At 67.5% G+C, this 54,500-nt stretch carries 51 protein-coding genes, 4 tRNA genes and 1 pseudogene; 36 read left to right on the plus strand and 20 right to left on the minus strand.

Annotated elements, in window-relative coordinates; all coding sequences use genetic code 11:
• The first annotated feature begins 384 nt into the window (after window positions 1-384).
• Both ACTCB7_RS09825 and ACTCB7_RS09830 read left to right on the plus strand, forming a co-directional pair.
• Complete coding sequence (locus ACTCB7_RS09825; protein WP_463006533.1) at window positions 385-1,275, plus strand: EAL domain-containing protein; 891 nt, start codon at window positions 385-387, stop codon at window positions 1,273-1,275.
• 16 nt (window positions 1,276-1,291) lie between these two features.
• On the plus strand, window positions 1,292-1,660 hold the full coding sequence (locus ACTCB7_RS09830) for a helix-turn-helix domain-containing protein (protein ID WP_463006534.1): 369 nt from the start codon (window positions 1,292-1,294) through the stop codon (window positions 1,658-1,660).
• 133 nt (window positions 1,661-1,793) lie between these two features.
• Here the strand turns inward: ACTCB7_RS09830 and ACTCB7_RS09835 are convergent, their stop codons facing one another.
• Entirely contained in the window at window positions 1,794-2,051 is a 258-nt protein-coding gene (locus ACTCB7_RS09835) for a hypothetical protein (RefSeq protein WP_463006535.1), read from the minus strand.
• A 241-nt stretch (window positions 2,052-2,292) separates the two neighbouring features.
• Window positions 2,293-2,368 (minus strand) — tRNA-Ala (locus tag ACTCB7_RS09840).
• 206 nt (window positions 2,369-2,574) lie between these two features.
• On the opposite strand from ACTCB7_RS09840, the gene uvrY reads away from it, so the two are divergent.
• The 8 genes from uvrY (at window position 2,575) to nadB (ending at window position 9,017) form a co-directional block, all read left to right on the plus strand.
• On the plus strand, window positions 2,575-3,222 hold the full coding sequence (gene uvrY / locus ACTCB7_RS09845; RefSeq protein WP_463006536.1) for a UvrY/SirA/GacA family response regulator transcription factor: 648 nt from the start codon (window positions 2,575-2,577) through the stop codon (window positions 3,220-3,222).
• Window positions 3,223-3,285: 63 nt separating this feature from the next.
• Entirely contained in the window at window positions 3,286-5,100 is a 1,815-nt protein-coding gene (uvrC, locus tag ACTCB7_RS09850) for an excinuclease ABC subunit UvrC (protein ID WP_463006537.1), read from the plus strand.
• A 61-nt stretch (window positions 5,101-5,161) separates the two neighbouring features.
• Window positions 5,162-5,710: a CDP-diacylglycerol--glycerol-3-phosphate 3-phosphatidyltransferase gene (gene pgsA / locus ACTCB7_RS09855; RefSeq protein ID WP_163649120.1), complete on the plus strand. Its 549-nt coding sequence runs from the start codon at window positions 5,162-5,164 to the stop codon at window positions 5,708-5,710.
• 57 nt (window positions 5,711-5,767) lie between these two features.
• Window positions 5,768-5,842 (plus strand) — tRNA-Gly (locus ACTCB7_RS09860).
• Window positions 5,843-5,958: 116 nt separating this feature from the next.
• Window positions 5,959-6,032: transfer RNA gene (locus ACTCB7_RS09865), tRNA-Cys, on the plus strand.
• A 42-nt stretch (window positions 6,033-6,074) separates the two neighbouring features.
• A tRNA-Leu gene (locus ACTCB7_RS09870) sits at window positions 6,075-6,161 on the plus strand.
• Window positions 6,162-6,286: 125 nt separating this feature from the next.
• The gene (locus tag ACTCB7_RS09875) at window positions 6,287-7,453 is read left to right on the plus strand and encodes an FUSC family protein (protein ID WP_224414538.1); all 1,167 of its coding nucleotides are present in this window, start codon (window positions 6,287-6,289) and stop codon (window positions 7,451-7,453) included.
• Window positions 7,440-9,017: an L-aspartate oxidase gene (gene nadB, locus ACTCB7_RS09880; protein ID WP_463006538.1), complete on the plus strand. Its 1,578-nt coding sequence runs from the start codon at window positions 7,440-7,442 to the stop codon at window positions 9,015-9,017. The genes ACTCB7_RS09875 and nadB overlap by 14 nt, the downstream gene beginning before the upstream one ends.
• On the opposite strand, the gene ACTCB7_RS09885 is transcribed toward nadB, so the two are convergent.
• Both ACTCB7_RS09885 and ACTCB7_RS09890 read right to left on the minus strand, forming a co-directional pair.
• Complete coding sequence (locus ACTCB7_RS09885) at window positions 8,994-9,389, minus strand: hypothetical protein (RefSeq protein WP_463006539.1); 396 nt, start codon at window positions 9,387-9,389, stop codon at window positions 8,994-8,996. The genes nadB and ACTCB7_RS09885 overlap by 24 nt on opposite strands.
• Window positions 9,349-9,576, minus strand: a complete 228-nt coding sequence (locus ACTCB7_RS09890; protein ID WP_463006573.1) for an FAD assembly factor SdhE — start codon at window positions 9,574-9,576, stop codon at window positions 9,349-9,351. The genes ACTCB7_RS09885 and ACTCB7_RS09890 overlap by 41 nt, the downstream gene beginning before the upstream one ends.
• 230 nt (window positions 9,577-9,806) lie before the next feature.
• Here ACTCB7_RS09890 and ACTCB7_RS09895 point away from each other — a divergent pair, with 230 nt between their 5' ends.
• From ACTCB7_RS09895 to lapB, 3 genes are read left to right on the plus strand one after another with little or no spacing between them, the layout of a single operon-like run.
• Window positions 9,807-10,118, plus strand: coding sequence for an integration host factor subunit beta (locus tag ACTCB7_RS09895; protein WP_318010291.1), 312 nt, complete (start codon window positions 9,807-9,809; stop codon window positions 10,116-10,118).
• A 37-nt stretch (window positions 10,119-10,155) separates the two neighbouring features.
• The gene (locus tag ACTCB7_RS09900; RefSeq protein ID WP_163649126.1) at window positions 10,156-10,461 is read left to right on the plus strand and encodes a lipopolysaccharide assembly protein LapA domain-containing protein; all 306 of its coding nucleotides are present in this window, start codon (window positions 10,156-10,158) and stop codon (window positions 10,459-10,461) included.
• Window positions 10,462-11,646 (plus strand): lipopolysaccharide assembly protein LapB, encoded by a 1,185-nt coding sequence (gene lapB, locus ACTCB7_RS09905; protein ID WP_224414533.1) that lies wholly within the window; start codon window positions 10,462-10,464, stop codon window positions 11,644-11,646.
• 3 nt (window positions 11,647-11,649) lie between these two features.
• Here lapB and pyrF read toward each other — a convergent pair whose 3' ends face one another.
• Window positions 11,650-12,354: an orotidine-5'-phosphate decarboxylase gene (pyrF, locus tag ACTCB7_RS09910; RefSeq protein ID WP_463006540.1), complete on the minus strand. Its 705-nt coding sequence runs from the start codon at window positions 12,352-12,354 to the stop codon at window positions 11,650-11,652.
• 216 nt (window positions 12,355-12,570) lie between these two features.
• Here pyrF and ACTCB7_RS09915 point away from each other — a divergent pair, with 216 nt between their 5' ends.
• A complete protein-coding gene (locus ACTCB7_RS09915) occupies window positions 12,571-12,840 on the plus strand; it encodes a ComEA family DNA-binding protein (RefSeq protein ID WP_224414531.1) in 270 nt (89 codons plus the stop codon).
• A 121-nt stretch (window positions 12,841-12,961) separates the two neighbouring features.
• Here the strand turns inward: ACTCB7_RS09915 and ACTCB7_RS09920 are convergent, their stop codons facing one another.
• Window positions 12,962-13,723 (minus strand): SDR family oxidoreductase, encoded by a 762-nt coding sequence (locus tag ACTCB7_RS09920; RefSeq protein ID WP_463006541.1) that lies wholly within the window; start codon window positions 13,721-13,723, stop codon window positions 12,962-12,964.
• Between the two features lie 171 nt (window positions 13,724-13,894).
• Here ACTCB7_RS09920 and ACTCB7_RS09925 point away from each other — a divergent pair, with 171 nt between their 5' ends.
• The 3 genes from ACTCB7_RS09925 to groL all read left to right on the plus strand — a co-directional run bounded on the left by ACTCB7_RS09925 (window position 13,895) and on the right by groL (window position 16,584).
• A complete protein-coding gene (locus ACTCB7_RS09925) occupies window positions 13,895-14,398 on the plus strand; it encodes an FxsA family protein (protein WP_463006542.1) in 504 nt (167 codons plus the stop codon).
• Between the two features lie 182 nt (window positions 14,399-14,580).
• Window positions 14,581-14,874, plus strand: coding sequence for a co-chaperone GroES (locus tag ACTCB7_RS09930; protein WP_163649132.1), 294 nt, complete (start codon window positions 14,581-14,583; stop codon window positions 14,872-14,874).
• A 69-nt stretch (window positions 14,875-14,943) separates the two neighbouring features.
• Window positions 14,944-16,584 carry a chaperonin GroEL gene (gene groL, locus ACTCB7_RS09935; protein ID WP_463006543.1) on the plus strand — a complete coding sequence of 547 codons (1,641 nt, stop codon included), beginning with the start codon at window positions 14,944-14,946 and terminating at the stop codon, window positions 16,582-16,584.
• A gap of 133 nt (window positions 16,585-16,717) precedes the next feature.
• Here the strand turns inward: groL and dusA are convergent, their stop codons facing one another.
• From dusA to ACTCB7_RS09955, 4 genes are all read right to left on the minus strand, one after another.
• Window positions 16,718-17,740: a tRNA dihydrouridine(20/20a) synthase DusA gene (gene dusA / locus ACTCB7_RS09940; RefSeq protein WP_463006544.1), complete on the minus strand. Its 1,023-nt coding sequence runs from the start codon at window positions 17,738-17,740 to the stop codon at window positions 16,718-16,720.
• Between the two features lie 87 nt (window positions 17,741-17,827).
• A complete protein-coding gene (locus ACTCB7_RS09945) occupies window positions 17,828-18,868 on the minus strand; it encodes a succinylglutamate desuccinylase/aspartoacylase family protein (RefSeq protein ID WP_463006545.1) in 1,041 nt (346 codons plus the stop codon).
• Between the two features lie 110 nt (window positions 18,869-18,978).
• Window positions 18,979-19,596, minus strand: a complete 618-nt coding sequence (locus ACTCB7_RS09950; protein ID WP_463006546.1) for a YceI family protein — start codon at window positions 19,594-19,596, stop codon at window positions 18,979-18,981.
• Window positions 19,593-20,366, minus strand: coding sequence for a CDP-alcohol phosphatidyltransferase family protein (locus ACTCB7_RS09955; RefSeq protein WP_463006547.1), 774 nt, complete (start codon window positions 20,364-20,366; stop codon window positions 19,593-19,595). The genes ACTCB7_RS09950 and ACTCB7_RS09955 overlap by 4 nt, the downstream gene beginning before the upstream one ends.
• 228 nt (window positions 20,367-20,594) lie before the next feature.
• Between ACTCB7_RS09955 and ACTCB7_RS09960 the strand changes: the two genes are divergently transcribed.
• From ACTCB7_RS09960 to ACTCB7_RS09980, 5 genes and pseudogenes are all read left to right on the plus strand, one after another.
• Window positions 20,595-21,569, plus strand: a complete 975-nt coding sequence (locus ACTCB7_RS09960) for a zinc-dependent alcohol dehydrogenase (RefSeq protein WP_463006548.1) — start codon at window positions 20,595-20,597, stop codon at window positions 21,567-21,569.
• Window positions 21,570-21,602: 33 nt separating this feature from the next.
• Window positions 21,603-22,001: a 6-pyruvoyl trahydropterin synthase family protein gene (locus tag ACTCB7_RS09965; RefSeq protein WP_463006549.1), complete on the plus strand. Its 399-nt coding sequence runs from the start codon at window positions 21,603-21,605 to the stop codon at window positions 21,999-22,001.
• Window positions 21,998-23,065: a glycosyltransferase family 4 protein gene (locus tag ACTCB7_RS09970; RefSeq protein ID WP_463006550.1), complete on the plus strand. Its 1,068-nt coding sequence runs from the start codon at window positions 21,998-22,000 to the stop codon at window positions 23,063-23,065. The genes ACTCB7_RS09965 and ACTCB7_RS09970 overlap by 4 nt, the downstream gene beginning before the upstream one ends.
• Window positions 23,062-23,964, plus strand: a complete 903-nt coding sequence (locus tag ACTCB7_RS09975) for a hypothetical protein (protein WP_463006551.1) — start codon at window positions 23,062-23,064, stop codon at window positions 23,962-23,964. The genes ACTCB7_RS09970 and ACTCB7_RS09975 overlap by 4 nt, the downstream gene beginning before the upstream one ends.
• Window positions 23,961-24,839 (plus strand): annotated as a pseudogene (locus tag ACTCB7_RS09980) (lysylphosphatidylglycerol synthase transmembrane domain-containing protein); the annotation flags it as partial. The gene ACTCB7_RS09975 and the pseudogene ACTCB7_RS09980, both read left to right, overlap by 4 nt.
• Here the strand turns inward: ACTCB7_RS09980 and ACTCB7_RS09985 are convergent.
• Window positions 24,822-25,802, minus strand: a complete 981-nt coding sequence (locus tag ACTCB7_RS09985; protein WP_463006574.1) for a RibD family protein — start codon at window positions 25,800-25,802, stop codon at window positions 24,822-24,824. The pseudogene ACTCB7_RS09980 and the gene ACTCB7_RS09985 sit on opposite strands and share 18 nt — an antisense overlap.
• On the opposite strand from ACTCB7_RS09985, the gene ACTCB7_RS09990 reads away from it, so the two are divergent.
• Entirely contained in the window at window positions 25,797-26,912 is a 1,116-nt protein-coding gene (locus ACTCB7_RS09990; protein ID WP_463006552.1) for a GTP cyclohydrolase II, read from the plus strand. The two genes, ACTCB7_RS09985 and ACTCB7_RS09990, sit on opposite strands and share 6 nt — an antisense overlap.
• Here ACTCB7_RS09990 and ACTCB7_RS09995 read toward each other — a convergent pair.
• Window positions 26,888-27,703, minus strand: a complete 816-nt coding sequence (locus tag ACTCB7_RS09995) for a creatininase family protein (RefSeq protein ID WP_463006553.1) — start codon at window positions 27,701-27,703, stop codon at window positions 26,888-26,890. The genes ACTCB7_RS09990 and ACTCB7_RS09995 overlap by 25 nt on opposite strands.
• Before the next feature lie 116 nt (window positions 27,704-27,819).
• Here ACTCB7_RS09995 and ACTCB7_RS10000 point away from each other — a divergent pair, with 116 nt between their 5' ends.
• The 4 genes from ACTCB7_RS10000 to ACTCB7_RS10015 all read left to right on the plus strand — a co-directional run bounded on the left by ACTCB7_RS10000 (window position 27,820) and on the right by ACTCB7_RS10015 (window position 32,931).
• On the plus strand, window positions 27,820-29,376 hold the full coding sequence (locus tag ACTCB7_RS10000) for a cation:proton antiporter domain-containing protein (RefSeq protein WP_463006554.1): 1,557 nt from the start codon (window positions 27,820-27,822) through the stop codon (window positions 29,374-29,376).
• A gap of 77 nt (window positions 29,377-29,453) precedes the next feature.
• Complete coding sequence (locus tag ACTCB7_RS10005; protein WP_463006555.1) at window positions 29,454-30,449, plus strand: amidoligase family protein; 996 nt, start codon at window positions 29,454-29,456, stop codon at window positions 30,447-30,449.
• A complete protein-coding gene (locus ACTCB7_RS10010; RefSeq protein WP_463006556.1) occupies window positions 30,446-31,153 on the plus strand; it encodes a gamma-glutamyl-gamma-aminobutyrate hydrolase family protein in 708 nt (235 codons plus the stop codon). Before ACTCB7_RS10005 ends, ACTCB7_RS10010 begins: the two co-directional genes overlap by 4 nt.
• A 104-nt stretch (window positions 31,154-31,257) precedes the next feature.
• Window positions 31,258-32,931 carry a GMC family oxidoreductase gene (locus ACTCB7_RS10015; protein WP_463006557.1) on the plus strand — a complete coding sequence of 558 codons (1,674 nt, stop codon included), beginning with the start codon at window positions 31,258-31,260 and terminating at the stop codon, window positions 32,929-32,931.
• An 86-nt stretch (window positions 32,932-33,017) separates the two neighbouring features.
• Here ACTCB7_RS10015 and ACTCB7_RS10020 read toward each other — a convergent pair whose 3' ends face one another.
• Both ACTCB7_RS10020 and ACTCB7_RS10025 read right to left on the minus strand, forming a co-directional pair.
• The gene (locus ACTCB7_RS10020; RefSeq protein ID WP_463006558.1) at window positions 33,018-33,446 is read right to left on the minus strand and encodes an OsmC family protein; all 429 of its coding nucleotides are present in this window, start codon (window positions 33,444-33,446) and stop codon (window positions 33,018-33,020) included.
• Between the two features lie 91 nt (window positions 33,447-33,537).
• Entirely contained in the window at window positions 33,538-34,113 is a 576-nt protein-coding gene (locus ACTCB7_RS10025; protein WP_463006559.1) for a DUF1415 domain-containing protein, read from the minus strand.
• A gap of 101 nt (window positions 34,114-34,214) precedes the next feature.
• On the opposite strand from ACTCB7_RS10025, the gene ACTCB7_RS10030 reads away from it, so the two are divergent.
• Window positions 34,215-35,105 carry an aldo/keto reductase gene (locus ACTCB7_RS10030; protein WP_463006560.1) on the plus strand — a complete coding sequence of 297 codons (891 nt, stop codon included), beginning with the start codon at window positions 34,215-34,217 and terminating at the stop codon, window positions 35,103-35,105.
• 8 nt (window positions 35,106-35,113) lie between these two features.
• Here the strand turns inward: ACTCB7_RS10030 and nfi are convergent, their stop codons facing one another.
• The gene (nfi, locus tag ACTCB7_RS10035; RefSeq protein WP_463006561.1) at window positions 35,114-35,860 is read right to left on the minus strand and encodes a deoxyribonuclease V; all 747 of its coding nucleotides are present in this window, start codon (window positions 35,858-35,860) and stop codon (window positions 35,114-35,116) included.
• Window positions 35,861-35,933: 73 nt separating this feature from the next.
• On the opposite strand from nfi, the gene ACTCB7_RS10040 reads away from it, so the two are divergent.
• The 4 genes from ACTCB7_RS10040 (at window position 35,934) to ACTCB7_RS10055 (ending at window position 41,084) form a co-directional block, all read left to right on the plus strand.
• The gene (locus ACTCB7_RS10040) at window positions 35,934-37,181 is read left to right on the plus strand and encodes an exonuclease SbcCD subunit D (RefSeq protein ID WP_463006562.1); all 1,248 of its coding nucleotides are present in this window, start codon (window positions 35,934-35,936) and stop codon (window positions 37,179-37,181) included.
• The gene (locus tag ACTCB7_RS10045) at window positions 37,178-40,504 is read left to right on the plus strand and encodes an AAA family ATPase (RefSeq protein ID WP_463006563.1); all 3,327 of its coding nucleotides are present in this window, start codon (window positions 37,178-37,180) and stop codon (window positions 40,502-40,504) included. Before ACTCB7_RS10040 ends, ACTCB7_RS10045 begins: the two co-directional genes overlap by 4 nt.
• 74 nt (window positions 40,505-40,578) lie before the next feature.
• Window positions 40,579-40,833, plus strand: a complete 255-nt coding sequence (locus ACTCB7_RS10050) for a type II toxin-antitoxin system Phd/YefM family antitoxin (RefSeq protein WP_463006575.1) — start codon at window positions 40,579-40,581, stop codon at window positions 40,831-40,833.
• The gene (locus tag ACTCB7_RS10055; RefSeq protein ID WP_463006564.1) at window positions 40,830-41,084 is read left to right on the plus strand and encodes a Txe/YoeB family addiction module toxin; all 255 of its coding nucleotides are present in this window, start codon (window positions 40,830-40,832) and stop codon (window positions 41,082-41,084) included. The genes ACTCB7_RS10050 and ACTCB7_RS10055 overlap by 4 nt, the downstream gene beginning before the upstream one ends.
• A 148-nt stretch (window positions 41,085-41,232) precedes the next feature.
• Here ACTCB7_RS10055 and ACTCB7_RS10060 read toward each other — a convergent pair whose 3' ends face one another.
• From ACTCB7_RS10060 to wrbA, 3 genes are all read right to left on the minus strand, one after another.
• Window positions 41,233-42,960, minus strand: a complete 1,728-nt coding sequence (locus ACTCB7_RS10060; protein WP_463006565.1) for an SWIM zinc finger family protein — start codon at window positions 42,958-42,960, stop codon at window positions 41,233-41,235.
• A gap of 113 nt (window positions 42,961-43,073) precedes the next feature.
• Complete coding sequence (locus ACTCB7_RS10065) at window positions 43,074-44,252, minus strand: acyl-CoA dehydrogenase (protein WP_463006566.1); 1,179 nt, start codon at window positions 44,250-44,252, stop codon at window positions 43,074-43,076.
• A 101-nt stretch (window positions 44,253-44,353) separates the two neighbouring features.
• The gene (gene wrbA / locus ACTCB7_RS10070) at window positions 44,354-44,965 is read right to left on the minus strand and encodes an NAD(P)H:quinone oxidoreductase (RefSeq protein ID WP_463006567.1); all 612 of its coding nucleotides are present in this window, start codon (window positions 44,963-44,965) and stop codon (window positions 44,354-44,356) included.
• A gap of 141 nt (window positions 44,966-45,106) precedes the next feature.
• Between wrbA and argE the strand changes: the two genes are divergently transcribed.
• Together argE and ACTCB7_RS10080 are read left to right on the plus strand one after the other, a co-directional pair.
• Window positions 45,107-46,264, plus strand: a complete 1,158-nt coding sequence (argE, locus tag ACTCB7_RS10075) for an acetylornithine deacetylase (RefSeq protein ID WP_463006568.1) — start codon at window positions 45,107-45,109, stop codon at window positions 46,262-46,264.
• 110 nt (window positions 46,265-46,374) lie between these two features.
• Window positions 46,375-47,136, plus strand: a complete 762-nt coding sequence (locus ACTCB7_RS10080; RefSeq protein WP_163648535.1) for a FadR/GntR family transcriptional regulator — start codon at window positions 46,375-46,377, stop codon at window positions 47,134-47,136.
• A 292-nt stretch (window positions 47,137-47,428) separates the two neighbouring features.
• On the opposite strand, the gene ACTCB7_RS10085 is transcribed toward ACTCB7_RS10080, so the two are convergent.
• A complete protein-coding gene (locus ACTCB7_RS10085; RefSeq protein WP_463006569.1) occupies window positions 47,429-49,228 on the minus strand; it encodes an IlvD/Edd family dehydratase in 1,800 nt (599 codons plus the stop codon).
• A 236-nt stretch (window positions 49,229-49,464) separates the two neighbouring features.
• Between ACTCB7_RS10085 and ACTCB7_RS10090 the strand changes: the two genes are divergently transcribed.
• Window positions 49,465-50,739 (plus strand): O-acetylhomoserine aminocarboxypropyltransferase/cysteine synthase family protein, encoded by a 1,275-nt coding sequence (locus tag ACTCB7_RS10090; RefSeq protein WP_463006570.1) that lies wholly within the window; start codon window positions 49,465-49,467, stop codon window positions 50,737-50,739.
• Between the two features lie 279 nt (window positions 50,740-51,018).
• Here ACTCB7_RS10090 and ACTCB7_RS10095 read toward each other — a convergent pair whose 3' ends face one another.
• Window positions 51,019-52,764 carry an IlvD/Edd family dehydratase gene (locus ACTCB7_RS10095; protein ID WP_463006571.1) on the minus strand — a complete coding sequence of 582 codons (1,746 nt, stop codon included), beginning with the start codon at window positions 52,762-52,764 and terminating at the stop codon, window positions 51,019-51,021.
• A 494-nt stretch (window positions 52,765-53,258) separates the two neighbouring features.
• Between ACTCB7_RS10095 and ACTCB7_RS10100 the strand changes: the two genes are divergently transcribed.
• A complete protein-coding gene (locus tag ACTCB7_RS10100; protein WP_463006572.1) occupies window positions 53,259-54,278 on the plus strand; it encodes a TRAP transporter substrate-binding protein in 1,020 nt (339 codons plus the stop codon).
• Window positions 54,279-54,500: the final 222 nt, after the last annotated feature.

The raw sequence follows: 54,500 nt of genomic DNA on the forward strand, positions 1-54,500 counted from the left end.
TGCCTCAAGCGTTACATTGTTCGTGAGGTTTACCGTCTCCTCCGGCATGGCCCCAAATTAACAAAATACACGACTTGACACATATAGGAGCATCAACGCCTTGATGACATCCTGCGGCACTCCTTCCATGACACGCCATGCTGCAATCTTCCTGCCCGGTCAGGCTTGCCTCACGAGCATACAGATACCAGACCATCTCGGCATTGACCTGAGTCACCTTCTCTTGCGTAACCATGCCGCAACGTGGCGCCAAGTCCGCGCATCGTGCGCAAATTGCAAAACATTGTGACATGCCCGCCAATATGCTTGTGGCGCGAATTTTACCCGGTATGCTGCCTCGCAATACTTAAGGAAATAGTGCTTGGCACTGACAGGAGTAGCGCCATGATAGCCGCCATACAACCCTGGGATGACGAGATCCGCCGCTGCGTGCAGAAACAGGACTTCACCACGGTCTTTCAGCCCGTGTTCAGCCTCGATACTCGCCAGCCGGTGCGCTACGAAATGCTCGCGCGCTTCGACGTGATTTCGGCCTCCGGCCAGCCGGCGAGCACGCAATTGATCGTCGATCGGATCACCTGCCTGAACCTGACCTGCGCCTTCGACATGGCGGTACTCGACAAGGCCCTACAGCTCCTCGCCTTGATGCGCGAAAGCTATGGTCATCACCTCTACCTCGCCGTCAATGTCTGCCCCACCTCCCTGGCATCCGAGTGTTTCGTGAATGCGCTGTTGGGCTGGCTGGCGGCTCATCGACTCGCCCCGGGACAGCTGATGCTAGAGATCACCGAGGGTACGGCGCTCGATCCGACGGTGCAGGCACAGGTATTGCCCCGCCTGATAGCACATAGCGTCGTGCTGGCCGTCGATGACTTCATGACCGGCCACGCCAACTTCAACGCCCTGCTGCTTTCCGAGGTCAGTGTCGTCAAGGTGGATCGGTCCGTGACCGCGGAGCTGAACATTTCGGCCATGGCCCGACGCTTCATTCGGGGTCTGGTGCCTTTCATGGAGTCGTTGAGCAAACGGCTGGTGGTCGAAGGGGTCGAAAATGCCAGCCAGTTACGGTTCCTTGAGGCCATGGGCTGCGAATACGTACAGGGCTTTTTCCTCGGACGCCCCATGGCACAGGAGCATCTGGCGGACTACTGCCGGCAGCCACCGGCCATCCGGGAGCCCGGCATCTTCAGTGAGCGGGACCTTTTGGCATTCCAGACCCATGAAGGGCCGGAAAGCAACCAGACACAACGGTCCCACGACCGCATCCGCCACTGAGAACAGGAGCATCCGGATGCCTGAATACCAAAAAGAATTAAGCGAACTGGGTAGAACGCTGCGTCGACTGCGCCAGAAACAGGGGCTGACCCTGGTCGAGGTGGCGGAAATCGTGGGCTCGCATGTCGGCAACCTGTCTCGCATCGAGCGCGGCCTGAGCGCGCCCAGCTTCAGCCTGTTCTATCGCCTGGCGAAAGCCCTGGGTTGTCGGCCGGCCGACCTCTTCCTGCTGATCGACCAGGCAGACGATGATGCCGATATGGACGAACTGGTAGCGCGGTTCACCACCCTCGATGCCGACAAGCGTCGCCTGCTGATCGCCTTCTCTCGCCTGCTCGACCGGGACGCGCCCTCAATGCAGGGAGACGAACAGGACCTCGTTTAACCCGGCTTGACTGGACCACCGACAGCGCAAGCGCGCCGGGAAGTACTGCTGCCGCCTGGCTCGAGAGGTACACAGCCGGCACGCCTCCCCGGACCACCAATAGTGCCGGAGAGGCGGTGACCGGCTAAATTGATCAGGCGCTCAGACGCTGCTCGGGCTCGGCAAGCACTTCCTTGAGGTGCGCAAGATCCTCCGCCGTGCTGGCTTCGGTGAACTGTGCCAGCACCCGCTCCGCCTCCTGATGGATAGCATCACGAATATAGTCGTCGTAGAGGGTGACGAAACCGTCACAGCCGCGACAGTACAGTTCGTCCGTCGGGCCGGGGTTCCCCTTCCAGAAATTGGTTTCGCCGCAATGGGGGCATGTGACTTGTCGACTGCGATTGAACATGTGGCCTCCTGCCAGATGATGCGTCCAGCCCCGTCGAGGGCCGGGAGCGAATGGCGACCCATTCCTTGGATCACCAGTTTCGTCAGGATAGTGGTTTTTGCCCCTCGTACAAGAGGGGGAGAACAGGACTGGCCGGCGTACCATTCGCCTGCTTCCCGCTTTCGCCAAAAACCTGCTGATGGAAACGACACAAAAAAGCCGCCCGATTCAGCAGTGAATCGGGCGGCTTTCCTGAATTCGTTGGTGGAGCCTAGCGGGATCGAACCGCTGACCTCAACACTGCCAGTGTTGCGCTCTCCCAGCTGAGCTAAGGCCCCTTTTTACGTCATTGTGCTTGGCGGCATGTTGCAACCGCGTCCGCCGTGCGACAACGGGACGTATAGTACAAATACCGAGCGGCGCCGTCAAGCGATTTCGCATCTCCGAATCGCTAGCATCCGAACATTAGTTCCCAGTAAACTGAGACCCATGAAATGGCGACGCCAGGGTCGCGCCACCCTTGCCGAGGGATGAAGGAGCACGCTTGATCAGGATTCTAGTTGCAGACGATCATCACCTGGTTCGTACCAGTATCGCCCACCTGCTCGATGCCGAGGACGGTCTGAGCATCGTCGGCGAGGCCGCGGATGGCGAGGAGGCCATCAGCCAGGCACGCAGCCTGCGTCCGGACATCGTGCTGATGGACATCCGCATGCCCGGCATCGGCGGCCTGGAGGCCACCCGCAAGATCGCGCGCGGCATGTCCGACATCAAGGTGATCGTGCTGACCGCCTATCTGGAAGACACGTTCGCCCAGCGGCTGCTGGACGCCGGTGCCAGCGGCTTCATCAGCAAGGGCACGGAACGCGAGGAGATGGTGCGCGCGATTCACGGCGTGCAGGCCGGGCAGCGCTACATCAGCTCGGAAATCGCCCAGCGCCTGGTCCTTGCCAGGCTCGACAATCAGGAAAACCCCTTCGACCAGCTATCGAGCCGCGAACTGCAGGTCGCCATGATGATCGTCAACTGTCACAAGGTCAGCGACATTTCCGACAGCCTTTTCCTGAGCCCCAAGACGGTCAACACCTACCGTTACCGGATCTTCGAGAAACTCGGTGTGCACTCCGATGTGGAGCTGACCCACCTGGGGCTGCGCTTTGGCCTGATCGACGGCTACCAGCTGCCCGACTGATCCTCGGGCCCAGGCCGAGTCTGTTATCCTCGAGGCTTTCCTTCATCGGTGAAGCGAGCCGGCATGAGTTTCGACGCCAAGCACTTCCTGAAGACCGTCAGTGAATCGCCGGGCATCTACCGCATGCTCGACGAGGAGCGCAACGTGCTCTACGTCGGCAAGGCCAAGCGGCTCAAGGCACGCCTGGCGAGCTACTTCCGCGGTGCGCTCAACGCCAAGACCCAGGCGCTGGTGGGGCGCATCGCCGACATTCAGGTGACCATCACCCGCAGCGAAACCGAGGCGTTGCTGCTCGAGCAGACACTGATCAAGGAGCTGCGTCCGCCCTACAACATCCTGCTGCGCGACGACAAGTCCTACCCCTATGTCTTCGCCAGCGACCGCCACCCCTTCCCGGCGCTGGAGTTCAAGCGGGCGCGCCAGAAGCGCAACGACGGCCGCTATCTGGGCCCCTTTCCCAGCTCCACGGCGGTGCGCGAGAGCCTGGCGCTGATGCAGAAGATCTTTCGCATCCGCAATTGCGAGGACAGCGTCTTCGCCCATCGCGACCGCCCCTGCCTGCAGTATCAGATCAATCGCTGCAGCGCACCCTGCGTCGACTACATCAGCGAAAGCGGCTACCGGCGCGATCTGGAAAACGCCATCCTGTGTCTCGAGGGCAAGAGCGAACAGGTCACGCAGCAGCTGACCCAAGATATGGAAGACGCCAGCCGGGCGCTGGACTTCGAGGAAGCGGCACGCCTGCGCGACCAGATCCAGCAGCTGCGCCGCCTCCAGGAGCGCCAGATCGTCGACACCGGCAGCGGTGAAGCCGACATCTTCGCCCTCGCCGAGCGCCCGGGCGGGCTGTGCATCAGCGTCCTCACGGTCCGCCAGGGACGCGTGCTCGGCGCCCGCCATCATGCGCCGGAAAACGGCCTGGATCTCGCTGCGGACGCCTTGCTCGGCGAGTTCATCAGCCAATACTATCTCGGTCAGGGCCGCGAGCTACCCCAGGAAGTCCTGACCAGCCATGTGCTGCCGGATGCCGAACTCGTGCAGTCCGCGCTCTCCCGGCAGGCCGGCCGCCGGGTCCGCCTCGCCCACCAGGTTCGCGGCCATCGCGCCCAGTGGCTGCAACTGGCCCGCACCAATGCCGAACAGCACTTGGCCACCGAGCTGGCCAACCGCACCCAGCTCACGCGCCGCTTCGAATCCCTTCAAGAAGCCCTGTCGATGGACGCGCTGCCCGAGCGCATCGAGTGCTTCGACATCAGTCACAGCCACGGCGAGGCGACCGTGGCATCCTGTGTGGTGTTCGATCGCGACGGCCCGGTCAAGTCGGATTACCGGCGCTTCAACATCGAGGGCGTGGCCGCCGGCGACGATTACGCGGCCATGCGCCAGGCGCTGGAGCGCCGCTTCAAGCGGCTGCGCAAGGGAGAAGGCAAGTCACCCGACATCCTGCTGGTGGATGGCGGCAAGGGGCAGCTCAACATGGCTCGCGAGGTGTTCGAGACCCTCGGGGTAGTCGGGGTACGCCTGATCGGCGTCGCCAAGGGCACCACCCGCAAGCCGGGGCTCGAGACCCTGTTCCTGGAAACCGTCGATCACACCCTGACACTGGAAGGCAACGCCCCGGCGCTGCATCTGATCCAGCACGTCCGCGACGAGGCGCACCGCTTCGCCATCACCGGCCACCGCCAGCGTCGCGACAAGGCGCGCCGCACCTCGACCCTGCAGGACATTCCCGGCGTCGGCCCCAAGCGCCGCCGTGAACTGCTGCGCTTCTTCGGCGGCCTGCAGGGGGTGCGCCAGGCGACCCGCGAGGAGCTCGCCCGGGTCCCGGGCATCAGCGCGCAGCTGGCCACGGCGATTCATCAGGCGCTGCATGGATGAAGCCACGGCCGACGGTTACAATGAAGCCCTCCAGTTACCGGCAAGGGATCTCGGCGTAGCGATGAACATACCCAATCTTCTCACCCTGGCGCGAATCGTGTTCATCCCCCTGCTGGTGATCCTGTTCTACCTGCCCTTCGCCTGGAGCTACACGGTCACCGCCGCGCTCTTCGCCCTGGCGGCGGTGACCGACTGGCTGGACGGTTTTCTCGCCCGGCGCTGGGACCAGAGCACGCCGTTCGGCGCCTTCCTGGACCCGGTGGCGGACAAGGTCATGGTGGCCGTGGCCCTGGCGCTGCTGATCGAGCGCTTCGACAGCGTCCTGCTGACCCTGCCCGCCCTGGTGATCATCGGCCGCGAGATCGTCATCTCCGCGCTGCGGGAATGGATGGCCGAGATGGGCAAGCGGGCCAGCGTGGCCGTCTCCTGGATCGGCAAGATCAAGACCACCCTGCAGATGGTCGCGCTGCTGCTGCTGCTGGCCACGCCTCCGGGCACCGGGATCGCCGATATCGGCACGGTCACGCTGTACCTGGCCGCCCTGCTCACGCTGTGGTCGATGCTGCAATACCTGCGCGCCGCCTGGCCGGAACTCACTCGTTCACTGTAGCGGGCAATAATCGTTTGACAGTCACGCACTTATCCGTATAATTCGCTCTCGAGTCAAGCGGGAATAGCTCAGTGGTAGAGCATCGCCTTGCCAAGGCGAGGGTCGCGAGTTCGAATCTCGTTTCCCGCTCCAGATTCCCACCCCGGTGGGAGAGTGGAATGACGCAGGTCGCGAGCCGGAACGCCGGCCCGATCGATCTCGTTTCCCGCTCCATTTCTTGCTTCGGCAAGAGACGACACGACTCATGAGGCTGGATGGCAGAGTGGTTATGCAGCGGACTGCAACTCCGTGTACGCCGGTTCGATTCCGACTCCAGCCTCCATTTCCCCCTTCCCATCACCGGCAATTCGAATCCGCTTGTCACGCCCGGATGGCGAAATTGGTAGACGCAAGGGACTTAAAATCCCTCGGTGGCAACACCGTGCCGGTTCGAGCCCGGCTCCGGGCACCAGGCCTGTCAGTGACCGACTTGCCCGAGGCGCCCCGCTCCTGCAAGCCGTCGATCTCCGGCTCGACCCCAGACCTGTCCCGCATCGCCCTTGGCCCGTCGAGCACGCTTCACCCAGGGAGTGAGCCATGATGGCGCTGCGCCTTCGCGACCCCTACTTCAACTATCATCATCGCCATCGCCTGCACGTGCTGCGCACCAGCCTGGCGCTGGTCGTCACCTATGCGCTCATCGAGGGCCTGCAACTGCCCCACGGCAGCTGGGCGCTGGTCAGCGCCCTGATGGTCATGGGCAACCTGCCGCATATCGGCGGCGTGCTGGACAAGGGATTGCAGCGCCTGCTCGGCACCCTGCTCGGCGCCGTCTGGGGCATCACGCTCATCCTGATCCCCGACCCGCCGCCGGGCGTGATTCCCGCCTGGACCCTGATCGGCATCGCCATCGCCACCCACGCCACCTTCGCCACTCGCTACGGCTACAGCGCCCTGATGTTCGGCATCACCCTGCTGCTGGTGGTCGGCAACGGCGAGCACGAGCTGAGCGTGGGCCTGTGGCGGGCGGCCAATGTCCTGCTGGGCACGCTGATCGGCATCGGCGTCACCCTGACGGTACTGCCTCAGAAGGCCACCGACGTCTTCCGCTTCCTGCTGGCCGACAACCTCGACAAGCTGGCACGCCTCTACCATGCCCACACCGCCAGCGCCGCCGCCATCGATGTCGACACCCGCGAGCTGCTCAAGACCACCACGGCACAACTGGTCAAGCAGCGCGGCCTGGTCGATGCCATTCATCGCGAAGGCCGGTTGCGCCGCGACGCCCTGGAGGCGATTCTGGCGCTGGAGCGCCGCGTGCTCTCCACGGCCGAGCTGCTGCTGGAAACCCACTGGACCACGCGGGAAGGGCACGAGCGTATCGACGCCATGCACGGACTGCGCGAGGAACAGCACCACCTGGCCCGCACGATGGGCACCCTGGCCTTCCAGATCCGTACCGGGCAGCCCATCGAGCTGCAGGTGCCCCGCTTCGACCTGGATCGCTACGCCCCCCAGGCGATCGCCGCGCGCGGCGTCGACGGGCGCATGCTCTTCAGCCCCAGCGGCTACCTGTGGCTCAATCGCGAGCTGGCCCGGCTCACGCAGGAACTCAGCCATCACCTCGCCGGCCTGCCGCGGCTGCCCAGCCAGCGTCTGCGGCGTCGCGCCAGTCATCACACCCTGATCAGCGATGCACGCCGCCTGGCCACCGGCTCGGATCTCGACACTGGAAAAAGGAAGGAGCCCCATGACGCGCAGTGAGCATGACGTCCTCGTCATCGGCGGTGGCGCCGCCGGCCTGACCCTGGCCCTCGAACTGGCCGGCCACCGGCACGTCACGCTGCTGCGCCCGGCCGGCGACGACATCGGCGCCAGCCGCTGGGCCCAGGGCGGCATCGCCGCCGTGCTCGACCCCCGCGACGCCGTGGACGACCATGTCCGCGACACCCTGATCGCCGGTGACGGCCTGTGCGACGAGCGCGCCGTGCGCTTCACGGTGACCCACAGCACGGCGGCCATCGAGTGGCTGGTGGCGATGGGCGTGCCCTTCACGCCGGACACCTCGCCGCAGGCCCCCTACCCCTTCCACCTGACCCGCGAGGGCGGGCACGGCACACGACGCATCATCCATGCCGCCGATGCCACCGGCCGGGCACTGGTGCAGACACTGCTGACGCGGGTCACCGACGACCCGCGCATTCGCCTGCTCGACGACCGTCAGGCCCTGGAACTGGTCGCCGACGACCGCGGGGCCTGCCGGGGCGCCCTGTGCCTGACCGCCGAGGGTGGCCACGAGCTGCTCGTTGCCCGCGACGTCGTGCTGGCCACCGGCGGCGCCAGCGGCCTGTTCCGGCATACCACCAGCCCGACGCCGACCTGCGGCGAAGGCATGGCCATGGCCGCCCGGCTCGGCGCGACCCTCGCCAACCTGGAATTCCAGCAGTTCCACCCCACCTGCCTGTACGACCCCGAGGGCGAGGCCTTCCTGATCAGCGAGGCGGTACGCGGCGAGGGCGGACGCCTGCGCGACATCCACGGCCGAGCCTTCATGGCGGACTACGACGCACGCGCCGAACTCGCGCCCCGCGATATCGTCGCCCGGGCCATCCACGCGGAGATGCAGCGCACCCGCGCCACGCATGTGCTGCTCGATATCACCCACCTGCCCGCGGAACGCATCGCCCACCATTTCCCGACGATCCTGGCACACTGTCGCGCCCGGGGGCTGGACATCACCCGCGAGCCGATTCCCGTGGTGCCGGCCGCCCATTACAGCTGCGGCGGGATCGCCACCGATCTCGACGGCGCCAGCGACGTACCCCACCTCTATGCGATCGGCGAGGTCGCCTGCACCGGGCTGCATGGCGCCAACCGCATGGCCAGCAACTCGCTGCTGGAGTGCCTGGTCTTCGCCCGCGCGGCCGCCGCCGCCCTGCGCCGGACCGACGACACGGCGCGACGGGAGCCGCTCGTGCCCAGCTGGCAGGACACCTCGCCCATGCCGGACCAGCAGGCCGACAAGGGGCTCATGGCCCTGCGCGAGATCATGAGCGAGGCCGCCGGCATCGTGCGCAGCGACGCCGGGCTTGCAGCGGGCAGCGCCGCTGTCGCCGCGCTGGAAGAGACCTACGCGCCACTGTGGCAGGACCGCCCACCCAGCGTCGCCGCCACCCGGCTGCAGCAGGCCCTGAGCCTCGCCGCGCTGATGCTGGAGGCGGCCCGCCAGCGGCGCGAATCCCGCGGGCTGCACTTCAACCGGGACTGTCCGGCACACCTGCCGGGGCCGGCCCGGCCCTCCCGCTCACGCCTGATCCGGCGCCCATAGCAGCAGGCGCCGAAGCTGCCAGCGCTGGCGCGCGTCGGTACTGTCGGGCCAGACCCAGCAGCGGCTCCCGCCGACGCGCACCCCCAGCAGCCAGGGCCCGAGATAGAAGCTCGTCACCCGCACGGTTTCCCAGCGTCCGGCCCGGTATTGCTGCCAGCCACGCCCCGGGCCCGGCACCCAGCGCAACTGCCAGGTATCCGCCCGGCGCCACTCGCGCCACAGACCCGCAGCCAGGGCCGGTGTCGCCAGCAGCGCCAGCCAGGGCGGCCCGTAGCGGGCCGCCAGCGCCACCACACCGCCGGCCAGCACGGCCGCCAGCAGTCGCGACAGTCTAGAGGGTGCGATACTGATCGTTACCGGTTGTTTCCGCATACTCGACGATCATCTTGACGACCCGCCGCAGTGCCGGCTCCTCGGGCCATTCCCGTCGCATCAGCCACACGAACAAGTCCTGGTCCTCGCACTCGATCAGGGCCTGGTAGGCCTGCTGGTCCGCCGCCTCCAGCGTGGGGTAGCGATGCTCGAGAAACGGCAGCAGCAGCAGGTCCAGCTCCCACATGCCGCGCCGTGAATGCCAGTAGAGACGTTTCAGCGTGGACGCTTCACTCACCGGGAAAACCTCGCTTTGACTGGGTGGAATGTCCGGGCAGTATACCCGAGGCGGTGTACGGACGACATGCGCCGGGGCCGCCGGCACGGTGCGGCCTGACATGGCTAGTGCGTTGTTTTCTCACGACTTGCCGAGTATGCTGACAAAAACAAAAAGACACGCCCGCAGGCGGGTCAGCCGTGTGGAGACGACCGATGACCAAATCAGAATTGATCGAGCAGATCGCCATGCGACAGCCGGAGCTGTCGATCAAGGAAGTCGAAGCCGCCGTACGGATCATCCTCGACGACATCACCAATGCCCTGGCCGATGGCGGACGGGTCGAGATCCGCGGCTTCGGCAGCTTCTCGCTTCACTACCGTGAACCCCGCATCGGCCGCAATCCCAAGACCGGCGACCCGGTCGATTTGGATGGCAAGTTCGTGCCACACTTCAAGCCGGGCAAGGAGCTGCGCGAGCAGGTCGACGCCAGTCGAGCCCTGGGCTACTAGCCGCTCTGCCCGAGAGATCGTCACAAAGGAAACCACTATGCGTTGGCTAAAAGGCCTGCTGCTCGCAATCATACTGCTGGTCGTTCTGCTTCTCGGCATCCTCTTCGCCGTCAACAACCAACAGGCGGTCCCCCTGAACCTCATCTGGGTCGAACTCCCGGCCGCGTCCCTCTCGCTGTGGCTGCTGGTCGCCCTGGCCTGCGGCGTGATTCTCGGCATGCTGGCCATGACCGGCGTCTACCTGCGCCTGCGCACCCTGCTGACGCGTGCCCAGCGCCACAACCAGCAACAACGCAAGGAACTCGATCGCCTGCGCATCCAGGAGTTCAAGGAAATTCCCTAAATGCCCGATCTGATGCTGCTGGCCTTGTTGTTGGCGGCAATTGCCATCGGCTGGTGGCTGGGACGCCGCGAGCAGGGACGCTCGACATCCGCCTCGCCTCCGACGAATCGCCTGTCGCGGGACTATTTCGTGGGGCTCAACTACCTGCTCAACGAGCAGCCCGATCAGGCCATCGAAACCTTCGTCCAGGCGCTGGAAGTCAACAGCGACACCATCGAGACGCATATCGCCCTCGGCAACCTGTTTCGCCTGCGCGGGGAAGCCGACCGGGCGGTCAAGATCCATCAGAATCTGCTGGCCCGCCCCGCCCTGACGGCCGGACAGAGCGATCAGGTGCAGCTCGAGCTGGCCCGTGACTTCCTCCATCTGGGCGTGCTCGATCGCGCCGAGCGGCTGCTGCAGCCCCTGGCGCGGGAATGTCCCGACGAGACTCGCCGCCAGACCGCCAAGCGCCTGCTGGTCGACCTCTACGAACGCGAGCGGGAATGGCACAAGGCCCTGGAGACCGCTCACCCCCAGCTGACCCGCCAGGACGCGGCAACGCGCCGGGCCGCCGCCCACTGGCTGTGCGAACTGGCCGAGCTGGACATGCACTCCGCCAGCCCGGCGCTGGCGCGAAAGAAGCTGCGCCAGGCCCTGAGCATCGACGACCACTGCGTGCGCGCCAACTGGCTGCTGGCCACCCTGGAGCGCGACACCGGCCACTACAAGCAGCAGATCCGCCTGCTGCAGCGGCTCGCCGAACAGGATCGCGACTTCATCCCCATCATTCTCGAACCGGCGCGCGATGCCTACCTGAAGCTGGAGGACGAGGACGGCCTGGAGCGCTGCCTGACGCAGTGGATCGAGCGGGCACCGCACATCAGCACCATCATCATGCTGGCCCGCCAGATCGAGCAGCATGACGGCCTCGAGGCCGCCGCGCGCTACGTCAGCGAACAGCTGGCACGGACCCCCAGCCTGCGGGGGCTGGACTACCTGATGAGTCTCTACCTCGACACCCCCGATCCCGACCAGCGTCAGCCCGTCACCCTGCTCAAGCAGCACACCGCCAAGCTGCTCGAGGCCCGGCCGCGCTTTCGCTGCCACCGCTGCGGCTTCGCCGGCGGCCAGCTGCACTGGCAGTGTCCGCGCTGCCGCCAGTGGGGCACCACCAAGCCGATCACCGGCCTGGAGGGCGAGTGACGCTCAGCTGCCGGCCAGCTCGTCCTCGATAGCCGCCAACGCCTCCATCGGCTCATGCGCCTGAGTGACCGGACGTCCCACCACCAGATGCGTGCTGCCCGACGCCATGGCCCGAGCCGGAGTCAGCACGCGCCGCTGATCGTCGGCGGCCGAGGAGGCCGGGCGGATGCCGGGGGTCACCTTCAGGAACTGCGCGCCGCAACTCGCGCTGATCGCCGCCGCCTCCCGGGCCGAGCAGACCACGCCGTCCATGCCGCTGTCCCGGGACAGCCGGGCCAGGCGCTCGACCTGCTCCGCCGGCTCGCTATCGACCCCCACCTCGGCCAGATCCTGGCGCTCCATGCTGGTCAGCACCGTTACCGCGATCAGATGGGTCGACAGGCCATGCGCATCGAGACGTTCGCGGGCCGCCGTCATCATCCGCCGCCCGCCCGAGGCATGCAGGTTGACCATCCAGACGCCCTGCTCGGCCGCGGCCTGCACGGCACCGGCCACGGTATTGGGAATGTCGTGGAACTTGAGATCCAGAAACACCTCGAACCCCCGGCCATGCAACGCCTCCACCACGGCAGGACCGCTGCGCGTGAACAACTCCTTGCCCACCTTGAGCCGGCAGCGACGGGGGTCGAGCTGATCGGCCATGCACAGGGCCGCATCCAGCGAGGCGTAATCCAGGGCGATGATCAACGGAGAATGAGTGGCGGCCATGATGACTCCAGCGAGGATGGGGGGAAATGTCGCGCAGTATACCAGTCCGGTCGCACCGATCGGACCCTCGCCGAGTCGGCATGCGCTGACGCTTATATAAGCGATAGCTTACAAAAAAGGCAGCGATATCGACTGACGCCGCCGCCGGCTTTTCCTTAGCGTTGAAACGACGGGTACGCACCATGCCCGCTCATCCGCCGACCACAAGGAGGCCCCATGAAACGCTACCTGACACCCCTGCTGCTCGCCCTTGCCCTGGGCATCGGTGCCGGCGCATCCCAGGCCCAGGAACCCGCCAGGATCGATATCAACAGTGCCACGGCCGAGCAGCTGGCCACCCTGCCCGGTATCGGTGAGATCCGCGCCCGGGCCATCATCGAGGATCGCAAGGCCCACGGCGACTACACGTCCGCCCAGGACCTGACGCGTATCGACGGCATCGGCGAGGCCACGGCCGAGGGCCTCAAGGATCGCCTCGCCTTCTGATGAGCCAGCCGAGCGCCCTGCACCTGCATACATAAAGAGGGCGTGGCCCGGCGGCCACGCCCTCTTTTCCCTGCCTCGTCGAGCGCCCCTCCCACCGGTTCGGCGGAAGGGGTACGGCAACTTACAGCCGCAGGGCGCCATCGCACTCCAGAACACGCCCGCTGAAGTAGGCGTTCTCGAAGATGTAGCGCACGCTGTCGGCGATATCCTCCGGCTGCCCCAGATGCCCCAGCGGCACACCCTTGGTGATCTTCTCGAGCATGTCGGGGCGCATCGAGGCGGTCATTTCGGTCTCGATGAAGCCCGGGGCCACGGCGCCGACGCGAATACCGTGCCGGGCCAGCTCCTTCGCCCAGGTCACGGTCAGCGCCGCCACCCCGGCCTTGGTCGCGGCATAGTTGCTCTGGCCCATGTTGCCGGCCCGCGAGATGCTCGAGATATTGACGATGACTCCCTTGTGGCCAGCCTCGATCATCTGGCTGGCCGCCTCGCGCCCACACAGGAAAACCCCGGTCAGGTTGACATCGAGGACCTGCTGCCACTGCGCCAGCGACATGGTCTTCTCGACCTTGCCTTCCTTGGCCTTGACCAGCAGCCCATCCCGCGTGATGCCCGCATTGTTGACCAGCCCCGAGACCGGTCCCAGGCGTTCGGCGATGGCGGCGAACGTCTCGGTCACCGAGCCCTCGTCGGCGACGTCGGTCACGAAGGGCTCGGCATGGATCCCGCCTTCCTTCAGACCGTCGACGGCCGACTGCAGCGACTCCGCCTCCCGGTCCAGCAGGGCCAGACGGGCGCCGCGCGCCCCCAGCATCCTTGCCATGGCCAGACCCAGGCCCCGCGCCCCGCCAGTGATGGCAATAACGGCACCGTCCAGTTGCATGATGACTCCTCCCTACTCCAGCCAGTTTTGTGCACTGCAATATAACTCCAAGATAGCATGACGGCCCCCCGAGGACCATGACACCATGGCCGGAGTCCTCCGCGCCGCGCGCGTACTTGCAATCGGCGCCGGCGCCTCCATCTTAGTGGCATCCATTGTTCTGGAGCGCTTATGCCGGTTCTGCTCTTCTTTACTCTGTTCGCCCTGCTCGACTTCGTCATCCTGTTCAGCGTCGGCGCCAAGATCGGCCTGCTGACCACGCTGCTGCTGGTGCTGGGTACGGGTTTCCTGGGCCTGCACCTGATCAAGCGTGAAGGGGTCGCCACCCTGCGCCGCGCTCAGGAACGCTTCGCCCGTGGCGAGATTCCCTCGGAGGAACTCATGACCGGGGCCGCCCTGATCTTCGGCGGCGCCCTGCTCATGGCTCCGGGGTTTCTCTCGGACACGCTGGGCTTTCTGTGCCTGCTGCCCGGCACGCGCCGCTGGCTGGGCCGGCTGTTGCAACGGCTGCCGGCGCAACTGCGCGGATTCAGCGTGCACACCTACCAGACGGGTGACGCCGGCTGGGATGGCGCGTCCCGTCATGAAGCCGATGCCGAGCGTCGCCATACGCACAACAGCGAGGGCGAGCCCCTGGAAGGCGACTTCATCGCCAAGGACGAACCTCGCCAGTGAATTTTTTTCATCGCGGCCCCTTGAAAGCCCTCGGGGCGTCCCCATCAAGGGAACAGCCAACAAGCTTCGGCCTTCGTAGTCACGCAGGCCTTTGACACCGGGGGGCTTTTGCCTTCCGCCCGTGAGCCTTGCTCAACAGGGAAATGCATTCTAGTCATGCAACCATCAGGAGAACGTGAGCAATGAACATCCGTCCCTTGCACGATCGCGTCGTCGTCCGTCGCGTCGAAGAAGAACAGAAAACCGCTGGCGGAATCGTGCTTCCGGGCAATGCCCAGGAAAAGCCGACTCGTGGCGAAATTCTCGCCGTCGGTAATGGCCGGATTCTCGACAGCGGCGAAGTGCGTCCGCTGGATGTCAAGGTGGGCGACACTGTCATCTTCAAGGAAGGCTTCGGCGTCGAAAAGCAGAAGATCGACGGGGAAGAAGTCCTGATCATGAGTGAATCGGACATCCTGGCCGTCGTTGAAGGGTAAGCCGCGGGTTTCTCCGCCCCTTTTTCACGTCAATCTCGTTCATCGTACTGACAGCAGGAAGTAACGAAAATGGCAGCGAAACAGATCAAGTTCTCAGACGACGCTCGCAAGCGCATGGCGCGTGGTGTCAACGTTCTCGCCGACGCCGTCAAGGCCACGCTGGGCCCGAAAGGCCGCAACGTGGTGCTGGAAAAGTCCTTCGGTGCGCCCACCGTCACCAAGGACGGGGTTTCCGTGGCCAAGGAAATCGAACTCAAGGACAAGTTCGAGAACATGGGCGCCCAGATGGTCAAGGAAGTCGCTTCCAAGACCTCCGACGTGGCCGGTGACGGCACCACCACCGCCACTGTTCTGGCTCAGTCCATCGTCAACGAAGGCCTGAAGGGCGTGACCGCGGGCATGAACCCGATGGACCTCAAGCGCGGCATCGACCACGCCGTCAACGCTGCCGTCAAGGAAATCGAGCAGCTGGCCGTGCCCTGCACCGATTCCAAGGCCATCGCCCAGGTCGGCACCATCTCCGCCAACGGCGACTCGCGCATCGGCCAGATCATCGCCGAGGCGATGGAGAAGGTCGGAAAGGAAGGCGTCATCACCGTCGATGAAGGCCGTGGCTTCGAGGACGAGCTGGAAGTCGTCGAGGGCATGCAGTTCGATCGCGGCTACCTGTCGCCCTACTTCGTGACCAACCAGGAGACCATGGCGGTCGAGCTGGAAGACCCGCTCCTGCTGCTGGTCGACAAGAAGATCTCCAACATCCGCGAGCTGCTGCCGGTACTGGAGAGCGTCGCCAAGGCCGGCAAGCCGCTGGTGATCATCGCCGAGGACATCGAAGGCGAAGCGCTGGCGACCCTGGTCGTCAACAACATGCGCGGCATCGTCAAGGTCGCTGCCGCCAAGGCACCCGGCTTCGGTGACCGTCGCAAGGCCATGCTGCAGGACATCGCCATCCTCACCGGCGGTACCGTGATCTCCGAGGAAGTCGGTCTGACCCTCGAGCAGGCCAACCTGGATCACCTGGGCAGCGCCAAGCGCGTCACCATGTCCAAGGAAAACACCACCATCATCGATGGCTCCGGTTCCGAAGGTGACATCGAGGCTCGCGTCAGCCAGATCCGCGCCCAGATCGAGGAAACCTCCTCCGATTACGACCGCGAGAAGCTGCAGGAGCGTGTCGCCAAGCTGGCCGGCGGTGTCGCCGTGATCCGCGTCGGTGCCGCTACCGAAGTGGAGATGAAGGAGAAGAAGGCCCGCGTCGAGGACGCCCTGCACTCCACGCGTGCCGCCGTCGAGGAAGGCGTCGTGCCCGGGGGCGGTACCGCCCTGGTGCGCATCCTGACCAAGGTTGCTGGCCTCAAGGGTGACAACGAGGACCAGACCCACGGTGTCGCCATCGCCGTTCGCGCCATGGAAGCACCGCTGCGCCAGATCGTCACCAACGCCGGCGAAGAAGCTTCCGTCATCCTCAACCGCGTCAAGGACGGCGAAGGCAACTTCGGCTACAACGCCCAGACCGGTGAGTACGGCGACCTGTTCGAGATGGGTGTTCTCGATCCGGCCAAGGTCACGCGCTCTGCCCTGCAGTCCGCGGCATCCGTCGCCGGTCTGATGATCACCACCGAAGCGATGATCGCCGACGATCCGGAAGACAAGGAAGCAGGCGGTGCCCCCGACATGGGCGGCATGGGTGGCATGGGCGGCATGATGTAAGCCGACCGGCCCCGGCCTGACTGCCCGTCCTGTGTGGATGGGCGGCATCGAAAAGCCCCACCTCACGGTGGGGCTTTTTTCGTGTGCCTGGTTTCGTGTGCCTGAGCGACTGGCGGTGGCGCTACGGGATCATTCAGGCAATCGCCGGCTCACGGGATGTCTCGGGGACCAGGTCCAGCGCATCGTCGAAGACCGCGATGCCCGCCCCCTCGCGATGGGCGTGCTCGGACAGGTGCCGGCGGAAACGCCGCCCGCCCGGGCATCCCTGGAACAGCCCCAGCAGATGGCGGGTGACGTGATTGAGTTTCGCCCCCTCCGCCAGGCGCCGGACGAGATAGGGGCGCAGCGCCCGCGCCGCCTCGTGCCGGGTGGCCGCCGGGCCAGGCTCACCGTAGAGGGCCTCGTCCACCCCGGCCAGCAGCCAGGGATTCTGGTAGGCCTCGCGGCCGATCATCACGCTGTCGACGTGCTCGAGGTGGGAACGGCACTCATCGAGCGTCTTGATCCCGCCGTTGATGCCGATATGCAGCCGCGGGTTGTCGCGCTTGAGGCGATGGACCCGCGGGTAGTTGAGCGGCGGCACGTCGCGGTTTTCCTTGGGCGAGAGCCCCTCCAGCCAGGCCTTGCGCGCATGGATGATGAAGGTCTCGCAGCCCGCATCGGCCACCTCGGCGATGAAACGCGCCAGGTCGGCGTCCTCGTCCTGATCATCGATGCCGATGCGACACTTGACGGTCACCGGAATCGAGACCGCTGCCTGCATCGCCGTCACGGCGGCGGCCACCTTGTCCGGGTGCGCCATCAGGCAGGCACCGATCAGGTTGTTCTGCACCCGGTCACTGGGGCAGCCGACATTCAGATTGACCTCGTCGTAGCCCCACGCCTCGGCGATAGCCGCGCATTCAGCCAGTTCCCCGGCGTCGCTGCCGCCCAGCTGCAGGGCCAGTGGATGCTCAACGTCGTCATGGCCCAGAAAACGCTCGCGCGGCGAGCCGTGCAGGATGGCGCCGCTGGTGACCATCTCGGTATAGAGCAGCGCGCGGCGGCTCAGGGTCCGTGCAAACGCCCGATAGTCGCGCGTCGTCCAGTCCATCATCGGCGCCACGGAAAAGCGGCGCGCACGCGCCAGGGGATCATGACCTGTCGGTTGCATCATCGATGGCCTCCGGAATGTTCATTCGGGCGGTTGCCGGAAAGCGCGCATTGTACGCAAGAAGGCTCCGAGCGCCCAGTACCCGGGCCGTCACGGCCGCTCGGGGTCCGGCAGGCCTTCGTAGTAATCCGACTGGAACGACTCGACGGCGCTCTCGGCCTCCTCGATGGCCTCGAAGCGCGCCACATGGAACAGCGCCTCGCCCTCGTTGGCCAGCGGCAGATTGCTGATGCCGATGACGATGCCATCGGCGTTGGCGCGGACCTCGCCCTCGGCGTTACCGAAGGGATCAGCGACCCGCCCCAGCACCTGCCCCCTGGCAACCCGCGCGCCCAGGCGCACCTGCGGGCGCAGGATGCCGTCGATCGGTGCCCGCGCCCAGCTCGAGCCATTGGCCACCTCCGCCGCGGGCGTCTCGCGCCGTCGACGATGGTCGGCCGCCAGCATCCCTAGGTGGCGCATCACCCGCAGCACTCCGCGCACCCCCGGGGCAATCGCCCACTCGTCGAAGCGCAGCGCCTCCCCGGCTTCGTAGGTCAGCACGGGCGCGCCCCGGCTCTGGGCGTAATGGCGCAGACTGCCCTCGCGCAGTTCGGCGTTGAGGATCACCGGCGCGCCGAAGGCTTCGGCCATGGCTGCCGTATCGGTGCCTACGCTGAGTTGCGAACGCACCTGCGGCAGGTTGGTGCGATGGATGGCCCCGGTATGCAGGTCGATGATGTGGGTGGCGAGATCGACGATCTGCTCGCGAAAGAGCGCCGCGATCCGCGAGCCCAGCGACCCCGTTTCGCTACCGGGAAAACAGCGGTTGAGATCGCGCCGATCCGGCAGGTAGCGCGTATGCTGCACGAAGCCGAAGACGTTGACGATCGGCACCGCAATCAGGGTACCGCGCAAGCGCCGGATCGACGCCGAGCGCAGCAGGCGCCGCACGATCTCGACCCCGTTGATCTCGTCGCCGTGGATCGCTCCGCACACCAGCAATACCGGCCCCGGCTGGCGACCATGCACGACCTCCACGGGAATGTGCAGCGGCGCGTGTGTATAAAGCTTGGCGACCGGAACATCGATCTGGGCGCGGGAGCCCGGCGCAATCCGCACGCCGGCCAGTTCAAAGGGAGCTCGAGCCATGGTCCTGCACAGTCCTCGGATGGATCATGGCTCCCTTATACTGACCCGAACCCGAATTGGCGACCCCCCTTTGGGTACGTATCGGGCCTCCATTCCCGAACGAACCACCTTCACTGGCGAATCGCCTCGAACTCGAGCAGCACCTCGACCTCATCTCCCACCAGGCCGTCGGCCACGCCGTAGGTCATCCCCCAGCGGCTGCGCGAGAGCGTGGTACGTGCCGATATTCCCAGGGTGTAGGCCTTGTGGCCGAACGGGTACATCGCCGCCTTGTTGAGGGTCACGTCCAGGGTCACAGGATGCGTCTGCCCCCGCAGGGTCAGATCCCCGACCAACCTGCCGTGGCGGCCGTCCTCGGTGACCAGCCGGGTCGGCTCGAAGACGATCGCCGGGTACTTGCCGGCGGCGAGGAAATCACCACCTCGCACGTGGCTGTCGCGCGCATCGTGGTTGGTGAAGACGCTATCCGCGGCGATCTCGATACGCCCCTGTCCCAGGGTACGGGTGGCCTCGTCATAGACGAACTCGCCCTCGCCCTCGAGGAACTGCCCCAGCAACCGCTCGTAGCCGATGTGCGAGACGAGAAAGCCGATCGAAAAATGCTCCGGATCGATGCGATACGTGGCCGGCGCCGCCCGCGCCATGCCCGCGATCAGCGACAGGCCCAGCAGCAGCGCCAGGGCGATAGCCCGGGCCGAACGCGATACCCAACACCCCCTCATGCTCATGAGACACCTCCACGGGATCGATGATGCTCGAAGACCGGCTGATGACGCTGTCGCCACAGCCAGTGGATGTCCAGTACGAACGACAGCACCAGCAGGACCAGCGCGACACCGGCCAGCAGAGCGACAAGCGGTACCGGTGCGAACGGCAGCAACCCCGTCAGCAGGGTCGCCACCTGCCAGACGCAGATCACCTTGCGCCGTCGGCTCTCCGGCAACGGCCGCCTCAACCAGGCCGCATACCAGCCGGCCGCCACGAACAGGTAACGCAGGGCCCCGATGGCCAGGACCCAGGGCCCGGCCTTGTCCAACGCGACCAGCGCGGAACACAGTACCAGGATGAAGAAAGCGTCGAGCTCCATGTCGAAGCGCGCCCCGAAACGCGACACCGAATGGGTCAACCGGGCCACCCAGCCGTCCACGCCATCGAGCAGCAGCGCCACCAGCGCCAGCCCCGCCATGGCGCCACCGCGGCTGGCCATGAACTCGGGAAATACCACCGCCCCGGCGATCATGGCCACCAGCATGCCGCGCACCAGCGTGACCCGATTGGCCCAGCCCAGCGGCTCACGCGTCACCGGCAGCCGCCACAGCACCATCGCCAGCATTCCCGCAAAGACGGCCCCGGCACTCAGCCGCCACCCGGCCGGTCCCGACAGCCACAGCAACAGCAGTTCGGTCAACAGCACGAACGTCACCAGCCCCAGCAGCCCCTCGGCAGCGCGGGTCCGCCCAGGCCGCCGGTCGTCCTGCCTTCCGGTCGATCCCGTCATATACCACCTCCTTGATCCAGGGCAGGCTTCGCGGCTTGACGCCGGAGGCCGCGACGGGGGAACGTGTGTGTTCACTATGGCAGGCGACGCATCACGCCACCGCCCTTTCCAGCAGGCCCCGTGACAAGGACGCCACACTGTACAATAATTCTACAACAGTTTTACGATGCGCGATGTCTTCGGATCGGATCGCACCGGTCACGCCGCGCTGACCACAAGGACGCTGTCATGCCCACCACGACTGCCACGGCCTTCTGGACACTCGCTCCCGGCCATGGCGCCCTGCGCGAAGAACCGCTGCCTGCACCCCGGGATGGCCAGTTGCAGGTGCGTGCCCGTTACAGCGGTATCAGCCGGGGCACCGAGGCATTGGTGTTCAATGGCGGCGTTCCCGCTTCCGAGTATCAGCGCATGCGGGCCCCCTTTCAGGCGGGCGATTTCCCGGGGCCGGTGAAGTACGGCTATGCCAGCGTGGGCGTGGTCGAAGACGGCCCGATGGAGTGGCGTGACCGCGAGGTGTTCTGCCTGCATCCGCATCAGGACCGCTACTTGGTACCGGCCGACGCCGTCGTCCCCCTGCCCGAAGCACTTCCCGCCGCACGCGCGGTCCTCGCCGCCAACATGGAAACCGCCCTCAACGGCGTGTGGGACGCGGCGGCACGTCCCGGCGATCGTATCGCGGTCATCGGCGCCGGGGTGGTCGGCGCCCTTGTGGCCCACCTCTGTACAGGCCTGCCCGGCACGCAAGTGGAACTGATCGACATCGACCCCGAGCGTGCCGCTCTCGCCCGGGCGCTGGGCGTGAGCTTCCGCACCCCCGACGCTGCCAGCGGCGATGCCGATCTGGTGTTTCACGTCAGCGGCGCGCCCCGGGGCCTGGAACACGGCCTGACACTGGCGGGCTTCGAGGCCACGCTGGTCGAGATGAGCTGGTACGGTCGCCAGCGCGTCAGCCTGCCCCTGGGGGAAGCCTTCCATGCCCGGCGCCTGCGCCTGATCTCCAGCCAGGTGGGCGCCGTGGCACCGGCTCGCCGGGCACGCTGGTCGCATCGGCGTCGTCTGGGGCTGGCCCTCGAGCTGCTGGCCGATCCTCGCCTGGACGCGCTGATCGAGGCCGAAAGCCCGTTTGCCGACCTGCCAGAACTGATGCCGCGGCTGGCTGCGGCCCGCGGCGCCCTCTGCCATCGCCTGCGCTATGCATGAATGCCCGAATCGCGAGACAAGGAGTCCGACACGATGTTCAGCCTTACCGTCCGCGACCAGATGATGATCGCCCACAGTTTTCAGGGCGAGGTCTTCGGTCCGGCGCAGCACCGCCACGGCGCGACCTATGTGGTCGACGTGACCTTCAAGCGTCCCGAGCTCGACGAGCATGACCTGGTCGTCGATATCGGCCTGGCCGGCGACACCCTCAAGGCCGTGCTGGCGGAATTCCATCTCACCGATCTCGACGAGCTGGACGCCTTCCGGGGTCGCAACACCACCACCGAATTCATGGCGCACGCCGTCTTCGAGCGCATGGCCCGGCGGATTCGTGACGGCGAGCTCGGCGAAGGCGCCAAGGCCCTGACGCACCTCAAGGTGACACTGCACGAGTCACACATCGCCTGGGCCGGCTACGAGGGGGCGCTATGACGGACCTGACCTTCATTGTCGCCGGCGACCCCGGCCAGCTTACCGGCGGCTACGTCTACGACGCCCGCATCGTCGAGGCCCTGCGCCACCAGGGCTGGCAGGTCGAGGTCGTGGGGCTGGAGGGGCGTTTCCCGGAACCCGATGCCGCCGCCGGCCAGGCGCTGGACACGGCCCTGGCTGACTGCCCCAACGGCGCCAGGGTGGTGATCGACGGGCTGGCCATGGGTGGTCTGCCCGAGATCGTCGCCCAGCATGCACCGCGCCTGGATATCACCGCGCTGGTCCATCACCCGCTGGCCGACGAGACCGGCCTCGACGCCGCCCAGTGCACTCGCTTCCGGATCAGCGAAACGCGGGCGCTGGCCGCGGTGAATCGAGTCATTGTGACCAGCCCCTTTACCGCTCGCCGGCTCGCCGACTTCAAGGTCGGCGCCGAGCGTATCCGCGTGATCGAGCCCGGCGTCGAGCGCCCACCGATGCCACCCCGACGCGCCGCATACCACACCGGCCCCGCCCGACTGCTGTGCGTGGCCACGATCACGCCGCGCAAGGGCCACGACGTTCTGGTCGAGGCACTGGCCGGGCTGGCCGACCGGGACTGGCAGTGCGACTGCATCGGCGGTCTCGATCGGGACGTCGCCCATGTCGAGCATGTCCGTGAACGCATCGCCGCCCATGGGCTGAGCGAGCGCGTCCACCTGCTCGGCGAGCGCCCGCCCCATGCCCTGGCCAAGGCCTACGCGGCGGCGGATCTCTTCGTGCTGCCCTCCCATTACGAGGGTTACGGCATGGTGATCAGCGAGGCCCTGGCCCACGGGCTGCCGGTACTCACCACCACCGGCGGTGCGCTCGCCCACACGCTTCCCGAAGGCGCCGGCCTGCAGGTGCCGCCCGGCGATCCCGCCGCCCTGGCCGAAGCCCTGACGCGCTGGCTCGACGACGCCGCGCTGCGCGACACCCTGCTGGACGGCGCCCGCGAAGCCGGCCAGGCGCTTCCCGACTGGAACACGACCGGCCGCGCCTTCGCCGCGGCACTCATCGACACCCCGGAGACACACGCATGACCATGGCACTGGCAAGCAACGCCCTGAACCAGCCGGCCGGTCGCTTCGACGGCCGCTGGCTGACCCTGCGCGAACCCACCGACCATCAGGCCCGCGATGCCTCGCTCACTCAGGAAGCCCGGCGCTGGCTGGAACAGTGCCGCAGCGATGACCGCCCGCTGCACCTGATCGACCTGGGCAGTGGCAGCGGCAGTAACGTGGCCTATCTGGCGAACCATTGGCCCGGCCCCCAGCACTGGCGCCTGATCGATCAGGATGCCGAGCTCCTCGAGCAGGCCGAAAGACGTCTGCAGACGCTGCGGGATGACGACGCCCGCCCGCTCGCGTGGCAACACGAGCAACGCTCGCTGACCCCCTTCGACCCCACCCTGCTCGACGGGGCCGATCTGGTCAGTGCCTCGGCCCTGTTCGATCTGGTCTCGCGCGACTGGCTCGACGGCTTCGTGCAGGCCATGGTGGAACGGCGTCTGCCCGGCCTGTTCACGCTCAGCATCACCGGCGGCTGGCGCTTCATCGACGCCGACGGCAACTATCGGGAGGACGCCGACGACCGCTGGGTACGTCGCACTCTCGACGAGCATCAGCACCGCGACAAGGGCTTCGGCGCCGCCCTGGGCGGCAATGCCACCGACGCACTCGCCGAACGCTTCGCCGCCCACGGCTATGATCTGATGCGCGCCGCCAGCCCCTGGGTGCTGACGCCCTCCGACGCCGATGCGCGTCCGCTGGCTCTGGCCCTGCTCGACGGCTGGGCCGAGGCGGCGCTCGAGCAGCGGCCCGACGAAGCGACGCGGATTCACGCCTGGCACGCGCGGCGCCGCACCAGCCTGGAGGCGGGCGACTGGGGCGTGCGCGTCGAGCACGACGACCTCTTCGTTCACCCGCGGCACGGCGGATGACACCCCTGCCGCCCGGCACCCTGCCCCGCCTGGCGTTCAGCCTGGCAGGGCTCGCCGGCGTCACGGCCTGGCTCGACCCGTCGGCGATCGCCGCCGAACTCGAGGGTCTGGCATTGGACTGGATCGCGCTCGGCCTGCTGACCAGCCTGCCCCAGGTGGTCGTCTCGGCCTGGCGGTGGCGGCTCACGGCACGCCTGCTGGGCGCGCCACTGTCCCGGGCGGCGGCCTTTCGTGAATACTATCTGGCCACTTTCCTCAATCAGCTGCTGCCCGGGGGCGTGATGGGCGATGTCGCCCGTGCCTGGCGACATGCCGGCACCAGCGGCGCGCGACGCGCGGCGGTCCGAGCCGTGGTCATCGAACGTACCTCCGGGCAGCTGGTGCTGTGGGGGGTCACCGCCGTGGCCCTGCTCGCCCCGATCTGGCACGCCCCGCTCGCGCGCGCCGGCGAAGCCCTGGCCGCCCTGCCCGGCACGAGCCGGGCCACGGCGATACTGGGCCTGCTGGCACTGAGCGCGGGGCTGACCGTACTCTATCGCCGGCCGCCCCGGGCACTGGCCGGACTCGGCGGCGATCTGGCCCGTACCCTGTTCTCCGCGGCCGCCTGGCCCCGTCAGCTGCTCGGTTCACTGGCGGTGGTCATCAGCTACATGGCGGTCTATGTGTGCGCGGCCAGAGCCGTGGGAGCCGAACTGCCGACGATGACCCTGGCGGCGCTGGTGCCGCCGGTGTTGATGGCCATGGCCCTGCCGCTGTCGGTCGCCGGCTGGGGGCTGCGCGAGGGCGCCGCCGCCCTGGTCTGGAGCGCGGTCGGGCTGCCCGCCGCCCAGGGCGTGGCGATCTCGATGACCTACGGGCTAGTGGTGCTGCTGACCAGCCTGCCCGGTGCTTTCTTCCTGCTGTACCGGCGCCACGGCATCGGCAAGCGCCAGGTCGAGCAGAAGATCCTCACCGCAGGCGAAGTGGCGCATCGGCGGACGCCGCGCCCGATCGAGGGTGTCGATGGCGGGCAGCTTGAGACCGGGGCGTCCGGAGCCGATAAGCAACGGCGCCACCATGACGTGCAGGCGGTGCAGCACGTCGGCGTCGAGAAAGCGCGAGACGGTGACGCCGCCGCCCTCGATCAATACCCGGTGCATTCCCTCGGCGGCCAGCGCCTCGAGAATCGTGCCTGGGGCGATGGCGCCGGGCGGAACAGCCAGCTCGAGGTGCCGGACATGGGCGCCGACCCCGGCCAGGGGTTTCACGCCACGGCCCACCAGGTGCCAGGTCGCGGCCAGGCCGTCCTGAAAGACGGCCCGCTCGGCGGGCAGGCGGCCGCGAGGATCGAGGATCACCCGGCAGGGGTGCCCCCCTTCGACATGGCGCACGGTCAGCTGCGGGTCGTCGGCGGCCACGGTACCGGCGCCGACCAGCACGGCATCGACCAGGGCCCGCAGACGATGCAGGTGAGCCCGGCTATCCAGGCCATTGATGTAGTGCGAGGCACCGGTTTCGGTGGCGATGCGCCCGTCGAGACTCTGTCCCAGCTGGGCGATGGCCAGCGATCCGCAGCGCGCCACCAGTGGCAACAGACAGTCGAACAGGTCCCGCACCGCCTCGCCGGGGACGATATCGGTACGCCAGGCACCGCCCCGGCGCACCTCGAGGGTCATCCTCTCGGCCGCGAAGCGGGCCATGGCAGACCGTGACCAGTCATGTTCACGGGCCTGGCGGACAAGCCGCCAGGCCGCTGGGAAAAGCGAGTCGTGCATGCATCCTCCGGGAAGGCTCGACGACTCATCATGCGCAGCCCGACTGCGCCGGGGCAACCCCAACGCAAGGAGACGCTCATGCATCAGGTCGAACGCGCCCTTTTCGATATCCGCCGCGGCTTGCCGGTGCTGCTGCGTGACGCCGACGGACCCTGTCTCGTGCACCCGCTGGAAAGCCTGGACGACACCAATCTCGCCACGCTGGCCGAGCGGCCGGATGCGCCGAGCCTGGTGCTCAGCCGCCATCGTCTGGCACGCCTGGGCCACCCCATCGATGCCGACGGTGCCCGCCTGGCGCTGACACCCGCCTTGTGCCGGGACACCCGGCGGCTCAACGCCCTGGCATTCGGCCTGGACCGCGTCGAAGCCCTGCCCGAACTGCACCCCGCCGGCCAGGCCGAGCGGGCGGCTCTGGCCCTGATGCGCCGCGCCCTGTTGATTCCCGCCGCCCTGACGACCCGCATCGCCGACGACGAACGCCCCGGTATCGAGGCACGTCTGGCCAGCGGCGAGCTGCTGGCCGTCGGGGCCGCAGAGGCATCACGCCTGCTCGACGCCGCCCCGGGCATGCTGCGCCGGGTCAGCGAGGCGCGGATCCCGCTGGCCGAGGCCACCGAAAGCCGTTTCATCCTGTTCCGCGAGCCCGACGGCCTGCGAGAGCATGTGGCGATCATCATCGGCGAGGCCGAGCACTGGCCATCCGCTGTGCCCCTGCGCCTGCACTCGGCCTGCCTGACCGGCGATCTCTTCGCCAGCCTGCGCTGCGACTGCGGCGAGCAGCTGCGCAACGCCGTGGCCGAGATCGCCGCCCTGGGGGGCGGTGTGCTGCTCTACCTGGCCCAGGAGGGGCGTGGCATCGGCCTGGCCAACAAACTGCGTGCCTATACCCTGCAGGACGCGGGGCTGGACACCGTGGACGCCGACCAGGCGCTGGGCTTCGGCGAGGACGAGCGACGTTACGCCGTGGCCGTGGACATGCTGGCCGCCCTGGCGATCCGTCGCGTGCAGCTGCTCACCAACAACCCGGTCAAGATCGCCGCGCTGACCGACGGCGGCATCGAAGTCGCCGAGCGCCAGGCCCTCTACGGCCGACTCACCGAGCAGAACTACCGCTACCTGCATGCCAAGGCCCACCGCGCCGGGCACCTGCTCGACGAGGTGCTCGGCGATCACCGCGAGTCCGGCCGGGCCTGAAAGTCGTCAATGGCCATGAGCCGGGTGTCGACGAGGATCTCCGCCAGCCGCGCCGCATAGTGCGCTACCAGGCGCTCGCCGAGTTCGGGATCGGCCAGCTGTGCATTGCCGACCACGCCGTCGGGATGCAGGTCCTCGGCCAGCCAGGCAAATGCCGCCTCTCCCTCGGGCCCCAGCCGGGCACCGCCGGCGGCCATCGCCTCGCCCCGTGATTCAGGGTGGCCGAGACGCTCGACACGCACCGCGTGCGGGGCCAGGGCCAGCATCAGCGAGGTTTCCAGGGCACCGCCGTGCAGGCCGTGCCGCCACTCCGCGTCGGGCAGCGCCCCCTCGGGCGGCGTGAAGCGCATGTAGTGGGCCTTGACCACCAGCATGCCCCAGCGCCGCCGCAGCCGCAGTGCGGCGATGTCCATCACGCCCTTGTTGCCACCGTGGGCATTGAACAGCACCAGACGGCGCACACCGGCCCGGGCGAGTGCATCGCCGTGGGCCTCGATCACCGCGATGGCCACCTCCGCCGGCAGGCTCAGGGTACCGGGAAAGCTCAGGTGCTCGTCACTGGCGCCCACCACCATGCCCGGCAGCGTCAGCAACGGGAAGTCGTCCGGCAGGTGCGCGCACGCGGCCGCGGCCAGCCCCGTGGCGATATCATGATCGGTGGACAGCGGCAGATGCGCACCGTGCTGTTCGATCGCCCCCAGCGGCAACAGCGCCACCGTATCCGGCGTCACCCGGTCGCGCAGCTCGACACTGGTCAATGTCTGCCAGTCCCGCCCCGGTCGTGCTGACATGCGTCACTCCTCGATCATCGCGAATACGGCATCATCGTCATCGACATTACGTCAGGATACGCTAGGATGCAGCCGCTTCGGCCGCCCCCAACGTCCCTCTCGCCCAGGAGCCTGCCATGCTGGAAGTCATCTGTCTCACCGTCGCCTTCATGCTCGGGCTGCTGGCCTGGCGGTGCGGACTTCCGGCACTGATCGGCTTCCTGGCCGCCGGCTTTCTCATCAACCCCTTCGCCGAGCGGCTCTCACTGCCCGCGAGCACCCCGGAAATCCTCGATCACGTCTCGCATCTGGGGGTGCTGCTGCTGCTGTTCACGGTCGGGCTGAAGCTCAAGCTGCGCAGCCTCGGCCAGCCCGAGGTGCTCGGCGGCGGCCTGATCCATTTCATCGCCACCCTGGCGGTCTTCGCGCCCGGCCTGCACTGGCTGGGCGGCATCGCCTGGCCCACGGCGGTGCTGCTGGCCGTGGCACTGGCCTTCTCGAGCACCGTGCTCTCGGCGAAGAGCCTGGAAGCCCGCCGCGAGCTGCGCGCCTTCCACGGCCGGGTGGCAATCGGCATCCTGATCATTCAGGACCTGATCGCCCTGGTGGTACTGGCCTTTTCCACCGGCCAAGTCCCCTCGCCGTGGGCACTTTGCCTGCTCGGCCTGCCGCTGCTGCGCCCGGCGCTCTACCGGCTGATCGACTGGAGCGGCCACGACGAGCTGCTGCTGCTGATGGGACTGGTGCTGGCGGTGGTGGTCGGTGGCGCCGGGTTCACGGCGCTGGGCCTGTCCGGCGAGGTCGGGGCGCTGCTGCTCGGCGCCCTGGTGGCCGGCCACCCCCGCGCCCAGGAGCTGGGCAAATCGCTGTGGGCGCTCAAGGAGCTGTTCCTCGTCGGCTTCTTCCTCAAGATCGGCATGTCGGGGTTGCCCGACTGGCACTCGCTGGGCTTCGCCCTGGCCTTCACCGCTCTGCTGCCGCTCAAGGCCGCACTGTTCTTCTTTTTGCTGATCCTCTTCCGCCTGCGCGCACGCAATGCCTTCCAGGCCGCCATCAGTCTCACCAGCTACAGCGAATTCGGGCTGATCGTCGCCGCCGCGCTGGTACCCGACGCCCTGGTCAGCCTGGCACTGGCCGTGGCGTTGTCCTTTCTCGTCGCCGCGCCCCTGCAGCGCAACGCGCACGCCCTGTTCGCTCGCCTCGAACCGCTTCTACGGCGCTTCGAGCAGGACCACTGGCACCCCGACGAACAGCCCGCCTCGCTGGGCGATGCCCGGGTGATGATCGTCGGCATGGGGCGCACCGGTACCGCCGCCTACGATCGCCTGCATGCCGATCACACGCATCTGATCGGTCTGGATGCCGACCCCAGTCGGGTCGAGAGCCACATCGGCAACGGCCGCCATGTGGTCTACGCCGACGTCGAGGACGTGGGCTTCTGGAACAGTGTCGACCTGCGCCACGTCGAGGTCGTGGTACTGTCGCTGCCGGACGCCGAGACCAAGGTTTTCGCCACGCGCCAGCTGCGCGCGCACGGTTTCACCGGCACCATCGTCGCCCACAGCCTCTATGAGGACGAGGCCGAGGCGATTCGTCAGGCCGGCGCCAACCAGACCTACCTGACCATGCACGAGGCCGGACTGGGGCTGGCCGAACACGTTCGTCAGGGGCTCCACGTCACCGCGGCGGAGTAGACAGCGGCAAAGAAGGCTTGCAAGGGGCGACCGCAACCGTTGCAATGGGTGTCTGACCACTTTTCCCGGAGGGCCGCATGACACCCGCAGCGCCTCCCTCGCCATGTACCCCGGACGGCGACTTCCGCCGGGTGGGCGTGGAACTCGAGTTTGCCGCCATCGCCCCGCAGGCCGCCGCGGAACTCGTGCAGTCCCACTTCGGCGGGCGGATCGAGCGTCTGGGGCCGCATCGGCTCAAGGTCGTCGATACGCCCCGTGGCGATTTCACCATCGAACTCGATGCCAAGTACGCGCACCCGGATGACGACCTGGTACGCCGGGCCCGGGAGCGCGGTGACGACGAGTGGCTGCACTGGCGCCTGGTCCTGCATAATCGCACCCGCGAGCTGATCGGCGACGCCGTGGCCGGCGTCGTGCCCACCGAAATCATCTGCCCGCCGCTGCCCTGGCCGGCGCTCGGCGAGCTCGACGCGCTGTTCGGCGCCCTGCGTCTGCAAGGGGCGCGCGATACCCGCGACAGCCTGCTCTATGGCTTCGGCCTGCATCTCAACCCCGAAGTGCCGGGTACCGATGTCGACACGCTGCTCGCCCACCTGCGCGCCTATCTGATCCTCGCCGACTGGCTGCGCGAGCAGATCGACATCGATATCACCCGCGCGATGCTGCCCCATGCCAACCCCTTCCCGCGGGACTACGTCATGCAGGTGCTGAACCCGGCCTACCGGCCGGATCTCGACACCCTGATCGATGACTACCTGGCCGCCAACCCGACCCGCAATCGCGAACTGGACCTGTGCCCGCTGTTCGCCCACCTGCGTCCCGACAGCCTGCATGCCCTGCTGCACGATGAGCTCGTCAAGCCCCGGCCGACCTTTCACTATCGCCTGCCCAATGCCCAGCTATCGCAGCCGGGATCGGCCACCGCGGAATGGAACCGCTGGGTCGAAGTGGAGCGACTGGCGGCCGACGCCGACCTGCTGGCCCGGCGTGGCGCGGCGTATCTCGAGCATCTCCAGCGCCCGCCGGTGTCGCGCTGGCTGGATCGACTGCGGGAGTGGATGAAGGAAGCATGAGACGTCCACGCATCGGCATCACGACCTCGGATCACAAGAGCCGGCTCGCTTGGTGGTGCGACTGCCTGGCCGTGTGGCGCGCCGGCGGTCTGCCGGTTCGGCTGTCTCCCACGCGCGACGGCAACGACGTGGCGATCGACGGCCTGATCGTCGGCGGCGGCGACGACATCGGCGCACAGCTCTATGGCGGCGAAATGCAGCTCGACGTGCGCGTCGATCCGCAGCGCGACACCCTGGAACTGGCGTTGCTGGAGCGCGTGCTGCCGACGAACCGGCCGGTGCTGGGCATCTGCCGCGGCGCCCAGATCATCAACGTGTTTCTCGGCGGCTCGCTGATCACCGACATTCACGCCACCTTCGAGCACATACGCCCTCGGCGCACCGTGCTGCCGCGCAAGACCGTGCAGGTAACGCCGGGAAGCCGCTTGAATCACCTGCTGGGTGTCGATAGCTGCCACGTGAACAGCCTTCATCATCAGGCCATCGACCGCACCGGCCACAACGTCCGGGTCGTCGCTCGCGATCGCGATAATCTGGTGCAGGGCATCGAGAGTACCGATCACGACTTCGTCATCGGCGTGCAATGGCATCCGGAGTTTCTGGTCTTCAACCGCCCCCAGCAGCGTCTGATCCGCGCCCTGGTCGAACGGGCCGCCACCCGTGAGGCACCCCGCCCGCTTTCCCGCTCCGACGAGGCGCTCTGACGCCGACGGCTCGCCATCGGCTTCGACCATTGTCGGGCTCTTCGTCGCCACCCCGGCTGGCCTAGGCTGGGAACAGGCAACAATGACAAGAGAGCCCCGCTCCCATGACTCATGCACGCACCTACGCGGCCGCCGACACCCTGATCGTCGGTGCCGGCCCCGCCGGCTGTCTGCTCGCCAAGCGCCTCTCGGAAGACCCGCACCACCGGGTCACCCTGGTCGAGGCCGGCGGACGCGACAACTACCCGTGGATTCACATCCCGGTCGGTTACCTGTACTGCATCGGCAACCCGCGCACCGACTGGTGCTACCGCACGGACGAGGAAAGCGGCCTCAACGGCCGCGCGCTAGGCTACCCCCGTGGCCGGGTGCTGGGCGGCAGCTCGTCGATCAACGGCATGATCTACATGCGCGGCCAGGCCCGCGACTACGACCACTGGGCCGAACTGGGCAACAGCGGCTGGGACTGGCAGAGCGTGCTGCCCTACTTCCGGCGCAGCGAGGACCACTACGCCGGCGCCAGCGAGGCCCACGGGGCCGGCGGCGAATGGCGCGTCGAACGCCAGCGGCATCGCTGGGAAATCCTCGAGGCCTTCCGGGCCGCCTGCGCCGAGCAGGACATTCCGCCGATCGACGACTTCAACCTCGGCGACAACGAGGGCAGCAGCTATTTCCAGGTCAACCAGCGCCGCGGCGTGCGCTGGAATGCCTCCAAGGCGTTTCTGAGAGGGCTCGAGGAGCGCGAGAACTTCACCCTGATCACCGACGCCGAGGTCGACCGGGTGCTGTTCGACACCAGCGGCGACCGACCGCGGGCCTGTGCTATCCGCGTGTGTCTCGATGGCGCCTTCCAGACGCTGGCGGCCGATCAGGTGATCCTCAGTGCCGGCGCCATCGGCTCGCCGTCGATCCTGCAGCGCTCCGGCGTCGGCTCCCGGACGCTGCTCGACTCCCTGGACATCCCGCGGGTGCACGAGCTGCCGGGGGTCGGCGGCAACCTGCAGGACCACCTGCAGTTGCGCATGATCTACCGCATCCAGGGTGCCCGCACCCTCAACGAGATCGCCGGTTCCTGGCGGGGCAAGCTGGGCATGGCCTGGCAGTACCTGCTGACGCGCAGCGGGCCGCTGACCATGGCACCCAGCCAGCTCGGCGCCTTCGCCCGCTCCGACCCCGGGCAAGCCAGCGCCAACCTGGAGTATCACGTCCAGCCGCTGTCGCTGCCCGCCTTCGGCGAGCCGCTGCATGACTTCCCCGCCTTCACCGCGTCGGTGTGCAACCTGCGGCCGGCCAGCCGCGGCAGCGTGACGATTCGTTCCCGGGACATGCGCCAGCCGCCACGCATCGCCCCCAACTATCTGAGCGAGGCCGAGGACCGCCGCGTCGCGGTGGATGCGATTCGCCTCACGCGACGCATCGCCGGGGCACCGGCGCTGGCGCCCTACCGTCCCGAGGAGATCAAGCCCGGCCCGGACTACCAGAGCGACGCGGCATTGGCCGAGGCGGCCGGCGATATCGGCACCACCATCTTCCACCCGGTGGGCACCTGCAAGATGGGCCAGGACCTGCACGCCGTGGTGGACGACCGGCTGCGCGTGCACGGGCTGGACGGCCTGCGGGTGGTCGACGCCTCGATCATGCCCACCATCGTCTCGGGCAATACCTGCTCGCCGACCCTGATGATCGCCGAGAAGGCCGCGGCGATGATTCTCGAGGAGCGTCAGTGGCAGGCCATCGGCAGCGAGGCACCCTCAGCCGCCGAGGCAAGCGTTTCCTGAGAAAGACGCACGGGGCACGAGACGAGGGGCGGAAGGAAAGACGGCCCGCAGGACACGCGGGCCGCACAACGGGAAACGGCACGCCGTCAGTCGAGCCGTGCCTCCATGGTGATCTCGGCGTTGAGCAGCTTGGACACCGGGCAGCCTGCCTTGGCCTTGTCGGCGCAACGCTGGAAGACGTCCGCATCGGCGCCGGGGATCCGGGCCCGGGTTTCCAGATGGATGGCCGAGATGCTGAACCCGTCGTCATCCTGCACCAGCGACACGGTCGCCCGGGTATCGATGGCCTCCGGCTCCAGGCCTTCCTCGCCGAGGATCATCGACAGGGCCATGGAGAAACAACCGGCGTGGGCGGCACCGATGAGTTCCTCCGGATTGGTCCCGGACTGGCCCTCGAAGCGCGTATTGAAACCGTAGGGGTTGGCCTCGAGTGCCCCGCTCTCGGTGGACACATGGCCCTGCCCCTGTTTCAGGCTCCCCTGCCAATGGGCCGAACCCTGCTTCTTGATCGTCATGTCGCCTCCTTTTCGTGATGACGTGGCACCGCTCCGGGCGCCGCTTCGCTCACTGTAGTGCATGCCGGCGACCACGTCGTCCTTCAAGGGGTCAGCCGCCCGACGCCGTCGGATCCTCCCGGCAGGCGGCCAGCGCGGCGGCCACCTCGGCCTGCCCCAGGCGGCGCAACCGGGCCATGTTGCGCTCGGGTATCCCCTCGGGGTCCGGGTAACCCTCGAGCGCCCGGCTCAGGCTCGCCTCACGCAGCAGGTGCAGCATCGGCCAGGGCGAACGGTTGGTGGCATTGGCCGGATCGTCGGGCTCGGCGTCCGCGAAGCAGTAGTCCGGATGAAAGCTCGCCAGCTGATAACGCCCGGTGTAGCACTCGAGGTCGAGCAGGCGTTCCGCCAGCTCCAGCAGATCGAGGTAGTCGTCGAACGCCGCAGCCGCCCCGGTGAGGATCAGCAGCGTCGTCTCCACCGTGTCGTCGCCATCGAGGCGGCGACACTCATCGACCAGGGCCTGCAGCACGACCTCGGCGTTGCTCGATGCCACGGTGACATAGCGCACCCGCTCGCGACGCACTTCGGGCGCGGCGAAGGGGCACAGGTTATGGGCGATCACGAAACGCGTCACCCAGGCGCGGGTGGCGGCAATCGCGGCCGTCTCGACGGTCGAGGTAGACATGACAGGCTCTCGTGGCTGAAGGCCGTGCAGTATAGCCCTTGCAGCACCGTGGCGCCTGGCGCACCATGAGTGGAAATCATTACCACATAGTGGAGGCTGCCGTGCCCGATTCCCGCGCCACCGTCACCCTGCCGGCCACCGCCAAGGCACCGGCCGTCACCCTGCCCGCACTCGGCCAGGGCACCTGGTACATGGGCGAGGGACGCGCCCCGCGTCACGACGAGGTTCGCGCCCTGCAGCAGGGGCTCGACCTGGGGCTGACCCTGATCGACACCGCCGAGATGTACGGCGACGGCGGCGCTGAGGAGGTCGTCGGCGAGGCCTTGCGCGGACGGCGCGACGAGGCCTTCCTGGTGTCCAAGGTCTATCCCTGGAACGCCGGGCGCGACAGTGCCATCGCCGCCTGCGAACGCAGCCTCGCGCGGCTGGGCACCGACCATCTCGATCTCTACCTGCTGCACTGGCCGGGCAACATCCCCCTCGACGAGACCCTGGAGGCCTTCGAGCGCCTCGCCGAGCAGGGCAAGATCCGCCGCTTCGGTGTCTCCAACTTCGATATCGACGACCTGCAGGCCCTGTGGTCGCTACCCGGCGGCGCGCGCTGCACGGTCAACCAGGTGCTCTATCACCTGGGGTCGCGCGGCATCGAGCACAGCCTGCTGCCCCGGCAGCGCGAGCGTGGCCTGCCGACCATGGCCTACTGCCCGCTGGCCCAGGGCGGCCGCCTGCGCCGCGACCTGCTCGGCCACGCCGAGGTGCGCGCCGTGGCCGAGGCCTACGGTGTCACCCCGGAGCAGGTACTGCTGGCCTGGGCGATCCGCCCCGCCCCCGACGGGCGGCGCGACGTGATCGCCATTCCCAAGGCGGTCCAGCCCGAGCATGTGCGGGCCAATGCCGAGGCGCTGGCGCTGCGCCTCGACGACGCGGCCCTGGCCCGGCTGGACGCCGCCTTCCCGGCCCCCGAGCGCAAGCCCCCGCTGGATATCGTGTAAACGCGCCGCTACAGCAAGGAAGGGGCGTCGGAGTCACGAAACGCCCGACCCCGCCGCGAGGCCAGCCGATCCGCCAACCGCGTCGGCTCCGGCAGCTTGGTGCGCCCCAGGCAGGCCAGCGTCCATTCCAGCGCCGTGGCCAGGCAGAGACGATGCCCAGGGGAGACGATCACCGGCTTGACCCCTTCCCGGGAGCGCAGCACGGCGCCGATCACCACCCGACCCTCGTCGTCCAGCGGGACATCGTCCGGGTCCTCGGCACGCCGGCGGTCGGTCAGCGGCGTCCATTCGCCACGGACCTCGGGCACCTCACCATGACGCCCGCACAGGCGCTTCTTGGCCACGCCCAGTGTGGGCAGGTCGAGCCACAGCCCCAGGTGCGCGGCGATACCCAGCCGGCGAGGATGGGCGATGCCCTGCCCGTCGACCATCACCAGTTCGGGTCGCCGGGAGAGCTTGTCGAAGGCACCCAGCGCGGCGGGAATCTCGCGAAACGACAGCAGGCCGGGAATGTAGGGCATGCGCGTGGGTTCGCGGTGCACCACCTCCTCGACCGGCTCGAGATCCGGCCAGCGCAGCAGCACGACCGCCGCCCGGGTGGTCGCGCCTTCGTCCTCGAAGCCGATATCCACCCCGGCGACATGCGTCACCGGGTCACAGCGGTCGCGGCGTTCGAGTCGTGTGGCCAGACGCGTCTGCAGCGCGACGGCCGCCTTCGGCGACAGGTCCCAGTCGTGCAAGGCAGGTCTCGGCATATCGGCTCCCTGATTCATGATAGGCACTCGGTTAGACTAGGAGTTTTGCCGCGCAAGGGAACCTCGGGCGTCCATGCTGACATTTCTTCACACCGCCGACTGGCATCTCGGCCAGAGCTTTCACGGCCAGGAACGCCACGCCGAGCACCGGGCCTTCCTCGCCTGGTTGCTCGACACGCTCGCCACACGCCGCCCCGACGCGCTGCTCGTCGCCGGCGATATCTTCGATGTGGTCAATCCCTCGCTGCGTGCCCAGGGGCTGCTCTACGACTTCATCGTCGCCGCCCACGAGCGCCTGCCGACGCTCGACATCGTGCTGATCGCCGGCAATCACGACAGCGGCAACCGCATCGAGCTGCCCGCGCCGCTGCTCGCCCGGCTGCGCACCCACGCCCGGGGCCGGGTGCACTGGCGCGATGATGGCGGACTCGACACCCGGCGTCTGCTGGTGCCGCTCACCGATGCCGAGGGCGCAACCCGGGCGTGGTGCCTGGCGCTGCCCTTCCTGCGCCCCGCCGAGGTGACCGGCCACCGCGCGGGCGAGGCGGAGGCCGACGATTACCTGACCGGCATGGCCCGGGTTCACCGCGAGCTGATCGCCGATGCCCGTCGGCAGCGTGCCCCCGGTCAGGCGCTCGTCGCCATGAGCCATGCTCACCTGCAGGGCGCGACGGTCTCCGAGGCCAGCGAACGGCCGATCGTCATCGGCGGCGAGGAAGCCGTCTCCGCCGCGCTGTTTCCCGACGACATCGCCTACGTGGCGCTCGGCCACCTGCATCGGGCCCAGCAGGTCGGCGAGGCACGCATCCGCTACAGTGGCAGCCCGTTGCCCATGGCCTTCAGCGAGGTCGACTATGCGCACCAGATCGTCGAGGTCAGCCTCGACGGCGAGCGCCTGAGCGGCGTGGACGCCCTGCCCGTGCCGCGCCCGGTGGCCATGCATCGCCTCGGCCCGGCGCCGCTCGAGCACGTGCTGGCCGAGCTGGAGGCGCTCGAACTCGACGATGCCCTGCCGCGCGAACACTGGCCCTGGCTGGAGGTACGCGTCGAGCTCTCGGCGCCGATGCCCGACCTGCGCGCCCGGGTCGACGCCGCCCTCGAGGGCAGGCCGCTGCGCCTGCTGCGCCTCGAGCGCCGCCTGCCGAAAGTCGAGACCGAGAACGCCCCCGAGCGGATCGACCTCGAGAGCCTCGGCCCGCGCCGGCTGTTCGAGCGCACCTGGCAGAACCGCTGGGGCGAGCCGCCCGGCGAGGACGTGCTGGCCGACTTCGCCCGGCTGCAGCAGGAGGTGATGGACGACGACGGGGAGGCATCGGCATGAAGATCCTCGCCCTGCGCCTGGCAAACCTGGCCTCGATTCCCGGCCCGCTCGAGCTCGACTTCACCGCCGCCCCGCTCGCGGACGCCGGCCTGTTCGCCATCACCGGCCACACCGGCGCCGGCAAGAGCACCCTGCTCGACGCCCTGTGCCTCGCGCTCTACGGCAGCACGCCGCGGCTGCGCGACGCCCGCAAGGATCTGGCAAGGGTCCCGGACAGCGGCGACACCGACGTGACGAGCTTCGACCCGCGCACCCTGCTGCGCCGTGGCACGGCCAGCGGCCACGCCGAGGTCGACTTCTTGGGCCGCGACGGCCGCCGCTACCGCGCCCGCTGGGCGGTGCGCCGCGCCCGCGAGAAAGTCGGCGGGCGCCTGCAGGCCGTCGACCAGTCGCTGCGCGATCTCGACGACGACCGCCTGCTGACCAACCAGAAGCGCGAATTCGACCGCCTGCTGCCGGAGTGCCTGGGCCTGACCTTCGAACAGTTCACCCGCGCCGTGCTGCTGGCCCAGAGCGAGTTCGCCGCCTTCCTCAAGGCCGACGACAACGAGCGCAGCGATCTGCTCGAGCGGCTGACCGGCACCGGCGAATACTCCGCCATCTCGATGGCCGCCTACCGCCGCGCCAGCGAGGCCCGCAAGGCCGTGGACAGGATCGAGACGCGCCTCGCCGACGACCTGCCCGCCGAGCCCGAGGCCCGCGCCGAGCTGGAGGAGGCCGCCGAGGCGACCCAGCGAGCGCTCACCGACCTGCAGGCCCACGCGGAAGCGCTTCAGGCCAGGCAGCGCTGGCACGACGAGGACACCCGCCTGCGGGACGCCTGCCGGCAGGGCCAGGCCGACCGGCAGGAGGCCGAGGCCGCCTGGAAGGCGCTGGCCCCGCTACGCGCCGACCGCGACGGGCAGCGGCTGATCGCCCCGCGCCGCCCCGCATTGGCCCGCCAGGCCGCGCTGCCCGGCGAGCTCGAGGCGCTGGAAGCGGCTCACGCCGAGACGCAGCGAGCGCTGACCGACGCCGAGCACGAGCAGGCGCGCGCCCGGCAGGCCGCCGAGGCTGCCGAGACGACGCTGGCCGAGGCCGTGGAGGCGCACCGGGCGGCCGCGCCCACGCTGCGCCAGGCCCGCGAGCTGGCCACGCATCTGGCCAGCCTCGACCATCAGGTATCACAACAGGAGAAGACCCGGGCAGAGCGGCAACAGCAGCTGAACCAGGTGGCCGCCGATCACCAGCAGGCCCAGGAGGAACATCGGCAACGCTGCCAGCAGCACGATGACTGGCAGGCGACGCTCAAGCAGCTGTTGGGGGAACATACCGAACTCGAGGCGGCCCGCCAGGCAATCCGTAACGCCCTCGAACGAGTGCATCAGCGCCAACTGGACCTCGATGAACTCGCGAGTCACTGGCAACAATACCAACGTGCCACGAACCATCATCGGCGACTGCTCGAGCAAATCCGAAAGGAAGAGCCTCGGCTGAACCGGCTGCTGGAACAGGGCCAGCAGGCCAGACGGCAGCTCGATGACGCCAAGGCGCAGCATGACACCGTGGTCAGCATCATCGAGCGCAGTCGAGCGGCGCGCAGCGACAGTGTCATCGCCCTGCGTGAGGCGCTGACCGAAGACGAGCCCTGTCCGGTCTGCGGCGGGCTCGAACATCCCTGGCGTCACCGGCCGCCCGCCTCGCAGGAGGCCGAACAGCTGGCCGCGCAGCAACGCGAGGAGGAACGCCAACTCCAGGAAGCCGGCGAGGCACTGAATCGTGCCCAGCAGGAGCGCGACCGCCTGTTCGGCGAATACAGTGCGCTCGACGCCTCTCTCAAGCAGGCTCGCCAGGAGCTTCAGGGCGCCAAACAGCAATACCGGGAAACACGCGAGTCCCTCGAACGGCATTCGCTGCATGCCGAGCTCGTGGCTATCGCACCGGATCAACGCGATACCTGGCTGGCCGAGCAAACCGAGCACGGCCAGGCCAACCGGACGCATCACGAGCAGGCGCTGAGCCGGCTGAACCAGGCCGAACGACAGATCGAACCGCTGAAGCGAGCCCTTCAGGAGGACGTTACCCGGCTCGCGCGTTTCGACACTCGCCGAGAGGGCCTCGACAAGGAGCTGCAGGCACTGGCCGAACAGCTTCCCCCGCTCCGTAGCCAACGCGACGAGCTCGCCCGAGAGCTCGCCACCCGCCTCGGCGAGCACGCCTCGCCGGACGCCTGGCAGCAGAATCTCGACGCCCGACAGGACACCGCCCGCCGGGCCCGGGACGAGGCGCAGGCGGCGTCCCACCGGGCGCAGACCGAGCATCAGCGCCTGGCCCAGCAGGCGAGCCACGAGGCCGAACGGCTCGAGACGCTGCGCCGCGAGCGCGACACCCTCGAGGCCGAACTGGCAGAGTGGCGCACGGCGCATCCCGAGCTGGACGACGCCCGGCTCGCGCGCCTGCTGGCCCAGACGGAGGAGGATATCCAGTCGGCCGAGCGGCGCCTCGAGGCCGCCGATCAGGCCTGCCAACGCGCCGCCGCCGCCCTCGACGAACGCCGCGAGGCGCTGCGGCGCCATCGCCGTGACGCCGAGACGATCGAGGGCAAGCCATTGGGAGAGACAGGCAACGTGGAGGACGACGCGCTGCTCGGCGAGGCCATCGACGCTGAGATCGCCCGCCGCCGCGAGGCGCTCGCCGAGGAACGCGCGGCCCTCGCCCCGCGGCTGAACGCCGCCCAGCAGGCCCGCGACGAGGCCGCCCACGTCCTGCGCGACGACGACCGCCGCCGCCGGCGCCAGCAGGACGCCCGGACCGAGCTGGATCAGGCGCGGGCCGAGCATCGCCGCTGGGGGCGCATCAGCGAGCTGATCGGTTCCGCCGACGGCAAGGCCTTCCGGCGCATCGCCCAGGCCTACAACCTCGAGCAGCTCCTCGAGCACGCCAACGCTCACCTGGGCGGCCTGACGCGCCGCTACCGGCTGGTGCGCGGCGGCAGCGAGCTCGGTCTTCTGGTGGTCGACCGCGACATGGGCGACGAGCGCCGCTCGGTGCATTCGCTCTCGGGCGGCGAGACCTTCCTGGTCTCACTGGCCCTGGCGCTGGGGCTGGCCTCCATGGCCTCCGGGGAGCTCGTCATCGAGTCGCTGTTTATCGACGAGGGCTTCGGCAGCCTCGACCCGCAGTCGCTGGCGCTGGCCATGGAGGCGCTGGACGGCCTGCAGGCGCTGGGCCGCCGCGTCGGCGTGATCTCCCACGTCCAGGAGATGCACGAGCGCATCCCGGTGCAGATCCGCGTGGAGCCGGAAGGCAACGGCACCAGCCGGGCCCGGCTGGTGAGCGTTTGACACCGATCGTCATTGCCGCGACCTGACAGGAACGCTATCCTGTACAGGACAACATCCTGTACATGGGAAACCCTATGGAAGCCATCAGCTATACCGCGGCACGCAGCCACCTGGCAAAGACCATGCAGCAAGTCTGCGACGATCACATGCCCGTCACCATCACCCGCAGCAAGGCGCCATCGGTAGTCATGATGTCATTGGAAGACTACGAGGCCCTGCAGGAAACGGCCTATCTGCTGCGCTCGCCAAAGAATGCCCGCCGGCTGCTCGAGTCCATCGCCCAGTTGGAGGACGACGACGGCCAGGAGCGGGAGCTCATCGAGGAATGAAGCTCACTTTCTCCGAGCAAGCCTGGGAGGAATATCTCTACTGGCAGAAGACCGACAAGAAGATCCTGCGCCGGATCAACCAGCTGATCAAGGAGATCCAGCGCACCCCCTTCGAGGGTATCGGCAAGCCGGAGCCCCTGAAGCATGGCCTCGCGGGTTACTGGTCACGACGCATCAACGACGAACATCGCCTCGTCTACAAGGTGACGGAAGATGCCTTGCTGATCGCTCAGTTGCGTTATCACTATTAGAAATATCAGACACACGCAAAGGCAGCCGAAGCCGCGCTGCGCCATGACGCTCCCCACCCACCTGTTCGATTCGATGCCCTCAGCCGTGTGCTGGGCACAAGAGACCCGACACGCAGCGAGCGGGAGTGAAAATTCTTCCCTTCCTCATTCAGGCCGGGAAGGCCTCGTTCAACCACTTGATGAAATTACGCTTTTGCTTGAATTCGGAACGGACTTCTTCGAGCAGCGCCGCGAAGGACTGGTGGGAGTCAGAATCATCCAAGGCGTCATGTAGCTCTTGCAGCAGGGCAATCGCCTGCCGGTAGGCATCGTTGTTGGTTCTCTGCACGTGGCTGCGCACCAGGCGCCGGTAAAGCGGCAAACGCTCGCTGGTGTCAGTCAGCGTCCTGGCCAGGGCGTGCAGCAAGTTGGCGGCTACCTCTCGCTCCTTGCACAGCGCCAGCGCCTCGTTCAGTCGCCCTTCCTCCAGGTGAACCTGCAACAGGCAATTCGCCGCGGCTGGCTCCCAGGCAAAGCGAGGTTGAGCGCCATTATGGAGCCACTCGGTCAGCCAGTCATGGACACGCTGTCGATAATCCACACTCAGCCGGTTCTCGTCTGCCAGTTGAATCAGATAGCGATAGTCTTCCAGCCGCAGGGTTTGCTGGTAAATCTCCCATTGCAATCGAGCCGCGTCTTCGGGTTCACCGCGATGCAACAACAGGCGGACCTGCAATTGCTGCCGCTCGTTGTCCCAGCGGGAGCGGCCTTTCGGCTCGGCCCTGGCCGCTCGTTGCAACCAGGGCTCGACCCGATCCCAGGCATCATGGGCAATGCAGGCCTTCGCGGCGTCCAGGCAATCTTTCTCATCGCTGGCCGTTTTCTCGTACAACGCCAGGATGGCGACCAGATCGCCGTTGGCCTCGGCACGCTTGAGCAACGGATCGCGCAACCGCAGATAGCGGAAACGCTCCGACCAGCCCGTCCCCGCCGGCAGCGCCGGCAAGGCATCCCAGGCCTTCTGCAGACAGGCATGGTAGGCCGCCAGGCCGGCCTCGCCCAGCGCCTCATCATAGGCATCGGGCATTTCGGGATACATGTCCGACTGGTCACTGAACGCCTTGTCGTAAAGGTACGCCGCCAGCTTCTCGGGCGCCCAGTCGAGCCGTTTTACGGTCTGGATATGCAGCGTCTGCAGGGTGGCCTCGCAATGGAAGCGAAAGCCGCCGGAATCATCGATGGTTTCCAGCGCCCGAGCCATGCGCGAGAGCGCGTAGTCCACCAGCATCAGGCACTTGTCCGCGGGCAGTTGCGGCGCCTGTTCGGCGAGTTGTTCGACGATGGACTCGGCCCTGGCGAAATAGGCACTCACCTGACCATAGCGATACAGGTCGCGGTTGATGGGGAACGCCGCCGTGATGCGTTTTTTCAGCGCCTTGTGGTCCAGCACACCGAGCACCGCGTCGGCTCGCAGCGACCACTGTTGATGCAGTACCGGATCGTTCTCGATCAGCGACTGCAGCGCCTCGACCAACGAGTGCTTATCCATCTGCTGCAGATAGGCACGAATGCGCTCCGAAGCATCGCCCACCGTCAGTCGCGCCTGCTCGGCCTGACCCGCACGATATACAAGAGCAGTCGCCACGCAGTGCTTGCAAAAATCGATGCCCTCGGAGGCCGGGCAGTCACACCCGCCATCCAGGCCGCGCTTGCTCAGCTTCAGCACCACGCGATAGCGCTCGCTGCCTTCCACATCGGCAGTGATGGTGGTGCCCTTCTTGTTCCAGCCGACCACCATGCCCTCGCGGAAATACTCAACGCCGCGCCCGAAGGCGGCCTCACCGGCGAGCATGGCCAGCTGCCGATCGGAAAGGAACTCCAGTTCATCCTGTTGCATCAGGTTACCGCCATTGCCTTCATGATCGCCTGCCCTCGAAGTCGGCTGCACAAGAACCGCGGGGCAGCACGCCATCGTACTTTCATCATTTCATTGCTGAAACCGCCACCCGCTCAGGCGAAGGCCTGAATGCCGGTCTGGGCGCGCCCCAGGATCAGCGCATGTACGTCGTGGGTGCCCTCGTAGGTGTTGACCGTCTCCAGGTTGACCATGTGCCGCATCACGCCATAGTCCAGCGAGATGCCGTTGGCGCCGTGCATGTCACGGGCCTGGCGGGCGATGGCCAGCGCCTTGCCGCTGTTGTTGCGCTTGATCAGCGAGATCATCTCCGGCGCAGCCTGGCCGGCGTCGAGCAGGCGGCCGACGCGCAGACAGGCCTCGAGCCCCAGGGCGATCTCGGTCTGCATGTCGGCCAGCTTGACCTGCACCAGCTGGGTCGCCGCCAGCGGGCGCCCGAACTGTCGGCGCTCGAGCGTGTAGCCCCGCGCGGCGTGCCAGCAGAATTCGGCGGCACCCATGGTGCCCCAGGCGATGCCGAAGCGCGCCTTGTTGAGACAGCCGAAGGGCCCGGCCAGCCCGCTGGCGTCGGGAAGCAGCGCCTGGTCGGGTACGAAGACATCGTCGAGAACGATCTCGCCGGTCACCGAAGCACGCAGCGACAGCTTGCCGTGGATGGTCGGGGTCGAGAAGCCCTCGGCGCCGCGCTCGACGATGAAGCCACGGATCCTGCCGTCGTGGGCGTCAGAGCGCGCCCAGACGAGGGCGAGGTCGGCGATCGGGCTGTTGGTGATCCACATCTTGCGCCCGTTCAGCCGGTAGCCGCCGTCGACCCGGCGCGCCCGGGTCTGCATGCCGCCGGGGTCGGAGCCGGCATCGGGTTCGGTCAGCCCGAAGCAGCCCACGAGTTCGCCACTGGCCAGCCCGGGCAGGTAGCGGCGTTTCTGTGCCTCGCTGCCGTAGGCCTCGATGGGATGCATCACCAGCGAGGATTGCACGCTCATCGCCGAGCGGTAGCCGGAGTCGACACGCTCCACCTCGCGGGCGATCAGGCCATAGGCGACATGGCCGACACCGGCACCACCGTAGGTCTCGGCGACGGTGGCGCCGAGCAGGCCCAGCTCGCCCATCTCGCGCAGGATCTCACGGTCGAAGCGCTCGTGCTCGAAGGCGTCATGCACGCGCGGTTGAAGCTTTTCCTGGCAGTAGGCACGGGCCATGTCCTGAATCTGCCGCTCGTCGTCACTCAGCTGCTGCTCGAACAGCAGCGGGTCTTGCCACGGGAATGCGCTCATGTCTGCCTCATCGCGTCAGTCGGTCATCATGAGGCAGCTTGCCGACCCCGTCGCCGGGCGTCGATACGCCATTGGCCGGGCTCACGGTCCCGGCCCGCCCGTCACGTGCCGGAGGCCAGCCGTGCCGCGACGCCGGCGACGTGTTCGCCCTGGAAGCGGGCGATGGTCAGCTCATTCTCGCTGGGCTGGCGGCTGCCGTCGGGGCCGACAATGGTGGTGGCGCCATAGGGGGTGCCCCCGGTCACCTCGCCCATCGCGGTCAGCGCCTGGCAGGAGTACGGTACGCCGACCACCACCATGCCCAGGTGGAAGAGCATGGTGTGGATCGAGGTCAGGGTGGTTTCCTGCCCACCGTGCTGGCTGGCCGTGGACGTGAAGGCGCTGCCGACCTTGCCGACCAGCTTGCCCTGCCCCCAGATGCCGCCGGTCTTGTCCCAGAAGTTGCGCATCTGCGAGGTCATGTTGCCGTAGCGGGTGGGCGTGCCGATGATGATGGCGTCGTAGTCGACCAGCTCGTTGGGATCCTCGATCAGCGGCGCTGACTGGTCGCGCTTGTAGCCGGACTTTTCCGCTACCTCGTCGGGTACCAGCTCGGACACCCGGCGAATGTCGACCCGGGTACCGCCGACGCTTCTTGCGCCCTCGGCCACCGCGTTGGCCAGCGTCTCGACATGCCCATAGCTGGAGTAGTAGACGATCAGAATGCGGCTCATGGGAATCTCCCGTTGCAGCGAGTCATGGGTTGGCGACCTACCCCAAGATGGTCCAGCCCCGGCTCGGCGTCAAAAGCCCTGCCGGTGGGGCCGGCCGGCATGCTAGGCTGTGCGGCAAACAACGCTCGGAGCCGTTCTCTCATGCAGTCCGCGCAACAGCTGCTCGAAACCCTGGTGGGCCATCCCACGGTATCTCGCGATTCCAACCTCGACCTGATCCGCTTCGTCGAGGGCTATCTCGATGATTTCGGGGTGCCCTGCCAGCGCATCGAGAGCGACGATGGCAAGAAGGCCAACCTGCTGGCGCGCATCGGCCCCGAGGTCGAGGGCGGCGTGGTGCTGTCGGGTCACACCGACGTGGTGCCGGTGGACGGCCAGCCGTGGACGAGCGACCCGTTCTCGCTCACCGACAAGGGCGATGGCCGCCTCTACGGCCGCGGCAGCTGCGACATGAAGGGTTTCATTGCCTGTGCGCTGGCCCAGGTGCCGCGCTGGGTGGAGCAGGGCCTCACCCGGCCGATCTATCTGGCCTTCTCCTATGACGAAGAGGTGGGCTGCGTGGGGGCACCGCGCCTGATCGAGCGGCTCATGGCCGACGTGCCCCGCCCCGCCGCGGTGATCGTCGGCGAGCCCACGTTGATGGCCCCGGTGGTCGCCCAGAAGGGCATCACCAACCTGCGCACCACCGTGACCGGGCTCGAGGCCCACTCCAGCCAGGTCAATCAGGGGGTCTCGGCGATCCATGTGGCCGCCCGCCTGGTGACGCGGATCGAGGACATCATGGCCGAGCTGCGCGAGGCCGGCCGGGTCGACGAGGCCTTCAACGTCGCCCACTCCAGCCTGCATGTGGGCAGGATTACCGGCGGCACGGCGATCAACATCATGGCGCGCGAGTGCCGGTTCGACTGGGAGATCCGCCATCTGCCCCAGGACGGCTTCGAGGCGGTCTACTCGCGCTTCCAGGACTATGCCGAGTCGCTCGAGCGCGAGCTGCGCCAACGCGCCCCGCAGGTCAGCATCCGTACCGAGCCGCTCACCGCCACCGTGCCGGGACTGGCCGACCGCGACAACGCCGCGGCGCTCTCGCTGTGCCGGGCGCTGCTCGGCGAACGCGACACGGAGGCCGTCGCCTATGCCACCGAGGCCGGCCAGTTCCAGCAGGCCGGCCTGCCCACGGTGATCTGCGGGCCGGGCAGCATCGCCCAGGCCCACCAGCCGGACGAGTATCTGGAAACCGCGCAACTGGATGCCGGGGTGGCCTTCATGCGCCGGCTCGGCGATCACCTTGCCGGCGCGTGAGCCCGCCACGCCGGCCAGCAGCCATCGCCACCCCGACTACACCGTTGGTCACGTTGCCCAAATGTTGAACATATGGCAGCGTTGAATGAAACATTTGTGGACACACCGACGTGAAGGAACAACAACGCAAGTCATCGTCGCGGCCCAGCGTCGCCGAGGCGCTGGCCGAGGCCATCTTCTCCGGCCATTACCAGCCGGGCGATTTCGTGCCCAAGGAACTCGCCCTGTGCGAGGAATTCGCCATCAACCGCTCGGCGGTGCGCAGCGATCTTCGCCAGCTGGTGGATGTCGGTATCATCGAACGCATCTCGGGGCATGGCTCCAAGGTGCGCGACTATGCCGACTGGAACATCCTCGACCCCCAGGTCACCGAGTGGATGACCCGCTACGCGGCGCCCAATCCCAAGGTCCAGCGGGAGATCCTGACCTTCCGGCTGGATGTCGAGCCCTATGTCGCCATGACCGCCGCCAAGCGGGCCACGGCGCGCGACCTGGTGGCGCTCGAGGAAGCCTACGAAGGCATGGGGCAGAACCTGCACAACGCCACCAGTCCCGAGGAGCGCCGGCTGCACAGCGACTACGATGTCGCCTTCCATGCGGCGATCTTCAAGGCCACCCACAACATCGTCTGGTCGCAGCTCTCGCACATCCTGCGGCCGTCCATCTACCTGCTGGTGTCGATGTCCAACGTCAGCGAGACCGACGACCCGGCCGAGAGTCTGGAGCGCCACCGCCAGCTGATGGAATGCATCCGCGCCCGCCAGCCCCGCGAGGCCTTCCGCGCCGCCCAGCGGGTACTCGCCGGCACCGCCAAGGCGCTGGGCCTGGACGCGCCCGAGACCTCGCTGGGGCGCGGCATCGAGCTCGACTGAGCCTTCCCCGACCGTGGTCGTCGATACCCGGCGGCCGGCGAGCCACCCTGCCGGCCGCACTCTCCTCCTAAACACGTTTCCAAACTCTCGGAATGTTGGGCGCCGGGGGACAAGGCGAAGCGAGGGTCCTTTGCCATGGCCGGAAAGTGATCCCTCCGGTTCCGGCATGTCCGCCATCCATGGCGGTCAGATGCAAGGGTAGCGCCCAGCGCCCTCGCGATGGTCCGACACTTCGGGCCTTGCCGCCGGGAAGCCCATCCCGTCAATCGGGTGTAAAAGGATCTCGAAGCGCTCAATGGTTGTCGCGCGGCGGAGCCTGCCTCGCCACGTCGCGATACTTGGTCGCCGGTTCCAGGGTCATGCCGCGGTCGAGCTGCTCGACCATGCCGCGCTGGATCTCCTGCCAGGGTGTCTGATGCGGCGGGTAGATGTAGCCGCCGCGCGAGGCCAGCGCCTCGCGGCGCGCCTGGATTTCCCCATCATCGACCAGCAGGTTGGCCTCGCCGCGCGCCAGGTCGATGCGGATGCGATCGCCGGTCTCGAGCAGCGCCAGGCCCCCGCCGACGGCCGCCTCCGGCGCGGCATTGAGGATCGACGGCGAACCGGACGTGCCCGACTGGCGGCCGTCGCCGAGACACGGCAGCGACTCCACGCCCCGGCGGATCAGCGCCTCCGGCGGCTGCATGTTGACCACCTCGGCGCCGCCGGGGTGGCCGACCGGTCCCGCGCCGCGCATCACCAGGATGGTGTTCTCGTCGATCGCGAGTTCCGGATCGTCGATGCGCGCGTGGTAGTCCTCCGAGCCGTCGAACACCACCACTCGCCCCTCGAAGGCCTCGGGGTCCTCGGGCCGGCTCAGGAAGCGGCGGCGGAAGTCGTCGGCAATCACGCTGGTCTTCATCAGCGCCGAGTCGAACAGGTTGCCCTTGAGGTTGATGAACCCGGCGTGCGCGACCAGCGGGTTGTCGTAGCGGCGGATGACGTCGTCATCGAGCGTCTCGCTGCCGCCGACGTTGGCCGCCAGCGTCCGTCCGTTGGCGGTCATCACGTCGCCGTGCAGACGCCCGGCCCTGAGCAGCTCATTGAGTACCGCGGGCACGCCGCCGGCCCGGTGGAACTCCTCGGAGAGATAGATCCCGGCCGGCATCACATTGGCCAGCAGCGGGACCGCATGGCCCAGGCGCTGCCAGTCGTCATTGTCGAGCTCGATGCCGGCATGGCGGGCGATGGCATTGACGTGGATCGGCGCGTTGGAGGAGCCGCCCAGCGCCGAGCAGACCACGATGGCGTTCTCGAAGGCCTCGCGGGTCAGGATGTCGAGCGGCCGCAGGTCCTCCCAGACCATGTCGACGATGCGCTCGCCGGTCTGATAGGCGACCATCGCCCGCTCCTTGTAGGGCGCGGGAATCATCGCCGAGCCCGGCAGGCTCATGCCCAGCGCCTCGGCCATCGAGTTCATCGTCGACGCGGTGCCCATGGTGTTGCAGTGGCCGATCGACGGCGCCGAGTCGGTGGCCCGGCTCAGGAACTCCTCGTAGCCGATGTCGCCGGCGGCGAGGCGCTTGCGCAGTTCCCAGATGATGGTGCCGGAACCCACCCGCTCGCCGCCCCGCCAGCCGTTGAGCATCGGCCCGCCGGAGAGCACGATCGCCGGGATGTTCACGGTCGCCGCGGCCATCAGGCACGCCGGGGTGGTCTTGTCGCAGCCGGTGGTCAGCACCACGCCGTCGAGCGGGTAGCCGTGCAGCACCTCGACCAGCCCCAGGTAGGCCAGGTTGCGGTCCAGCGCGGCGGTCGGCCGGCGCACGTTCTCGTGGATCGGATGCAGGGGAAACTCGAAGGGCACGCCGCCGGCGGCGCGAATGCCGTCCTTGACGCGCTTGACCAGCTCGATGTGATGGCGGTTGCAGGGCGTCAGGTCGGACCCCGACTGGGCGATGCCGATGATCGGCTTGCCGCTTCTCAGCTCGTCGAGCGTGAGGCCGTAGTTCATGTAGCGCTCGATGCACAGCGCCGTGGTGCCCGGGTGATCGGGATTGTCGAACCACCAGCGCGAGCGGAGCTGGTCGGAAGTCATCTTGTGATCGCTCATGGTCTGAAGCGTTTCCCTCGATGGTCGGTTGTCGAAAAGGGAACTCACCCTTCGGCAGCGTACTCTACCGGGATCGCTGCGTATGTTGAACAAACGGACTATATGTTCAACATGAAAGCCAGCCCATGTCTGTCTTCCCGGACGCACTCGGAATGGACGCCCTTTCGGCCCCCCGGGGCTCTGGCTCTATAATGCCCGGGGACAACAACCACCAACCCGCCCGCACAGGACACGCCATGAAGCCCGAAACGCTCGCCCTCCACCACGGCTATGCCCCCGACAACCAGCATGCCGTCGCCGTGCCCATCCACCAGACCACGTCCTTCGCCTTCGACAACGCCCAGCATGCCGCCGACCTGTTCGACCTGCAGGTGGAAGGCAACATCTACTCGCGGATCATGAACCCCACCTGCGCCGTGCTGGAACAGCGCGTCGCCGCCCTCGAGGGCGGCATCGCCGGACTGGCGGTCGCCTCGGGCATGGCGGCCATCACCTATGCGATCCAGACCCTCGCCGAGGCGGGCGACAACATCGTCTCGATCAGCGAGCTGTACGGCGGAACCTACAACCTCTTCGCCCACACCCTGCCCCGCCAGGGCATCGAGGTGCGTTTCGCCCACAAGGACGCCATCGCCGATATCGAGGCGATGATCGACGAGCGCACCAAGGCGGTGTTCTGCGAGAGCATCGGCAACCCGTCCGGCAGCATCGTGGACATCGCCGCGTTGGCCGACGTGGCACACCGCCAGGGTGTCCCGCTGATCGTCGACAACACCGTGGCGACTCCCTTCCTGTGGCGCCCCATCGAGCATGGCGCGGATATCGTCGTGCATTCCGCCACCAAGTACATCGGCGGCCACGGCACCACCGTCGGCGGCGTCATCGTCGATTCCGGCAAGTTCCCCTGGGCCGATCAGGCGCAGCGCTTTGCGCTGCTCAACGAGCCCGACGCCTCCTACCATGGCATCAGCTACACCCGTGACGTCGGCGACGCCGCCTTCATCACCCGGGCCCGCGTGGTGCCCCTGCGCAACATGGGGGCCGCCCTCTCGGCCCAGGCCGCCTGGAACCTGCTTCAGGGGCTGGAGACCCTGGGGCTGCGCATCGAGCGCGTCTGCGACAACACCCAGCGGATCGCGACCTACCTGGAAGATCACCCCCAGGTCACCTGGGTGCAGTACGCCGGACTCGACAGCCACAAGGACCATGCCCTGGCCGAGCGCTACATGGACGGCCGCGCCTCCGGCATCCTGAGCTTCGGCATCCAGGGCGGCCGCGAGGCGAGCGCGCGTTTCTACGACGCCCTGCAGCTGGTGCTGCGCCTGGTCAACATCGGCGATGCCAAGACCTGTGCGGCGATTCCGGCGGCGACGACGCATCGCCAGCTCAACGACGAGGAACTCGCCGCGGCCGGGGTCACGCCCGACATGGTGCGCCTGTCGATCGGCATCGAGCATGTCGACGACCTGATTGCCGACCTGGACCAGGCGCTGGCCGCCGCCCGGGCCTGACGCCCGTCACCGCGCGGTCGCGAGGCATCACCACGCTCACGCCGCCGGTTCGACCACCTCCTTCCCAAAAGAACGCCGGCACGACGCCGGCGTTGAGGTTCCGTTTCCCGGACGCGCCGCCAATGACTGTTCCTCCTTAGGGTTTGTGCGAAAAGTCGGCGAGCGAAGGCAAGACAAGGCAAAAATCGGCGAAAAAGCGGAGTTTACGCGTTGTAAATGAGCATTTTGAGCCGATTTTTAACGCCGTATTGCCGAGCGCAGGCAGTTTTCGTACAAAGTCTAGTGCGAGTGGCGCGGCACCTCGGCCCCCCGACAGCCCACCAGAAAGTCGAAGTCGCAGCCCTCGTCGGCCTGCAGCACGTGCTCGATGTAGAGCTGACGGTAGCCGCCGCTGGCGGCGATGGTCCGCGAGGCCTGGGTGGGGTCCGTCTCGGCCAGCCGGCGCTCGAGCTCGGCGTCGTCGACCTCGAGGTGCAACGTGCCGGCGTAGGCGTCGAGTTCGATCCAGTCGCCGTTCTCGACCGCCGCCAGCGGGCCGCCGGCGGCGGCCTCGGGAGCGACGTGCAGCACCACGGTGCCGTAGGCGGTGCCGCTCATCCGTGCATCCGAGATGCGCACCATGTCGGTGACGCCCTGCTCGAGCAGCTTGGCGGGCAGGCCCATGTTGCCGACCTCGGCCATGCCGTGATAGCCGCGCGGCCCGCAGTGCTTCATCACCAGGATGTCGTCGGCGGTGACGTCGAGGTCCGGGTCGTTGATGCGCGCCTTGTAGTCGTCGAAGTCCTCGAACACCACCGCCCGGCCGCGGTGGGTCATCAGCTCCGGCGTGGCCGCCGAGGGCTTCAATACGGCGCCCTGCGGGGCGAGGTTGCCGCGCAGGATGCACATCCCGCCGTCCTCGCGCAGCGGATCCTCGAGCGGGCGGATCACCGCGTCGTTGTACAGTGGGGCGTCCTTGACGTTGTCCCACAGCGTCTGGCCGTTGACGGTCAGGGCGTCCTTGTGCGGCAGGCGATCGGCCTCGCCGAGACGGCGGAGCACCGCGGGGAGCCCGCCGGCGTAGTAGAACTCCTCCATCAGGAAGCGCCCCGAGGGCTGCAGATCGACGATGGTTGGCGTGCCGCGGCCGATACGGTTCCAGTCATCCAGCGCCAGATCCACGCCGATGCGTCCGGCGATGGCCTTGAGGTGGATCACCGCGTTGGTCGAGCCGCCGATCGCGGCGTTGGTACGGATGGCGTTCTCGAAGGCCTCGCGCGTCAGCACCTTCGACAGCGTGAGGTCCTCGTCGACCATGTCGACGATGCGATTGCCGGAAAGATGCGCAAGCACGTAGCGCCGCGAGTCGACCGCGGGAATGGCGGCGTTGTGCGGCAGTGACACGCCCAGCGACTCGGCCATGCAGGCCATGGTCGAGGCGGTGCCCATGGTGTTGCAGGTACCGGCGGAGCGTGACATGCCGGCCTCGGCGGCCATGAAGTCGTGCATCGAGATCTGCCCCGCCTTGACCTGCTCGGAGAGCTGCCAGACCACGGTGCCCGAGCCGATGTCGCGGCCCTCGTGCTTGCCGTTCAACATCGGCCCGCCGGTGACCACGATCGTCGGGATGTCGCAGCTCGCCGCGCCCATCAGCAGCGCCGGGGTGGTCTTGTCGCAGCCCACCAGCAGCACCACGGCATCGAGCGGGTTGCCGCGGATCGCCTCCTCGACGTCCATGCTCGCCAGGTTGCGGGTGAACATCGCGGTGGGCCGCAGGTTGGACTCGCCGTTGGAGAACACCGGGAACTCCAGCGGGTAGCCGCCGGCCTCGAGCACACCCTGCTTGACGTGCTCGGCGAGCTTGCGGAAGTGGGCGTTGCAGGGCGTGAGTTCCGAGAAGGTGTTGCAGATGCCGATGATCGGCTTGCCACGGAACTCGTGGTCGGGAATGCCCTGGTTCTTCATCCAGCTGCGGTACATGAAGCCGTTCTTGTCGGCGGTGCCGAACCAGGCGGCACTGCGCAGCGGGCGCTTGTTGTCGGTCATGCGAAGACTCCCATTCGGACGACGGCGGCAACCGCCGCCTGAAGACTGTCAATGGGGCCGGCGAGGCTCGACTCGCCAGCCACCGTGAAATATCACGCTCCCCCGTATCGATACCCGTTCCGATATCGACGGTGCCCCGGCCGGTCGCGGCGAAGGCACGCGATAGGCGTGCCTGCGAACCGGGTCGCGCAGACCCTTTTCGAGCCGGCGCCAAGACACACCATACGAAAGTTCATGTTGAACATAAAAGCCATATGTTAAACATTTAGACTATCTGTTGAGATGCCGGTGGCGAAACGTGACCCATTTCCCGTTACCCGAAATCGCCCCGGCCGACCGTATCTCGCGCCGTGGTGCCTCGTGGGCACCACGATCGTGAGGGTCGCCGTGCCCCCGAGGCACGACCCCGGGGCGGGCCCGATGCCCGCCTTCCGCTCCGAAAGGGGCTATCCAATGCTCGCTGTCACAACAACAAGCGCCACATGGAGACCATGATGTTCACAATGAAACAGGCCATCGCCGCTACCGGCTCGCTGCTGCTGCTCGGTATCACCACCGCCCAGGCCGCCGAATACGACTGGAAGTTCCAGGCCTCGGAAACCGCGGGCGAACCGAGCTTCAAGATCAAGCAGAAGTGGGCCGACAAGATCGAGACCATGACCGACGGCAAGGTGCATATCGAGGTCATGCCGATCAACTCCATCGTCGGGCCCACCGAGACGCTGCAGGCCGTTTCCTCCGGCATCCTGCAGGGCCACATGACCGACCCCAGCTACTTCTCCGGGCAGAATCCGGCGTTCGGCATGATGGGCAATCTGGTGGGCGCCTGGAGTAACCCCTACGACTTCCTCGAGTACATGAAGCACGGGGGTGGTGAAGAGCTCTACAACGAGCTCGCCGAGCCCTACGGCACCCACCTGATCTCGGCGGCGACCTTCCCGCTCGAGTCGATCCCCTCGACGGTGCCGATCAAGAAGGTCGAGGACTTCAAGGGCCTGAAGATTCGTGCCCCCCAGGGCATGGTCTACAACATCTTCGAACGCGTCGGTGCTTCGCCGGTCAACCTGCCGGGCTCCGAGGTCTACACCGCGCTCGAGAAGGGCGTGATCGACGCCGCCGACTCCACGGTGCTGTCCAACAACGACGCCCAGGGCATCCACGAGTTCGCCCACTACCCGATGTATCCGGGCTTCCACTCCATGCCGATGATCGCCGTGTCGATCAACAAGGATATCTGGGACGGCCTGCCCAAGGACCTGCAGACCACGCTGGAAACGGCCTTCGACGACATGGCCTATGACCTGATCGCCCAGCTCAAGGAGCAGGACCTCGAGACCCTGCAGAAACTCAAGAAGGATCCCGACGTGCACCCCATCGACCTGTCGCCCGAGGAGCGCAAGAAGTTCCGTCAGGCCGCACAGAAGGAATGGAAGGAATGGTCCGTCAAGAATGACATGACGCAGAAGTACTACGACTCCGTTACCGGCTTCCTCAAGTCACGCGACCTGCTGTAACGCGGCGTCATTCTTCTCTTCCTTCTAACCACGGCGGCGCTTCGGCGCCGCCTGGAGGAACCATGTCCCGCAAGCTTCACAAGGAACACGATACCGCGCCGGCCGACACCGGCGAGGTACCGCCCGCCGAGCCCGAGTCGGCGCCGGACGAGGCGCGCAGCGCCTTCGACCGCGGCGTGCTGTGGTGCGCCCGCGGTGCCGCCTGGCTGGTCTTCGTCGCCA

It is taken from the genome of Modicisalibacter sp., from assembly GCF_055145905.1.

Coding starts and splice junctions, on each gene's coding strand:
- ACTCB7_RS10085 (WP_463006569.1), bottom strand. CDS start 49,228: ATGAGCGATCACAAGATGACTTCCGACCAGCTCCGCTCGCGCTGGTGG.
- ACTCB7_RS09985 (WP_463006574.1), bottom strand. CDS start 25,802: ATGCATGAGCGTCTCCTTGCGTTGGGGTTGCCCCGGCGCAGTCGGGCT.
- ACTCB7_RS09945 (WP_463006545.1), bottom strand. CDS start 18,868: ATGGCTCGAGCTCCCTTTGAACTGGCCGGCGTGCGGATTGCGCCGGGC.
- pgsA (WP_163649120.1), top strand. CDS start 5,162: ATGAACATACCCAATCTTCTCACCCTGGCGCGAATCGTGTTCATCCCC.
- lapB (WP_224414533.1), top strand. CDS start 10,462: ATGCCCGATCTGATGCTGCTGGCCTTGTTGTTGGCGGCAATTGCCATC.
- ACTCB7_RS10020 (WP_463006558.1), bottom strand. CDS start 33,446: ATGACGATCAAGAAGCAGGGTTCGGCCCATTGGCAGGGGAGCCTGAAA.
- nadB (WP_463006538.1), top strand. CDS start 7,440: ATGACGCGCAGTGAGCATGACGTCCTCGTCATCGGCGGTGGCGCCGCC.
- ACTCB7_RS10060 (WP_463006565.1), bottom strand. CDS start 42,960: ATGCAACAGGATGAACTGGAGTTCCTTTCCGATCGGCAGCTGGCCATG.
- ACTCB7_RS09885 (WP_463006539.1), bottom strand. CDS start 9,389: ATGCGGAAACAACCGGTAACGATCAGTATCGCACCCTCTAGACTGTCG.
- ACTCB7_RS10005 (WP_463006555.1), top strand. CDS start 29,454: ATGACACCCGCAGCGCCTCCCTCGCCATGTACCCCGGACGGCGACTTC.
- ACTCB7_RS09975 (WP_463006551.1), top strand. CDS start 23,062: ATGACCATGGCACTGGCAAGCAACGCCCTGAACCAGCCGGCCGGTCGC.
- ACTCB7_RS09920 (WP_463006541.1), bottom strand. CDS start 13,723: ATGCAACTGGACGGTGCCGTTATTGCCATCACTGGCGGGGCGCGGGGC.
- ACTCB7_RS09970 (WP_463006550.1), top strand. CDS start 21,998: ATGACGGACCTGACCTTCATTGTCGCCGGCGACCCCGGCCAGCTTACC.
- ACTCB7_RS09830 (WP_463006534.1), top strand. CDS start 1,292: ATGCCTGAATACCAAAAAGAATTAAGCGAACTGGGTAGAACGCTGCGT.
- nfi (WP_463006561.1), bottom strand. CDS start 35,860: ATGCCGAGACCTGCCTTGCACGACTGGGACCTGTCGCCGAAGGCGGCC.
- ACTCB7_RS09930 (WP_163649132.1), top strand. CDS start 14,581: ATGAACATCCGTCCCTTGCACGATCGCGTCGTCGTCCGTCGCGTCGAA.
- ACTCB7_RS10000 (WP_463006554.1), top strand. CDS start 27,820: ATGCTGGAAGTCATCTGTCTCACCGTCGCCTTCATGCTCGGGCTGCTG.
- ACTCB7_RS09965 (WP_463006549.1), top strand. CDS start 21,603: ATGTTCAGCCTTACCGTCCGCGACCAGATGATGATCGCCCACAGTTTT.
- ACTCB7_RS09915 (WP_224414531.1), top strand. CDS start 12,571: ATGAAACGCTACCTGACACCCCTGCTGCTCGCCCTTGCCCTGGGCATC.
- dusA (WP_463006544.1), bottom strand. CDS start 17,740: ATGATGCAACCGACAGGTCATGATCCCCTGGCGCGTGCGCGCCGCTTT.
- ACTCB7_RS10025 (WP_463006559.1), bottom strand. CDS start 34,113: ATGTCTACCTCGACCGTCGAGACGGCCGCGATTGCCGCCACCCGCGCC.
- ACTCB7_RS10100 (WP_463006572.1), top strand. CDS start 53,259: ATGTTCACAATGAAACAGGCCATCGCCGCTACCGGCTCGCTGCTGCTG.
- ACTCB7_RS10065 (WP_463006566.1), bottom strand. CDS start 44,252: ATGAGCGCATTCCCGTGGCAAGACCCGCTGCTGTTCGAGCAGCAGCTG.
- ACTCB7_RS09950 (WP_463006546.1), bottom strand. CDS start 19,596: ATGAGCATGAGGGGGTGTTGGGTATCGCGTTCGGCCCGGGCTATCGCC.
- ACTCB7_RS10055 (WP_463006564.1), top strand. CDS start 40,830: ATGAAGCTCACTTTCTCCGAGCAAGCCTGGGAGGAATATCTCTACTGG.
- groL (WP_463006543.1), top strand. CDS start 14,944: ATGGCAGCGAAACAGATCAAGTTCTCAGACGACGCTCGCAAGCGCATG.
- ACTCB7_RS09925 (WP_463006542.1), top strand. CDS start 13,895: ATGCCGGTTCTGCTCTTCTTTACTCTGTTCGCCCTGCTCGACTTCGTC.
- ACTCB7_RS09900 (WP_163649126.1), top strand. CDS start 10,156: ATGCGTTGGCTAAAAGGCCTGCTGCTCGCAATCATACTGCTGGTCGTT.
- ACTCB7_RS09955 (WP_463006547.1), bottom strand. CDS start 20,366: ATGACGGGATCGACCGGAAGGCAGGACGACCGGCGGCCTGGGCGGACC.
- argE (WP_463006568.1), top strand. CDS start 45,107: ATGCAGTCCGCGCAACAGCTGCTCGAAACCCTGGTGGGCCATCCCACG.
- pyrF (WP_463006540.1), bottom strand. CDS start 12,354: ATGGCCGCCACTCATTCTCCGTTGATCATCGCCCTGGATTACGCCTCG.
- ACTCB7_RS09960 (WP_463006548.1), top strand. CDS start 20,595: ATGCCCACCACGACTGCCACGGCCTTCTGGACACTCGCTCCCGGCCAT.
- ACTCB7_RS09835 (WP_463006535.1), bottom strand. CDS start 2,051: ATGTTCAATCGCAGTCGACAAGTCACATGCCCCCATTGCGGCGAAACC.
- ACTCB7_RS09825 (WP_463006533.1), top strand. CDS start 385: ATGATAGCCGCCATACAACCCTGGGATGACGAGATCCGCCGCTGCGTG.
- ACTCB7_RS10050 (WP_463006575.1), top strand. CDS start 40,579: ATGGAAGCCATCAGCTATACCGCGGCACGCAGCCACCTGGCAAAGACC.
- ACTCB7_RS10095 (WP_463006571.1), bottom strand. CDS start 52,764: ATGACCGACAACAAGCGCCCGCTGCGCAGTGCCGCCTGGTTCGGCACC.
- ACTCB7_RS10090 (WP_463006570.1), top strand. CDS start 49,465: ATGAAGCCCGAAACGCTCGCCCTCCACCACGGCTATGCCCCCGACAAC.
- ACTCB7_RS09890 (WP_463006573.1), bottom strand. CDS start 9,576: ATGTGGGAGCTGGACCTGCTGCTGCTGCCGTTTCTCGAGCATCGCTAC.
- ACTCB7_RS10010 (WP_463006556.1), top strand. CDS start 30,446: ATGAGACGTCCACGCATCGGCATCACGACCTCGGATCACAAGAGCCGG.
- ACTCB7_RS10015 (WP_463006557.1), top strand. CDS start 31,258: ATGACTCATGCACGCACCTACGCGGCCGCCGACACCCTGATCGTCGGT.
- ACTCB7_RS10045 (WP_463006563.1), top strand. CDS start 37,178: ATGAAGATCCTCGCCCTGCGCCTGGCAAACCTGGCCTCGATTCCCGGC.
- ACTCB7_RS09990 (WP_463006552.1), top strand. CDS start 25,797: ATGCATCAGGTCGAACGCGCCCTTTTCGATATCCGCCGCGGCTTGCCG.
- ACTCB7_RS09995 (WP_463006553.1), bottom strand. CDS start 27,703: ATGTCAGCACGACCGGGGCGGGACTGGCAGACATTGACCAGTGTCGAG.
- ACTCB7_RS09875 (WP_224414538.1), top strand. CDS start 6,287: ATGATGGCGCTGCGCCTTCGCGACCCCTACTTCAACTATCATCATCGC.
- uvrC (WP_463006537.1), top strand. CDS start 3,286: ATGAGTTTCGACGCCAAGCACTTCCTGAAGACCGTCAGTGAATCGCCG.
- ACTCB7_RS10040 (WP_463006562.1), top strand. CDS start 35,934: ATGCTGACATTTCTTCACACCGCCGACTGGCATCTCGGCCAGAGCTTT.
- wrbA (WP_463006567.1), bottom strand. CDS start 44,965: ATGAGCCGCATTCTGATCGTCTACTACTCCAGCTATGGGCATGTCGAG.